Origin of the sequence: Bacteroides sp. NSJ-39 (assembly GCF_014287315.1) — a bacterium.
Taxonomy (GTDB): domain Bacteria; phylum Bacteroidota; class Bacteroidia; order Bacteroidales; family Bacteroidaceae; genus Bacteroides; species Bacteroides finegoldii.
This window is the reverse complement of record NZ_JACOOB010000012.1, coordinates 1-57,671: the sequence shown is the minus strand read 5'-3', so window position 1 is coordinate 57,671 and position 57,671 is coordinate 1. Positions and strand designations below refer to the sequence as shown.

General features: G+C 44.1%; 41 protein-coding genes (1 of these 41 running past the window's edge). 14 read left to right on the top strand and 27 right to left on the bottom strand.

What is annotated here, in order from left to right; genetic code table 11:
- The 3 genes from H8S63_RS13820 to H8S63_RS13810 form a co-directional block, all read left to right on the top strand.
- Window positions 1-61, top strand: partial view of a RagB/SusD family nutrient uptake outer membrane protein gene (locus H8S63_RS13820; RefSeq protein WP_055278666.1) — the end only. Its footprint begins 1,592 nt before the window's first position; the window shows 61 of its 1,653 coding nt (coding positions 1,593-1,653); its start codon lies off the left edge, out of view; the stop codon is at window positions 59-61.
- Between the two features lie 49 nt (window positions 62-110).
- A complete protein-coding gene (locus tag H8S63_RS13815) occupies window positions 111-1,631 on the top strand; it encodes a glycoside hydrolase family 16 protein (RefSeq protein WP_055278667.1) in 1,521 nt (506 codons plus the stop codon).
- Between the two features lie 115 nt (window positions 1,632-1,746).
- Complete coding sequence (locus H8S63_RS13810; protein ID WP_186927127.1) at window positions 1,747-5,844, top strand: glycoside hydrolase family 3 N-terminal domain-containing protein; 4,098 nt, start codon at window positions 1,747-1,749, stop codon at window positions 5,842-5,844.
- A gap of 133 nt (window positions 5,845-5,977) precedes the next feature.
- On the opposite strand, the gene H8S63_RS13805 is transcribed toward H8S63_RS13810, so the two are convergent.
- The 4 genes from H8S63_RS13805 to H8S63_RS13790 all read right to left on the bottom strand — a co-directional run bounded on the left by H8S63_RS13805 (window position 5,978) and on the right by H8S63_RS13790 (window position 13,242).
- Entirely contained in the window at window positions 5,978-7,912 is a 1,935-nt protein-coding gene (locus H8S63_RS13805; RefSeq protein WP_186927126.1) for a RagB/SusD family nutrient uptake outer membrane protein, read from the bottom strand.
- 62 nt (window positions 7,913-7,974) lie between these two features.
- The gene (locus H8S63_RS13800) at window positions 7,975-11,484 is read right to left on the bottom strand and encodes a TonB-dependent receptor (protein ID WP_270565322.1); all 3,510 of its coding nucleotides are present in this window, start codon (window positions 11,482-11,484) and stop codon (window positions 7,975-7,977) included.
- A 14-nt stretch (window positions 11,485-11,498) separates the two neighbouring features.
- Window positions 11,499-12,662 carry a FecR family protein gene (locus tag H8S63_RS13795; RefSeq protein ID WP_007749346.1) on the bottom strand — a complete coding sequence of 388 codons (1,164 nt, stop codon included), beginning with the start codon at window positions 12,660-12,662 and terminating at the stop codon, window positions 11,499-11,501.
- Between the two features lie 58 nt (window positions 12,663-12,720).
- Entirely contained in the window at window positions 12,721-13,242 is a 522-nt protein-coding gene (locus tag H8S63_RS13790) for an RNA polymerase sigma-70 factor (RefSeq protein WP_022275715.1), read from the bottom strand.
- Window positions 13,243-13,485: 243 nt separating this feature from the next.
- Here H8S63_RS13790 and H8S63_RS13785 point away from each other — a divergent pair, with 243 nt between their 5' ends.
- From H8S63_RS13785 to dnaG, 10 genes are all read left to right on the top strand, one after another.
- On the top strand, window positions 13,486-15,672 hold the full coding sequence (locus H8S63_RS13785; protein ID WP_186927125.1) for a glycoside hydrolase family 3 N-terminal domain-containing protein: 2,187 nt from the start codon (window positions 13,486-13,488) through the stop codon (window positions 15,670-15,672).
- A 22-nt stretch (window positions 15,673-15,694) separates the two neighbouring features.
- Window positions 15,695-17,509, top strand: coding sequence for a DUF4091 domain-containing protein (locus H8S63_RS13780; protein WP_186927124.1), 1,815 nt, complete (start codon window positions 15,695-15,697; stop codon window positions 17,507-17,509).
- A 202-nt stretch (window positions 17,510-17,711) separates the two neighbouring features.
- The gene (gene recJ, locus H8S63_RS13775) at window positions 17,712-19,430 is read left to right on the top strand and encodes a single-stranded-DNA-specific exonuclease RecJ (protein WP_186927123.1); all 1,719 of its coding nucleotides are present in this window, start codon (window positions 17,712-17,714) and stop codon (window positions 19,428-19,430) included.
- Window positions 19,423-21,327, top strand: a complete 1,905-nt coding sequence (locus tag H8S63_RS13770; protein WP_186927122.1) for an ATP-dependent DNA helicase RecQ — start codon at window positions 19,423-19,425, stop codon at window positions 21,325-21,327. The genes recJ and H8S63_RS13770 overlap by 8 nt, the downstream gene beginning before the upstream one ends.
- A 39-nt stretch (window positions 21,328-21,366) precedes the next feature.
- A complete protein-coding gene (locus H8S63_RS13765; RefSeq protein ID WP_186927121.1) occupies window positions 21,367-22,329 on the top strand; it encodes a lipopolysaccharide assembly protein LapB in 963 nt (320 codons plus the stop codon).
- Window positions 22,330-22,628: 299 nt separating this feature from the next.
- On the top strand, window positions 22,629-23,477 hold the full coding sequence (locus H8S63_RS13760) for a prephenate dehydratase (protein ID WP_007749359.1): 849 nt from the start codon (window positions 22,629-22,631) through the stop codon (window positions 23,475-23,477).
- Window positions 23,452-24,663 (top strand): pyridoxal phosphate-dependent aminotransferase, encoded by a 1,212-nt coding sequence (locus H8S63_RS13755; protein ID WP_186927120.1) that lies wholly within the window; start codon window positions 23,452-23,454, stop codon window positions 24,661-24,663. The genes H8S63_RS13760 and H8S63_RS13755 overlap by 26 nt, the downstream gene beginning before the upstream one ends.
- 74 nt (window positions 24,664-24,737) lie before the next feature.
- Complete coding sequence (locus H8S63_RS13750; protein ID WP_007764407.1) at window positions 24,738-25,799, top strand: bifunctional 3-deoxy-7-phosphoheptulonate synthase/chorismate mutase type II; 1,062 nt, start codon at window positions 24,738-24,740, stop codon at window positions 25,797-25,799.
- Between the two features lie 9 nt (window positions 25,800-25,808).
- On the top strand, window positions 25,809-26,582 hold the full coding sequence (locus H8S63_RS13745; protein ID WP_007749366.1) for a prephenate dehydrogenase/arogenate dehydrogenase family protein: 774 nt from the start codon (window positions 25,809-25,811) through the stop codon (window positions 26,580-26,582).
- Between the two features lie 125 nt (window positions 26,583-26,707).
- A complete protein-coding gene (dnaG, locus tag H8S63_RS13740) occupies window positions 26,708-28,789 on the top strand; it encodes a DNA primase (protein WP_186927119.1) in 2,082 nt (693 codons plus the stop codon).
- On the opposite strand, the gene folE is transcribed toward dnaG, so the two are convergent.
- The 13 genes from folE to H8S63_RS13675 form a co-directional block, all read right to left on the bottom strand.
- Window positions 28,786-29,373 (bottom strand): GTP cyclohydrolase I FolE, encoded by a 588-nt coding sequence (gene folE, locus H8S63_RS13735; protein WP_186927118.1) that lies wholly within the window; start codon window positions 29,371-29,373, stop codon window positions 28,786-28,788. The two genes, dnaG and folE, sit on opposite strands and share 4 nt — an antisense overlap.
- Before the next feature lie 7 nt (window positions 29,374-29,380).
- Window positions 29,381-29,830 carry an SPOR domain-containing protein gene (locus H8S63_RS13730; protein ID WP_186927117.1) on the bottom strand — a complete coding sequence of 150 codons (450 nt, stop codon included), beginning with the start codon at window positions 29,828-29,830 and terminating at the stop codon, window positions 29,381-29,383.
- Between the two features lie 101 nt (window positions 29,831-29,931).
- Window positions 29,932-32,001, bottom strand: a complete 2,070-nt coding sequence (locus H8S63_RS13725; RefSeq protein WP_186927116.1) for a BT_3928 family protein — start codon at window positions 31,999-32,001, stop codon at window positions 29,932-29,934.
- Window positions 31,991-32,533 carry a DUF1599 domain-containing protein gene (locus tag H8S63_RS13720; RefSeq protein ID WP_007749381.1) on the bottom strand — a complete coding sequence of 181 codons (543 nt, stop codon included), beginning with the start codon at window positions 32,531-32,533 and terminating at the stop codon, window positions 31,991-31,993. The genes H8S63_RS13725 and H8S63_RS13720 overlap by 11 nt, the downstream gene beginning before the upstream one ends.
- Window positions 32,534-32,654: 121 nt before the next feature.
- Window positions 32,655-33,527, bottom strand: a complete 873-nt coding sequence (locus tag H8S63_RS13715; protein WP_007749383.1) for a peptidoglycan DD-metalloendopeptidase family protein — start codon at window positions 33,525-33,527, stop codon at window positions 32,655-32,657.
- An 18-nt stretch (window positions 33,528-33,545) separates the two neighbouring features.
- Entirely contained in the window at window positions 33,546-34,010 is a 465-nt protein-coding gene (gene ndk, locus H8S63_RS13710; protein ID WP_022275728.1) for a nucleoside-diphosphate kinase, read from the bottom strand.
- A 223-nt stretch (window positions 34,011-34,233) separates the two neighbouring features.
- Window positions 34,234-36,330 (bottom strand): ATP-dependent DNA helicase RecG, encoded by a 2,097-nt coding sequence (recG, locus tag H8S63_RS13705; RefSeq protein ID WP_186927115.1) that lies wholly within the window; start codon window positions 36,328-36,330, stop codon window positions 34,234-34,236.
- Window positions 36,331-36,990, bottom strand: coding sequence for a 2-C-methyl-D-erythritol 4-phosphate cytidylyltransferase (locus H8S63_RS13700; RefSeq protein WP_007749387.1), 660 nt, complete (start codon window positions 36,988-36,990; stop codon window positions 36,331-36,333).
- Window positions 36,991-36,997: 7 nt separating this feature from the next.
- The gene (locus H8S63_RS13695) at window positions 36,998-37,549 is read right to left on the bottom strand and encodes a DJ-1 family glyoxalase III (protein ID WP_007749390.1); all 552 of its coding nucleotides are present in this window, start codon (window positions 37,547-37,549) and stop codon (window positions 36,998-37,000) included.
- A 69-nt stretch (window positions 37,550-37,618) separates the two neighbouring features.
- Window positions 37,619-38,497 (bottom strand): cell envelope integrity protein TolA, encoded by an 879-nt coding sequence (locus H8S63_RS13690; protein WP_186927169.1) that lies wholly within the window; start codon window positions 38,495-38,497, stop codon window positions 37,619-37,621.
- A 5-nt stretch (window positions 38,498-38,502) separates the two neighbouring features.
- Window positions 38,503-38,919, bottom strand: a complete 417-nt coding sequence (locus tag H8S63_RS13685) for a biopolymer transporter ExbD (RefSeq protein WP_029425952.1) — start codon at window positions 38,917-38,919, stop codon at window positions 38,503-38,505.
- Between the two features lie 44 nt (window positions 38,920-38,963).
- A complete protein-coding gene (locus tag H8S63_RS13680) occupies window positions 38,964-39,683 on the bottom strand; it encodes a MotA/TolQ/ExbB proton channel family protein (RefSeq protein ID WP_007749402.1) in 720 nt (239 codons plus the stop codon).
- The gene (locus H8S63_RS13675; protein WP_022275731.1) at window positions 39,683-40,396 is read right to left on the bottom strand and encodes a pyridoxine 5'-phosphate synthase; all 714 of its coding nucleotides are present in this window, start codon (window positions 40,394-40,396) and stop codon (window positions 39,683-39,685) included. The genes H8S63_RS13680 and H8S63_RS13675 overlap by 1 nt, the downstream gene beginning before the upstream one ends.
- A 148-nt stretch (window positions 40,397-40,544) precedes the next feature.
- Here H8S63_RS13675 and H8S63_RS13670 point away from each other — a divergent pair, with 148 nt between their 5' ends.
- Window positions 40,545-41,417 carry an NAD kinase gene (locus H8S63_RS13670; RefSeq protein WP_186927114.1) on the top strand — a complete coding sequence of 291 codons (873 nt, stop codon included), beginning with the start codon at window positions 40,545-40,547 and terminating at the stop codon, window positions 41,415-41,417.
- 20 nt (window positions 41,418-41,437) lie between these two features.
- Here the strand turns inward: H8S63_RS13670 and H8S63_RS13665 are convergent, their stop codons facing one another.
- From H8S63_RS13665 to H8S63_RS13620, 10 genes are all read right to left on the bottom strand, one after another.
- Window positions 41,438-42,310 carry a hypothetical protein gene (locus H8S63_RS13665; RefSeq protein ID WP_055278679.1) on the bottom strand — a complete coding sequence of 291 codons (873 nt, stop codon included), beginning with the start codon at window positions 42,308-42,310 and terminating at the stop codon, window positions 41,438-41,440.
- 194 nt (window positions 42,311-42,504) lie between these two features.
- Window positions 42,505-44,190: a hypothetical protein gene (locus H8S63_RS13660; protein WP_186927113.1), complete on the bottom strand. Its 1,686-nt coding sequence runs from the start codon at window positions 44,188-44,190 to the stop codon at window positions 42,505-42,507.
- A 33-nt stretch (window positions 44,191-44,223) separates the two neighbouring features.
- Window positions 44,224-46,092: a hypothetical protein gene (locus H8S63_RS13655; RefSeq protein WP_055235504.1), complete on the bottom strand. Its 1,869-nt coding sequence runs from the start codon at window positions 46,090-46,092 to the stop codon at window positions 44,224-44,226.
- Window positions 46,079-48,292 carry an alpha-N-acetylglucosaminidase gene (locus tag H8S63_RS13650; RefSeq protein ID WP_229102176.1) on the bottom strand — a complete coding sequence of 738 codons (2,214 nt, stop codon included), beginning with the start codon at window positions 48,290-48,292 and terminating at the stop codon, window positions 46,079-46,081. Before H8S63_RS13650 ends, H8S63_RS13655 begins: the two co-directional genes overlap by 14 nt.
- A 103-nt stretch (window positions 48,293-48,395) precedes the next feature.
- Entirely contained in the window at window positions 48,396-49,856 is a 1,461-nt protein-coding gene (locus H8S63_RS13645; protein ID WP_186927112.1) for a DUF3823 domain-containing protein, read from the bottom strand.
- Window positions 49,857-49,876: 20 nt separating this feature from the next.
- A complete protein-coding gene (locus H8S63_RS13640) occupies window positions 49,877-51,727 on the bottom strand; it encodes a RagB/SusD family nutrient uptake outer membrane protein (protein WP_186927111.1) in 1,851 nt (616 codons plus the stop codon).
- Between the two features lie 6 nt (window positions 51,728-51,733).
- Window positions 51,734-55,003, bottom strand: a complete 3,270-nt coding sequence (locus tag H8S63_RS13635; protein WP_229102175.1) for a TonB-dependent receptor — start codon at window positions 55,001-55,003, stop codon at window positions 51,734-51,736.
- 287 nt (window positions 55,004-55,290) lie between these two features.
- The gene (locus H8S63_RS13630; RefSeq protein ID WP_186927109.1) at window positions 55,291-56,433 is read right to left on the bottom strand and encodes a FecR family protein; all 1,143 of its coding nucleotides are present in this window, start codon (window positions 56,431-56,433) and stop codon (window positions 55,291-55,293) included.
- A gap of 145 nt (window positions 56,434-56,578) precedes the next feature.
- Window positions 56,579-57,166 carry an RNA polymerase sigma factor gene (locus tag H8S63_RS13625; RefSeq protein WP_186927108.1) on the bottom strand — a complete coding sequence of 196 codons (588 nt, stop codon included), beginning with the start codon at window positions 57,164-57,166 and terminating at the stop codon, window positions 56,579-56,581.
- Between the two features lie 270 nt (window positions 57,167-57,436).
- The coding region (locus tag H8S63_RS13620) for a transposase (protein ID WP_186927107.1) at window positions 57,437-57,671 on the bottom strand (235 nt) is incomplete at its 5' end.

The window sequence follows — 57,671 nt, the reverse complement described above, 5'->3', positions numbered from 1 at the left end:
CATCGCCCAAACAGAACTTTACAAGAATCCTAACTTAACACAAAATAGTGGTTGGGAGTAATCATACTCCCTCCACTCCCCCTTTTTTAATCAACTAAAAGTGAGACAATATGAAACAGATCATTGCTTTTTTAGTCTTCTGGATTAGTTTTCTATCCTGCCAATCCGAAGAAATAAATATCTATACCCAGCACGTGAAAGAGATATCGAAAAATAAAGACGGATGGAATCTGGTGTGGTCGGAAGAGTTTGAACAGGAAAGTAACATTCCGAATACCAAAAGCTGGTCACTGGCAGCTAAAGAGGCTTCTCCTTGGAATCGCTATATGTCCGAAAGCTACGACCAAGCTTATGTGAAAGACGGGAAACTATATCTGATAGCCGAAAAGAAAGACGGTGAATACAAGACAGGTGGCGTGTGGACGATGGACAAAGTAGGTTTCAAATATGGGAAGCTGGAGGTTTGTGCCAAGTTTACTAGTTTTCAAGGTGGATGGGCAGCTATCTGGCTCATGCCGCAAGAACGACAATATCCATCAGTAAACAATAGTTATCCCGGTGAAATCGATATCATGGAACAAGTAAGCATGGACAAGATCGCACAACATTCGGTGCATACGCATTATACATTGGATTTAGGTTATGACAAGAATCCTCCCCGTAACGGATACGGAGAATATCGGGATGGCGAGTTCAATATTTACGGAATTGAATGGACAGCGGAGAAGATTATCTTTACGGTGAACGGAGAAGAGACTTTCAGCTATCCGAACCTGCATCTTCCGAATGAATCACTCATGCAGCAATGGCCGTTCGATGTACCTTATTACTTGATTCTCAACTATTCGGTAGGCGGTGAGGACGCATGGCCGGGACCGATTGACGACAGAGGACTACCTGCACACATGGAGGTGGAATATGTCCGGTATTATGAGAAAGAAAATAAAGGAAATGACGATGATGAGGAGGAAGAACCTTCCGATAACCTCATTCAGAACGGAAACTTCGAGAAGAATTTTGCAGAGGATCAGCAACCCGGTGTCTTCAGTGCCGACAAAACCGATCAAAGTGGAATTCTTAATTATCTTGACAGATGGTTCTGCCGGCCGGACGCTCCAAGTTGTAATATGACTATAGATAAAAGCGAAGGAGCGAACAACAGTTCACGCTCACTAAAATACGAAGCTACGGAAATAATGGATGCAGAGAAAGTTAACCTGTCATACGCATTACAAAACGTAATGGAAGGCAGATATACATTTAGTTATTACGTTAAGACCAATCAAGACGATACGCCATTTACACTTAGTATTGTCGTATGCGAAACAGAAGATGACATACCTTTGGTATTAAAAGAAAATCAGAAGAGTATCATTTTCAATCCGGACGGTTCACAGTCTCTTTCTCCCGGTCCCACTTGGGGGCTTGCGGCCACCTGTGACAATAAAGCCGGAAAAGGCTGGATCAAATACTCCGTTACAGTAGATATCCCCGAAAATGTACTTATACGATTCGTATTCAAGCCTTGCGCCTATGTAGGAGACATCAACACGCACGAAATCTGGGGAAAAGGCGCTTGGGGTGGTGTTATTTACTGGTTTGACGAATTTAGTCTGATACCTGTAGAATAACAGAAATCTTATTCAATAGGAGAACGAGAGTGTGTCAAAATGCAGATTAATGCGAATTATTACTCATTATGGCACACCCTCACCTCTATTCATATCTTATCTAATCCTTATTAATATGCGAAAGTTCAACTTGACAATTTTATTTCTTCTTGCCCTTCTTCCCGTATTATTTGCCGGACAGACAACCCGCATTCCATATCGGGGTATCTACGCCGACGATCCGAACGGCACTGCCGGAATATATAATCCGGAAAGAGGTTTCCGCCTGGAAATAGCCGTAGACATCGCTAAAAAATGCGATGTGTGGAAACCGCAGGAATATCCGGGAATTACCGACTATCTGGAATCAGAGATAAACAAATACGCTTGCGACAGTGTCTCGTTAGTTCAAACATATTTTTATCTGCATGGATATATAGGCCGACAGCTACCTCCGGAAGCTTTTGCCACAATGGATGTCTACTTCAACAAGTTGCGCCAACTTGGCAAGAAAGCATTGCTACGGTTCGCCTACGGAACAGAACCGATGGGAACCGTCTCGTCAGGTCCCACAATGGAAGATATGTTTCGCCATATGAAACAATTGAAACCTTACCTCGAGAAAAACAAAGATGTCATACTGGCTCTTCAAGCCGGATTTATCGGTGCATGGGGAGAATGGCACAGTTCCAAACATAATATCGAAAGTTCCGATGCGAACAAACGTATTATCCTTGAAAAGATCTGCCGGATGACCCCTCAAGATCGGGTGGTACAAGTCAGAGTGCCGGACTACAAGAACCTGTTACCCAAAGATAGCGAAGCCTACCGGAAAACCTCTTTCCATGACGACTTTATCGTAGTAGACCCACACAGATGGGACGGAAATATGCATGAAGGTACGCCCAACTTCGACCAGATTGTAGAAGAAGGAGCATTCATGCCCGTAGACGGCGAACTGCCTTGGGGAACGTGGAGCATGAACAAAGAGAACGGAGACGCGAACGGCTGGATCATAGACGGCAAAAAGACAGCACGACAATTATTCCTGGAGCATTACACCTCATTAAGCGTCATCCACAATTACAAAGAGCGCGGTGCACCGGACAAATATTCCATGATGTACTGGAAAGAAACACCCATCAGCGAAGAATACCTGAAAGAGAAGCACATGCCCGTCTCTGACGGATATTTTCGGAAACACGACGGCAGTGCTGCCCAAAGAAACGCATTCGAATATGTGCGCGATCATCTGGGATACCGTCTCGAATTGCAAGAACTGCAAATCGACACACTCAAGCATACGGATAACCATATCCTCAACCTTTCGCTCACATTGATAAACCGTGGCTTCTCTACGCTGTTCAATGAGCACCCTGTCTACTTCGTATTAGTGGACGAACACAACCAAGTGAAAGAGTTCCTGACCAATGCAGATACCAACAGTTTCCAGCCTTATCGACCGGGAGATAAAACCTACACGCCTTTGATTCACACAATCAAAGGACAAGTGACCCTCCCCAAGACGGCGAACGGCACTTATAAACTCGGGTTATGGATACCCGACGGTTCCCGACAGCTCCAACACCTTTCCCGCTTTGCTATCCGCTGCGCCAACGGAGATATTCCTTGGTGGATTTCGCCCGACCGACGTTATGGAATCAATATCCTCACCACTCTGCAAGTGCCTGTATCATCAGCAGTCTCCTTTTCATCAGCAACAGTCTCACCCAAACTACCTTATCAAAGAGCGGATCTACCTATTGAGGAGCGGGTAAAAGACTTGTTACAACGAATGACTCCGGAAGAGAAACTCGCTCAAATCAGACATATCCATTCTTGGGAGATATTCAACGGACAAGCGCTAGACGAACGCAAGTTGGAAGAAAAAGCGCAGGGAATGAGTTGGGGGTTCGTTGAGGGGTTTCCCCTGACGGCAGAAAACTGTGCAAAGAATATGCTAGCCATACAACGCTTCATGGTCGAGAAAACCCGTTTAGGCATTCCTATCTTTACCGTAGCGGAATCGTTACACGGGGTAGTGCATGAGGGAGCCACCGTCTTCCCGCAGAACATTGCTCTAGGAAGTACTTTCGATACAGATCTCGCCTATCGCAAAACATCCATGATTGCCGACGAGCTCCATGCGGTAGGTATGCGGCAAGTGTTATCCCCCTGCATTGATGTAGTGCGAGACCTCCGCTGGGGAAGAGTGGAAGAGTCTTTCGGAGAAGATCCTTATCTCTGCGGAAGATTCGGCATAGCCGAAGTGAAAGGGTATATGGACAACGGCATATCCCCCATGCTGAAACACTATGGTCCGCACGGCAACCCTTTAAGCGGCCTCAACCTCGCATCCGTAGAAACCAGTATCCGTGACCTGCACGAAGTCTATCTGAAACCGTTCGAAATGGTAATGAAGCAAGCGCCTACCCTCGCCGTGATGTCCGCCTATAACTCATGGAACCGCATCCCTAATTCCGCCTCGCACTATCTGCTAACGGATGTTCTGAGAAAAGAATGGGGATTCAAAGGATATGTCTACTCGGATTGGGGAGCCATTGAAATGCTGAAGAACTTCCACTTCACAGCCCGCAATTCGGAAGAAGCCGCCTTGCAGGCACTGACCGCCGGTCTGGATGTAGAAGCTTCGAGTGACTGCTATCCGGCCATCCCCGGACTGATAGAAAGAGGAGAGCTGAACCGCGAGATAGTGGACGAAGCTGTCCGCCGGGTATTGTATGCCAAATTCCGGATCGGTCTGTTTGATGATCCGTATGGAGAAAAATTTGCCAAAGGGGCTATTCACTCCGGGAAAGCGATAGCGCTATCGAAAAAGATAGCGGACGAATCGACCGTCTTATTGAAAAATGAACGGCAGCTACTCCCTCTCTCTATCGGAAAGTTGAAATCGATTGCAGTCATTGGTCCGAACGCCGACCAGATACAATTCGGTGATTACACATGGACACGCGACAACCGTTTCGGAGTTACCCCCTTACAAGGTATCCGGAAATGGGCAGGCACAAACGTGAAAGTCAATTACGCTAAAGGTTGCAGTTTGGTATCTATGGATGAAAGTGGAATCCGGCAGGCGGTCGAGGCCGCCGAGCAAAGCGATGTCTGTGTGCTTTTTTGCGGAAGCGCCAGCGCGGCCTTGGCACGCGACTATAAAAGTTCGACTTGCGGAGAAGGATTCGACCTCAACGACCTAACCTTGACAGGAGCACAACCCGCCTTGATAAAAGCGGTTCAAGCCACAGGCAAACCTGTCATTCTTGTCTTAGTAACCGGCAAGCCTTTTGCCATTCCCTGGGAAAAGAAAAATATACCGGCTATCCTGGTACAATGGTATGCCGGGGAACAGAGCGGGAACTCCATAGCGGACATCCTGTTCGGAAAGGTATCTCCCTCCGGTCGGCTGACATTCTCTTTTCCCGAAAGTACCGGACATCTCCCAGTCTACTATAACCATCTACGCTCTGACCGTGGATTCTACAAATCTCCCGGCAGTTATGACTCACCGGGAAGAGATTATGTTTTCTCCGCTCCTGTCCCGCTATGGTCATTCGGACACGGACTGACGTATACCACTTTCGAGTATTCCAACCTACAAACGGATCGAGCGTCTTATCTGCTCAACGATACCGTTCACGTACGTATAGATTTGAAAAACACCGGGAAGTGCGAAGGAAAAGAGGTGGTGCAATTGTATGTATCAGACGTATGCAGTTCGGTTGCCATGCCGATACGCCAATTAAGAGATTTCCGCAAGGTAGCTCTCCAGGCAGGCGAGACTCAAATTGTCCGTCTCAGTATTCCTGTCAGTGAGCTTAGCATTCTGAATGAGAAGAATGAAGCCATCGTAGAACCGGGAGAATTCGAGATACAAGTAGGTTCTGCCTCCGACCATATTCTCTTACGGAAGACTATCCGAGTGGGACAGCCTCAACCGGTCGTGAACAGGCAGGAACAGGTTCTACCCAAAAGTGAACGGCAGATAACCGTGCAAGGAGTCATCAGAGACGTGCAGGCCACCTTGATCCCCGAAGTCCGGATTTATGAGAAAACGACCGGCAAACTGTTAGGGAAAAGTGACAATCGGGGAAATTTCACCGTAAAGACCGGCAATCGGGAGATACTGCGCTTTCAGAAGAAAGGTTATCAATCTCTAGAGAGGTTTGTTGACAATCAAGAAAATATAAATATAAGGATGGATTACGGAACCGACTAGATTTTTTGTACCATTTACACAGAGAAAGTCCGGCACCGGGGAAGGAGGTGTCCGGCACCGAGGAAAACCTCCTCCGCCACCGAGAAAGGAAACAGATGGTAACGGAGGGAGTTTTCTTATTGTTTCAGCAATTCTACCAAAGAGGATTCTGTACGATTTTCTTATTCACCTGAAGTTCATCGAAGGGTATTGGATGTAGATACATCGCCCGTTTCCAGGGGCGGTTTTCAATCAGTGTCCGGCGATAAAAGGATTGGTCTGTACCCAAAGGGCGGTTTCTTTCTCCGTTCATATTCATCCCATGTACAAATCGCTGGTCGGCATCCTCCCCTTCTCCGCAAATCATCCAGCGGCGGATGTCGAAGAAACGCTGTCCCTCAGCAAAAAGCTCTACCCTGCGCTCTTGTTGAATAGCCCTGCGTTGTAATTTCCGGTCGCCTATGATATTCTTTTTCCCGGTGGCTGCCAGCTCACGATATCCAAGCAACCCGGCACGCTCGCGTATCTTATCCAAATAATCAATAACACATTCGTCTTCGGGATCAATTTCATTGCAGACTTCCGCATAATAAAGATAAAAATCCGCCAAACGGAACAAGATGGACGGACGTGCCCATTTCTTGATATAATCACCGGTGTACATAATCTGACGATTCTTGAACTTATAAAGCAAATATCCGTTTCGAGGATAATCGCCAACCGAGTTGTCACTTCCTTCCCCTTTTGCAAAACCGGCTCCCCAGTCATAATTGAAACGTGGCTGTATATGCCAGCTTTTCCCCTCATAAGTGACAGCAGCATAGAAACGAGGTTCTCTGTCGGCATACATCGTAAAGATATTCTTATCGGTACGTTTTCTATCGTTGCACGGATTGACGACCTCCGTAAATCCGCTTTCATCGTATCCAGTGCCCGGATCATCAATGGTCAGTCCGTCCTTCATGAAAAAACCGTCGACCGACTCTTGAGTGACACAAACGTGCGCCCATCCTTTATAGAGGTCACGCGGAGTCGTATTCTCCTCCATTACACCATCCTGGCTTCCGGTGTGATAATAGTTTCGTCCGGTAGCCCAGATTATCTCATCATTATAAGCCTGAAACACCTCATAAACAGAACGGTCGGCATCTATGGAGCCATCGGTTTGGTAAACCTTGTACAATCTGTATCCACAAGCTTCCGCATCTTCCAGTACCTCTTCGAGGCGCTTCTTGGCTATCTTCCATTTTTCCGGATCATAAGGAGGAAACAAATATTCTCCATCATTGTTTTTCACTTCTAAAGCTTCCGCATATCCTCCGTTGAACAATGGAGAAGCAGCATATACCCATAATTTGGCGCGCAGCGCAATAGCTGCCGAACGGGTAGGACGGACAATCTCATTCAAATTATACCGCTCATTCCCGTCAGGGATGGCAGCATTAATCAATGTAGGCGGCAAATCGCCCGACTGAATCACCTCTTCGAGCAGCCGATCGATATAATCCACCAACTCATCCACCGTAGCCCGGGGAAAATTCAAATCCTTACTTTCCGGATCAACCTCTTCCGTCAGTAACGGCACCGGCCCATAAAGTTCAAACAGGGAAAAATAGGAATAGGCAATCAAGAACTTCGCTTCCGCTTTCATACGGCGTACACTTTCTTCCGTCAACTGCTGCTCATCTTCCACCGCTCCCAACGGCGTTACCCGTTTCAAGAAAATAAAAGCGTCACGTATCTCCCGATAAAGCACCCACCAGCGATGGAGGGGAGCGTTACCCGAATTGTAACCAGCTTCCATCAGCCGGGAAGAAGGTCCGCTGCTTATCAACGTTTCACCACAAAGAGACGACCAGACATTGGTGAACCCACTGGCATTGTTACCGCCGGTACATGAATATTCGGAAATACAATTAAAAAGATTGGCGTGCCATTGCCGTGTATATGCCGGATTACAGAATACCGCTTCCAGATCCAACGACTCCGCGATCTCATTCGAGACATCCAGATAATCGGAACAAGCCGCCAAAGCCATGCAAAGCGTAAAACCGAGCGCCCCTATCATTTTCTTCCAAATTCGTTCCATCTTGTTTCCTTCCCTTAATTTAAATAAGTGACTTTTCTGTTTTTAATGAGTGACCTTCCGTTTTAATAAGTGATTTCCAAACCAACAGTAAAGTTCCTGCAAAGCGGATATTTAGCTCCCGAGTTAGCATTTCCCAATTCAGGGTCCCAATATTTAATCTTGTCCCACACCGCTACATTATTCCCCTGCACATAGACACGCAGATTCTCCATCCTCAGTCGCTGGAGTACCGTTTTATCGAATTCATAACCTACTTCTATGTTCTTCAGACGCAGAAACGCCGCATCACGCATCCACCAGGTACTAGGCAACTGATTGTGCTGAAACGCTCCTGTGTGAAGACGCGGAAAAAACACCTTTTGATTGAAAGGTGCTTCAGCCGACCAGTGGTCACGTATAATATCGCGGGCGGAACCATTGTCCCTGCCCGACGTAAAAGGAATGATATTACTAGGAGAAGCTATCAGACTGGCAGACGCATGAGACACTCCCTGAAAAAAAGCCCCGACAAACAGTCCGTTCCAGGAAAGATTCACCCCGAATCCATATACAATTTCCGGTATACCCGTAGAGTAAAATCCGCTGTCGTAGGTCTTATCGTAGGAATCGATAATGCCATCCTTGTTCAAGTCCCTATACTTGATATCACCCGGAGCCACATTTGCCGAAGGTTTCGGCAATCCTTCCCTCAATTGATAAGTCCGGGAACCGTCTCCCCTTTCCGTCACATCAAAGTCATCCGGAGTATACAGCCCCTCCGCAATATAAAGAGATTGCTGACCAATAGAGGTTCCCACTTGTGACATCCAACCATATTTAGGAGTAATTTCATCACATTCAATGATTTCATTCCTTGCATACGTTACATTTCCGCGAGCAGAAAGACCGACCGGTCCCCACTGATGTCGGAAAATGAGATTTGCATCCACCCCTTTATTCGTCGTAATACCGAAATTCTGATACATCCCGGTCCGGAAACCCGTAACAGCGGAAATGGTCTGCCGCTGAATCAGAATATCTTTTCTACGGTTACTAAAATAGTCGACAGAAAAATCAATCCTGCCTTCCCACAAGCCGACATCCAACCCAACATTCAACTTCCGTTCCGTTTCCCAACTAAGATTCGGACTGGCAAAGCTCCGTTCGTACACCCCACCGACCCAATTGGACACTCCGCCACCGGCACCGGGCGTCAGTCCGAGATCATATCCGGGACCGTCTGTCGTGACTTGTCCCCGATACGGAAAACGCACTAATCCACCATTTTGGCTGAACACATTGTCGTTACCCGCTATTCCGTAAGACGTTCTCAGTTTCAGCTTGGTCAAGCTGTTTTCCACCCCCTGCATAAATTTTTCATGACTGATATACCAGGCTATTCCCACTGCCGGAAATATCCCCCAGCGATGATTCTGCGCAAAATTCTCACTGCCAGTAGCTCCCATGCTGGCTTCTACGATATACCGGTCATCATAAGCGTATGAGATACGCGATACAAGACTCTGTTTCCGATAGGGAAGCCGCAACAATCCTTCTTCCTGCTGGTACTGGGTCTCTTTCTGCATATACAGAAACAAAGCGGAAAGATCATGCTTGTCCGCAAAGCGTTGCTGATAGTTCAGAGAAGCCTCCAGATAAATCCTTTTGGCTCCCGAAGTCTCTCCCTTGACAGGATCGCTCAAGGCAGTCCCCTCCTCCATCGTTTTCTTCTCCAGAGTACCATCCTCTTTCCGGCGCAACGCAAAATAAGTTTTAGGAGACTTGGTTCTCTTCGTCGAGGCTCCGAAGTCCGCATCAAACCCCATCATTCCTTTAACCAACAAGCCCGGAAGAAGAAAATCCATCTTTTGCTCCAAACAAACCTTCGACTGGAGATATGTATCCCATGTCTTGGTATATCCGCTATGATTGAGCATACTGTAAGGCTGCTTGTCGTGTCCGTAGCCTAAATTACTGTAAATAGAAGCTGTTCCGTCCGAATAATACATAGGAATAACGTGAGTAGGGCTATGGGTTATGTACGAAAATATCTGGTCGGAACTATACCCGGGATTATTCTTCATCACATACTGCCCGCTCAAATCTACGGACAGTTGGGTAGTCTTTGTGATTGTCATATCAATGTTGGAGCGCAGATTAAAACGCTTCAAGTCAATATTGGCATCATAGTCCTCAATAGGATTTGAACGATAGATTCCCTCTTCCGTATAATAAGCTCCCGAAACGAAAAAGCGTGTTTTCTCGGAACCGCCCCTGAAATTGATCGTATAACGCTGGCTTTGGGTGTGTTTCTTCAGCAAATCAGTCCAATCAACGGAAGGATATAAATCGGTATCCGCTCCCGAACGGTATTTTTCTATAACCTCATCGGTCACTTCCGGCTGAAAATGATCTTTATCCGGATTTCCCCGATCATTCCACACCGCCTCGTTATACATGGACAGATACTCACAGGCATCCAACGACCGGGGCATTCTGAAAGGAGTGGCAATGGCATATTGTGCGCTGAAATTAACGAGAGTCTTCTGTGGCCTTCCGCGTTTGGAAGTAATCAGCACGACACCATTTGCCCCTTCAGCTCCATAAACAGCAGTGGCAGCGGCATCTTTAAGTACCGTAAAAGTCTCTATTTCATCTACATCGATATCTTCCATATTACGGGGAACACCATCCACCAGTACCAACGGGTTGGTTCCTCCCGTATACGAACTCTGTCCGCGAATGTAAAACTCCGCTTCGTCATTTCCCGGTTCGCCGCTACGCTGTACGGAAATCACACCGGCAATCCGTCCGGCAATATTGGTTGCCAGATTACGTTGTTTCACGTTCATATCCCGCGATTCCAATGTCTGTATAGACGAAACGACGCTGGATTTCTTCTGCTGTCCATATCCGACTACCACCACATCTCCCAGCCCAACCGGTAATTCCATCATACGCACATTAATGACCGGGACCTTCCTCACGACCCTTTCCTCGCTATTATATCCGACATAACGAAATTCCAACCGGTCACCTTCCGTCACCTCAATCTGATAACGGCCGTATAAATCGGAAACAACACCTGTGCTTTTACCTTTCACCAGAATATTGACACCGATAAGCGGGTTTCCGTCTCCATCCGTAATCAAGCCGCTAACGATGACGGAAGCTTTTTCTTCCGCCATCGTTGGCAATTTACCGGCAATCTTGCCCGAAACAGGTTTTGGCCGTTTGGAAATAGCGATATAGTCATCAATCTGCCGACAGATATAGCTGTCGCCCAATACGGCATACAACGCTTCCAAAATATCGGATGTCTCTATCTTGACGGTCACCGGTTTCTTCCGGTCGAGTACCTCGTTATTATAGGCAACCTTGATTCCAGTCTGCTTGGTGATGGCGTCCAGTACGGCTTCTACCGGAGTATCCTTAAAATCAAGCACAATAGTGTACTTTTGAGCAAGTATATCCCCATAGAGAACAGCGCAATGCAGGTAACTGCCTGCCGTATACAGCAGCAGAAACAACATCACTATCCATTTCATCTTAATCAAGGTCAGCATAGGCTCTATTTTGTTTTTTCGTGACACAGTTCTTTCTTACTTCATTCTATCCTCCTTTTTTTTACATTAATACTCTTTCCTTGTTTCTCCAATTTAACATCCGAAGTGTAGTTTATCACTTCCAAGAGTTTGTCTATATCCGTTTTTCGGTCTGCGGTAAGAGAAAAACGGGTGTGTTTCAATGTTTCATCCTGATAGGTAACAGAGAAATCATACCATCGGGAAAGTTTCTCCAATATTTCCTCTAAAGGCATATTCTTAAAGATGTATACACCGTTGATCCAGGAAGTATAAAGTTCAGTATCCACTTTCTCCACAGATAACTGATGACTTTTCTTATTATACGCCAATCGTTCGGAAGGCGTTATTGTCCGTTCCGCACCATTGGCCGTGCTCACAGCTACCGATCCCTCCACCAATGTCGTACTCGTACTCTCGCTATCTTGATAGGCACTTACGTTGAAAGAAGTTCCCAGAACACGTATATCCATTCCGTTCGCCTTTACATAGAACGGTCTTTCCTTGTCAGGAGTGACTTCAAAGAAAGCCTCACCCAATAACTTTACTTCCCTCTTGGTTCCGGTAAACCGGCTCGGATATGAGAGTTCCGTTTCTGAGTTCAGCCATACTTTCGTGCCATCCTCCAACACCAGTCTGTACATTTTTCCTCTCGGGATAATCAGGCGGTTATGAACAATCTTCGCTTTATCCGTCCCGCCTTCCGCCTCATAAGAGAGCAGGTTGTCCGCATCGTTCTTTATCAAAGCCTGATCACGCTTCATCGTAAAGGACCGCCCGCTCAAATCAATCTCATCCCCCCCTTCCAAAAGCAGGGTAGGCTCATTGTAAGCCATCATGTCTATCCCATCCAGACTGTCCGCACGGAACCAATCTGTGATAAAGAACAATCCGCTTGCCACCACAACAGCTACAACGGCCGCATAGCGCACCCACATAGACAGATACCAACTTTTCTTTTTATATATGGTATGGTCGGCCACCTGTTTCCAAGCCCGGTCTGCATCAAATTGTTTGGGTTTACGAGGAGCCGTCGCTTTCTCATACATACGACGCATCCCCTCATATTCCTCTCTGTTTTCCTCAGACTCACGCAGCCACTCGTCAACAATCTTTTGTTCCTCATCGGTAGCCTCATGAGCTAATGTAGAAAGAATAGCTTGATAGATCAATTCCTGTTTCATCATTTTCTTTTTATCTTTCTGTTACTATGACAATTGCTTTCCCTAAAATGGGTAGGCACAATCAGCTAAAAATTAATATTAATAGTATCATCAGGTCTTTCAGTTCTTCCCTCATGACACGAAAAGCCTCTCCCAGATGGTATTTCACGGTATTGACCGAAATATCGGAAATTTCCGCGATTTCTTTATAACGAAGACCGGTGACACACTTCAGCAAAAATACTTTCCTGCATTTTTCCGGTAACTTCTGAAGAGCGGCATGTACCTCCTGTTTATATCTGAACTCCTCTTCTTCTTGCAGTTGTAATTGCCATTCCTCCGCCAGCACAGTGAAAAAATTCTCTTTGGCAATCTCTGACTTATAGTAGTTGATACAACTGTTCTTGATAGCACGATAGGCATACGGAAGAAAAGTATCCTCCGTTATAGATAAGTGTTTCTTCTCCCAGACGGCAATAAAGAAATTCTGTACAATGTCCTCTACCGCCTGCTCATTACAGACAATGCTATTCGCATAATTACATAGAAGGGAATAATGCTCCCTAAAGAGCTTCTCGAATGTTTTTTCATCAGTATCTAGCATATAAATAGAGCTTTATTGGATGATAAAGTCCGCAATATTATAAATAAATAAAGTAACGAACAAATTTTCCCTTTCAAATTCTTTGCCCGCTTTACTTGTGTACTTCGAATATTATTCCTAATATTGCAACGTGTTTCTCTTCTCCAATTAAATTCGGGATGTTTCCACATCCCCTGTTTGTCTGTATAAATAAGAAAAGTCTGCGGTAATATTTATTAATTTAACTCATAACAGACTTTAAACATGAACAAGTTTATCTTTATAACACTATTCCTTGTGGAAAACGTGTTTTCGGTATGCCTTGCACAATCCTATCCTTATCAAAAGGAATCCATCCCCGTCCCCCAACGGGTGAAAGACCTATTGTCACGCATGACACTTGAAGAAAAAATAGCAGAACTGAACTTAATACCTTATTATACGAAAGACGACTCCATCTGCCGGTCTCTGATACGTGCAGGAAAAGTCGGCGCTTTTTTGAAAGCGAATGGAGCGGAACTAAACCGTTCTCTACAAGAGGAAGCTCTGAAACATAGCAGGTTAGGTATTCCTTTAATCTTTCATGAAGATGTCATTCACGGATATCGCACCATTACCCCCATTCCACTAGCCGAATCGTGTAGTTGGAATCCGGAATTAGTAGAACAAAGTGCTGCTATGGCAGCGCGGGAAGCCGCTGCAGCAGGTATCCAACTGACCTACGCACCGATGGTTGACATATCATACGATCCTCGTTGGGGACGTATTATGGAAACATCCGGTGAAGATGCTTACTTGTGCGGAGAACTGGCTGCCGCAAGAGTCCGAGGGTTTCAAGGGAACGACTTGACAAGCCCTCATACGATTGCTGCCTGCGTAAAGCATTTTGCCGGTTATGGGGCAGTCATGGCAGGAAGAGACTATCAAGAAACGGACGTATCTCTGCGCAAACTTCAGGAAATTTATCTCCCTCCTTTTCAAGCAGCCATTAATGCAGGAGTAGCAAGTGTCATGTGCGCATATACCTCCTACGATGGAGAGCCGCTGACAATGAACTATTTCATGAATGAAGAGATGTTGCGTAAACAAATGCAGTTCAAAGGATTGCTAATGACCGATTGGACAACTTTTCAACATGCGGTGACGGAAGGAGCTGCCGACAACGGACAAGAAGCTGCTGAAAGAGGCATCAAAAGCGGAATAGACATGGATATGAGTGCCAAACAGTTTATCGAATTCCTGCCGGAGCTGGTAAGAACACAGAAAGTTCCGGAGCAACTGATTAACCGCGCTGCCGCCCGTGCCTTAGAACTGAAATTCCGGTTGGGACTGTTTGACAATCCATTCGCCTATTTTAATACCGAACGGGAAAAGCAGACACTTTATTCTAAAGAAAGCCAGGAAGACGCATACCAAATGGCTTGTCAAAGTATGGTACTCTTAAAAAATGAAGATCGCACACTTCCCTTATCCGATTCTAAAAGAATAGCACTAGTTGGTCCATTCGCCAATACACGCTACCATTTGCTGGGTTCCTGGAATATGAAAGGAGACAGCAAAGAGGTAATTACGGTAGAAGAAGGCTTCAAAGCCTTACGTACTGATATCCCGATTGATGTACGGGCTTGTGACTTCTCCGGTATTACACCGGCCTATTTGTCGGATGTTTGTGCTTTGGCACAAAAAAATGAAATCATTATAGCTTGTCTCGGAGAACCGTCCAACTTATCTGGAGAAGCTGTTTCAACCGCCAAAATCGAGTTACCAGATCAGCAGATGAGATTGCTGAAAGCATTGAAGACAACTGGGAAAAAAATCATCGTGGTGTTATTCAACGGCCGACCGCTAGTATTGGATGAAGTCCTCAAGAACTGCGATGCCCTATTAGAAGCCTGGTATCCCGGCACTATGGGAGGAAAAGCCGTAGCAGCCTTACTGACAGGTATCGAAAATCCCTCAGGGAAACTTTCGCAGACTTTCCCCAGACATGCGGGGCAGATTCCTATTGTTTATAATGCCAGAAGAACTTTTTACACAGTACACCACGCTGACATACCGCAAGGAGCCTTATTTCCATTCGGATTCGGTCTGAGTTACACGCAATACAAATATTCCTCTCCCGTTACCGATAAAACAGAATACCGAAGGGGAGATTCCGTCACTGTACGGATAAAAATCAAGAATACAGGTTCCGTAGCCGGCAGAGAAATTGTACAGCTTTATATACGTGACGAAGTGGCTACCGTCATTCCGAGAGAAAAGGAATTAAAACGCTTTGCTTCCATCCATCTTCAGCCCGGCGAAGAAAAGGAGATTCGTTTTACTATTCCTTCCGCAGATTTTAGCATATACAATAATAAAATGGAAAAGGTACTGGAACCCGGAAGCTTTACCATCGGTATCGGTCCCAATTCTTCTGAATTAAATCAAACTAAAGTATATTTCCTTTAATCACCTATTAAAAACAACTCGTATGAACATTAGAGTAAAAGCTATCGTCCTCATCTTCTCCGGACTTTGCAGTCTGGGAAGCCTGAACGGACAAATCCCGATGGGAGTTACCCACTCCGGGCAGTCAACCTCGCAAGCTCCTTTCCCATTGACACAGTACACGGAACTCAAAAATCCGGCTCCAACGGACGAGAAATCCTGGAAAGGCCTTTCCGGCACTCGTTGTGCATGGGGAGACACTTACACCCGATATAAGAAAGAGGTAAATCCACGTCTCAATCAGAAAAAGATTGATATCAAAGGATGGAAAGGAGAAAGAGTCGCCGCACAGTTGGTAGTTTCTTCCGCTATCGATTTGGATAATGTTTCCGTAGAAATAGCTCCCCTGACGCATTCCTCCGGTAAACAAAGTATTTCGGCAGACCGTATTCTGAAAGGGTTTGTCAGATATGTGATGACAGATGAACTGAACAAGAACCAAAAAGGTACTTGCGGTCCCCGACCGGACTTGTCACAATTCGACTCCACACTGGTAGCTGACCCTATCGACCATCTCGCCGCTGCTTTACCGATAAAAGCGAAGACCTCTCAAGGATACTGGATACGCGTCTGGATTCCTGAAGATGCAATTAGCGGCAATTATTCATCCGATGTACTTATAAAGAATAATCACGAAGTGATCGGGAAGTTAAAACTGACCGTACAGGTTCAGCAACGCACATTGCCTCAACCCGATCAATGGGCTTTCCATCTGGACCTTTGGCAAAACCCATTTGCAGTGGCCCGTTATCATCAGGTTCCTTTATGGTCGGAGGAACACTTCAGAATCTTAAAGACAGAACTGCAACCATACGCGGATGCAGGCGGAAAAGTGATTACCGTCCCCATCATGCATCACCCTTGGGGCGGACAAACTTATGATCCATACGAAACGATGATCACTTGGGTTCGGAAAATAGACGGCAGCTGGTGGTTCGACTACACGATCTTCGACAAATGGGTGGAGTTCATGATAGATATGGGAATAAAAAAGGAGATCGGATGTTATTCCATGATTCCCTGGAAACTGTCTTTCCTCTATTTCGACCAAGCCACCAACAGCATGAAAGAATTAAAATCCAAACCGGGAGAGCAGGCTTATCACGACCTATGGTTAAGTATGCTGAAAGACTTTGCTGCTCACTTAAAATCCAAAGGATGGTTTGACATTACGCACATCGCTATGGACGAACGCCCCATGCCCGATATGTTGAAAGCACTGAAGATTATCCGTGAAGCAGATCCGAATTTCAAGGTTTCACTTGCCGGCTCACTCCATAAAGAACTTTCCGACGAACTGAATGATTATTGCATTGCCATCGCAGAGAAATTCAGTGAAGAGATGAAAACGAAACGGAAAGCAGAAGGAAAAATCACAACTTACTACACCTGTTGCGCAGAATCCCATCCCAACACATACACATTCAGCAACCCGGCAGAAGGCGCTTGGATAGCCTGGTATGCAGCGAAAGAGAATCTGGACGGATACCTGCGTTGGGCATTGAACAGCTGGACTATCGAGCCGTTACTGGACAGCCGCTTCTACACATGGGGAGCCGGAGATACTTACCTTCTCTATCCAGGAGGAAGGACCTGTCTGCGTTTCGAGAATCTGGTGGCAGGCATACAGGCATACGAGAAAATCCGAATCCTAAAAACGGAACTGCAAACCCAAAACAAGACTGCTACACTACGCAAACTGGAGAGAGTACTTGAAAGTTTTGATGAGCTCCAACTGTTAAAGACTCCGGCAAACGTCGTAGTGGAAAAAGCGAATCTGTTTATCAACGGGCTCTAGGTTTCCGATTGCTTACAGAACATATTGTGCCACTCTATTGCTATGAGGGTGGCATAATAATTTGCGTTTCAACACACCATCATGAAATATTTTCGTCATATCTTATCCTACACTTCCGCTTTTTTTCGTACTTTTACCCCTTGTTGGAAAGAAGTGCCTTTCTGACCCTTGAGAACAGAAAAAGAAAAAAGCAATATATAAAATGAATCACAAATGGAATTATCGACCCATTACACCCGGACAGGCAGAGACAAGCCAGATATTGGCCCAAGAATTAGGGATTAGCCCGATACTTGGACAACTTTTGGTGCAACGGGGAATTACGAAAGCGGCAGACGCTAAGAAATTCTTCCGTCCGCAATTGCCCGACCTGCACGACCCATTCCTGATGAAGGATATGGACGTTGCAGTAGAACGTCTGAACAAGGCGATGGGAAAGAAAGAACGTATTCTAATTTATGGAGATTATGACGTAGACGGCACTACTGCGGTAGCATTGGTCTACAAGTTTATTCAACAGTTCTATTCGAACCTTGACTATTATATACCCGACCGTTACAATGAAGGGTATGGCATTTCTAAAAAAGGAGTGGACTATGCCGCCGAAACCGGTGTAGGGCTTATTATTGTGCTCGATTGCGGCATAAAGGCTGTGGAGGAAATCACGTATGCCAAAGAGAAAGGAATCGACTTTATCATCTGCGACCATCATGTGCCGGATGAGGTGCTTCCACCTGCCGTAGCTATTCTGAATGCCAAACGCTTGGATAATACGTATCCGTACACACACCTTTCCGGTTGCGGGGTCGGTTTCAAGTTTATGCAAGCGTTCGCCATCAGCAACGGTATCGAGTTTCATCATCTGATTCCGCTGCTCGACATCGTGGCGGTAAGTATCGCATCGGATATCGTGCCCATCATGGGTGAAAACCGTATTCTCGCTTTTCATGGGTTGAAGCAGCTGAACAGCAACCCGAGTACCGGAATGAAAGCGATCATCGATGTATGCGGACTCTCCGAAAAAGAGATTACCGTCAGCGATATCGTATTCAAAATAGGACCGCGTATCAACGCATCGGGACGTATCCAAAACGGAAAAGAAGCGGTAGACTTACTCACCGAAAAAGATTTCTCGGTAGCGCTGGAGAAAGCCGGACAAATTAATCAATACAACGAGACTCGTAAAGACCTCGACAAAAGTATGACGGAAGAGGCGAACAATATCGTCGCCAATCTGGAAGGGCTTGCCGACCGCCGCTCTATCGTGATCTACAACGAAGAGTGGCACAAGGGAGTGATCGGTATTGTGGCTTCCCGACTGACAGAAGTCTACTATCGCCCGGCTGTAGTGCTAACCCGGACGGACGACATGGCGACAGGTTCCGCACGTTCCGTTTCCGGCTTCGATGTATATAAAGCAATCGAACATTGCCGCGACCTGCTGGAGAACTTTGGAGGACATACGTATGCTGCCGGACTATCCATGAAAGTAGAAAACGTGGAAGAGTTCACCAGACGATTTGAAGAATACGTCTCGCAGCATATTTTACCGGAGCAGACCAGTGCCGTAATCGACATTGATGCGGAGATAGATTTCAGAGACATTTCATCCAAGTTCTTCAATGATCTGAAAAGGTTCAATCCTTTCGGTCCTGACAATATGAAACCTATTTTCTGTACGCACCATGTCTACGACTACGGAACAAGCAAGGTGGTGGGACGTGATCAGGAGCACATCAAACTGGAACTGGTGGATAACAAATCGAACAATGTAATGAACGGCATTGCTTTCGGGCAAAGTTCGCACGTACGTTATATCAAGACGAAACGCTCGTTCGACATCTGCTACACCATCGAAGAAAACACGCATAAGCGTGGCGAAATCCAACTTCAAATTGAAGATATAAAGCCGATTGAATAAGTATCAGGAGATATTGAAACAATACTGGGGGTATGACTCCTTCCGCGACTTGCAGGAGGAGATCATTACCAGTATCGGCGAAGGCAAAGATACATTGGGGCTTATGCCGACAGGCGGTGGAAAGTCCATCACCTTCCAAGTGCCTGCTCTCGCTCAAGAAGGTATTTGCATTGTCATTACTCCCCTCATTGCCTTGATGAAAGATCAAGTGCAGAACCTGCGCAAACGGGGAATCATGGCGCTTGCCGTATATTCCGGCATGACGCGCCAGGAGATTCTCACCGCACTGGAGAATTGTATCTTCGGTGATTACAAATTCCTCTATATTTCTCCGGAACGTGTGGATACGGAGATTTTCCGCACCAAACTGAAAGCGATGAAAGTCTCCATGATCACAGTAGACGAAAGTCACTGTATCTCCCAATGGGGATATGACTTCCGGCCTGCCTATCTGAAAATTGCGGAAATACGGGAACTCCTGCCCGGAGTTCCGGTGCTGGCACTGACCGCAACCGCTACACCGGAAGTAGTAAAGGATATTCAGAATCGTCTGAACTTCCATGAAGGCAATGTCTTCCGCATGAGTTTTGAACGGAAGAACCTGGCGTACATCGTCCGTAAGACAGACAACAAGACGAACGAGTTATTGCATATCTTACGGAAAATACCAGGTAGCGCCATCATTTATGTCCGCAACAGGCGACGGACAAAGGAAATCACCGAACTGCTGGTGAACGAAGATATTACCGCTGACTTCTATCATGCCGGACTGGATAATGCAGTGAAAGACCTCCGCCAGAAACGCTGGCAAAACGGGGAAGTCCGCGTAATGGTAGCCACCAATGCTTTCGGAATGGGTATTGACAAACCGGATGTCCGCATCGTCCTTCATCTTGATCTCCCCGATTCTCCGGAAGCGTATTTTCAAGAGGCCGGACGGGCAGGCAGAGACGGGAAAAAGGCATATGCTGTCATTCTATATGCCAAATCTGATAAGACTACCCTGCACAAACGGGTGGCAGACACCTTCCCCGACAAAGAGTATATTCTCGATGTTTACGAGCATTTGCAATATTACTATCAGATGGCGATGGGCGACGGTTTCCAATGTGTCCGCGAATTTAATCTGGAAGAATTTTGCCGGAAATTCAAATACTTTCCGGTCCCGGTAGACAGTGCGCTGAAGATACTGACGCAAGCCGGTTATCTGGAATATACGGACGAACAGGATAATGCTTCCCGCATCCTTTTTACGATTCACCGGGACGAGCTGTACAAACTACGGGAGATGGGAAAAGAAACCGAAGCGCTGATACAGACAATCCTTCGTTCCTACACAGGGGTATTCACGGATTATGCCTATATCAGCGAGGCTTCACTGTCGATACGCACGGGGCTGACACACGAACAGATCTATAACATCCTGGTGACATTGACCAAACGCCGCATCGTGGATTATATTCCACACAAAAAGACACCTTATATTATATATACGCGCGAACGGCAGGAACTGCGTTTTGTACATATTCCTCCCTCTGTCTACGAAGAACGGAAAGCAAGATACGAAGCGCGCATCAAGGCGATGGAGGAATATGTCACTTCAGAAAACGTATGTCGGAGCCGGATGCTGCTCCGCTACTTCGGAGAGAAAAACGAACATAATTGCGGCCAATGCGATATCTGCCTCAGCCACCGCGCCACAGACAGTCTGTCCGATGACTCCTTTGAAGAATTAAAGAAGCGAATGACCGGACTGCTCATTCAAAAACCGCTTACTCCGGCAGAAATAGCCAATAACATGGAAGCGGAGAAAGAAAAGGTTGGAGAGGTTATCCGCTATTTATTGGAGGAAGGCGAATGGAAGATGCAGGATGGAATGATACATATATCAAAATAAGTTATTACATTTGCAAGTGTAACTCAAAAACAACATATCATGCCGAACTTTTTTAAATCTTTCTTCTCCGGGAAATCGGATACACCGGAAAGTGAAAAGCAGAAAAACGACCGGAAAAGATTCGAGATCTTCAAATATGACGGTTTGCGCGCGCAACGCATGGGACGCCCGGATTATGCCGTAAAATGTTTCACGGAAGCCCTTGCCATTGAGGAGGATTTCGAGACATTGGGATATCTCAGCCAACTCTACGTCCAATTGGGAGAAACGGCAAAGGCCCGCGAACTTTTGGAGAAAATGGCTGTAATGGAACCTCATGTTACCAATACTTTCCTGACATTGGCGAATGTATGCTTCATTCAGGAAGATTATCAGGCTATGGAAGAGGCAGCCAACAAGGCCATCGCCATCGAAGAAGGAAATGCCGTAGCGCATTATCTGCTGGGAAAAGCCCGCAAAGGCCAGGACGACGACCTGATGACTATCGCCCACCTCACCAAAGCTATCACCTTGAAGGATGATTTCATCGAAGCCCGCCTGTTACGCGCAGAAGCCTTATTGAAAATGAAACAATACAAAGAGGTAATGGAGGATGTAGATGCCATATTGGCTCAGAATCCGGAAGAAGAAACGGCGATACTCCTACATGGAAAGGTGAAGGAGGACAACGGAGAGTCCGAAGAAGCGGAAAAGGATTATCGACTTGTCACGGAAATAAATCCTTTCAACGAACAGGCGTACCTCTATCTGGGACGACTTTACATCAGTCAGAAGAAACTGACGGAAGCTATCGGACTCTTTGACGAAGCCATTGAGTTGAATCCGAACTTCGCAGAAGCTTATAAGGAACGCGGACGTGCCAAATTGTTAAATGGCGACAAGGACGGTTCTATCGAGGACATGAAGAAATCATTGGAGCTGAACCCGAAAGATGAAGCCGGTTTGAACGGTGAATTCAAGACTCTGGGAGCAAAGCCGGAAACTCTTCCGGGTATCTTCTAAGTGTCCTTTTTATATTTTTTAGGCAAGAATAGAAAAAAAGTATCGCTTTTTGTTTGCATCTAACAGAAAATTATTACTTTTGCCCCAGAATTAGAAACCAAAGCAAAAACAAAGGATCGAATGAAATCGTTTACTTATGCATATTACTTCTTTTTTTACTTTTACTTTAGCAACAAAGTAGAGCGGGAGTTTGTATGTATCAAGTGACAGTGATGCTTAAGGACTGAATAGAGAAATCAATCATATGAATCCCGCTCCAATATGGACGCGGGATTTTTTTATATAAACCATTTAGAACAATGAAAAAGATAGCAATTCAAGGAACATTAGGTTCCTACCATGATATCGCCGCACACAAGTACTTCGAAGGGGAAGAAATAGAGCTAATCTGCTGCGCCAACTTCGAGGACGTGTTTACTTCGATACGAAAAGACAGCCAGGTAATCGGAATGCTCGCCATCGAAAATACAATTGCGGGAAGCTTGTTGCACAACAATGAGTTGTTGAGACAAAGCGGCACACAAATTATCGGCGAATATAAATTGCGTATCTCACACAGTTTTGTCTGCCTTCCCGACGAAAGTTGGGAAGACCTGACGGAAGTAAATTCCCACCCTATCGCCCTGATGCAATGCCGCGAATTCCTGAACCAACATCCGCAACTGAAAGTAGTAGAGGGTGAGGATACGGCACGCAGCGCGGAAATCATCAAGAACGAGAACTTGAAAGGACACGCCGCCATCTGTTCCAAAGCGGCAGCCGAGCGTTACGGTATGAAGGTGCTTCAAGAAGGAATCGAGACAAACAAACACAACTTCACCCGTTTTCTGGTAGTTGCCGATCCCTGGCAGGCGGATGAACTACGCCAACATCATGCAAATGCTACCAACAAGGCAAGCATGGTATTCACCTTGCCGCATACGGAAGGCAGTTTGTCGCAAGTATTGTCCATCCTGTCTTTTTATAATATCAACCTGACCAAGATACAATCGTTACCGATCATCGGACGTGAATGGGAATACCAGTTTTATGTAGATGTGGCTTTCAACGATTATCTGAGATATAAGCAGTCCATTGCAGCAATCACTCCATTAACCAAAGAACTCAAAACATTAGGCGAATATGCAGAAGGAAAGTCAAATGTATAAAATCGCTCCTGCCGACAGACTGGCAAGCGTAAGTGAATACTACTTCTCCAAGAAACTGAAAGAGGTAGCACAGATGAATGCGGAAGGTAAGGACGTCATCAGTCTGGGTATCGGAAGTCCCGATATGCCCCCCTCCGAGAAAACCATCGAAACATTGTGCAGCAATGCGCATGATCCCAACGGACACGGCTACCAACCGTACGTGGGCATCCCCGAACTTCGCAAGAGTTTTGCCGCCTGGTATCAACGTTGGTATGGAGTGGAACTGAATCCGAACACAGAGATACAGCCTTTGATCGGCTCGAAAGAGGGAATACTCCATGTCACTCTGGCATTTGTCAATCCGGGAGAACAAGTGCTGGTTCCTAATCCGGGATATCCTACTTACACTTCGCTGAGCAAGATACTCGGTGCGGAAGTCATCAACTACGACCTCAAAGAAGACGAGAACTGGATGCCTGATTTTGAAGCCCTGGAGAGAATGGACCTCAGCCGGGTAAAACTGATGTGGACCAATTATCCGAATATGCCGACAGGCGCCAATGCAACTCCGGAATTATACGGGCGTCTCGTTGACTTTGCCCGCCGCAAGAATATTGTAATCGTGAATGATAACCCATACAGCTTTATCCTGAACGAGAAACCGATCAGTATTCTGAGCGTACCGGGGGCCAAAGACTGTTGTATCGAATTCAACTCCATGAGCAAAAGCCACAATATGCCGGGATGGCGTATCGGTATGCTAGCCTCAAATGCTGAGTTTGTACAATGGATTCTGAAGGTGAAAAGCAATATAGACAGCGGAATGTTCCGTGCCATGCAACTGGCGGCAGCCACTGCTCTGGAAGCCGAAGCCGACTGGTACGAGGGCAATAACAAGAACTACCGTAACCGTCGCCACCTAGCCGGTGAAATTATGAAAACACTAGGGTGCACATACGATGAGAAACAGGTAGGTATGTTCCTTTGGGGAAAGATCCCCGCTTCCTGCAAAGATGTGGAAGAGTTGACGGAAAAGGTATTGCATGAAGCCAGAGTGTTTATCACACCGGGATTTATCTTTGGCAGCAACGGAGCGAGATATATCCGCATCTCTCTTTGCTGCAAAGACGCCAAGTTGGAGGAAGCACTCGAAAGGATAAAAACAATGACACAATGTGCTGACAGCCAACGTGCCGATAAATAGAACAATTAAATAGTTTAGATAACCCAACTGCCAATGGAATTACTAGCACATTGGCATATTGATACATTATTATTATGGAACTCGAATCAATTTTATTACCGGGCATTGAGGCTAAAAGACCGATTGTCATTGCCGGCCCGTGTAGCGCAGAAACAGAAGAACAAGTAATGGATACAGCCAAGCAATTGGCAGCGAAAGGTCAGAAGATATTCCGTGCAGGAATCTGGAAACCACGTACCAAACCGGGAGGCTTCGAGGGTATAGGCGTCGAAGGTCTTGCCTGGTTGAAAGAGGTGAAAAAAGAAACCGGTATGTATGTCGCAACCGAAGTTGCAACGGCCAAGCACGTTTACGAATGTCTGAAAGCCGGAATCGATATTCTTTGGGTAGGTGCACGTACCACTGCCAACCCTTTCGCCGTACAGGAAATCGCAGACGCTCTGAAAGGCGTTGATATCCCCGTATTGGTCAAGAACCCTGTAAATCCGGATCTTGAATTGTGGATCGGAGCCTTGGAACGTATCAACAATGCAGGTCTGAAACGTCTAGGTGCTATTCATCGTGGTTTCAGCAGCTACGACAAGAAGATTTACCGCAATCTGCCCCAATGGCACATTCCTATCGAACTGCGCCGCCGCATCCCTAATCTGCCCATCTTCTGCGATCCCAGTCATATCGGTGGAAAACGCGAACTGGTAGCTCCGCTTTGTCAGCAGGCTATGGACCTTAACTTCGACGGTCTGATCGTAGAAAGCCACTGCAATCCGGATTGTGCATGGAGTGACGCTTCCCAACAAGTGACACCGGATGTACTCGACTATATCCTCAATCTATTGGTTATCCGTACCGAGACCCAATCGACCGAAAGTCTGGGGCTGCTACGCAAACAGATTGATGAATGCGATGACAACATCATTCAAGAGTTGGCAAAAAGAATGCGCGTTGCCCGTGAAATCGGTACATACAAGAAAGAACATAATATCACCGTACTCCAGACCGGACGTTACAATGAAATTCTGGAAAAGCGCGGTTCGCAAGGGGAACAATGCGGTATGGATGCGGAATTCATGAAGAAAATCTTCGAGGCTATCCACGAAGAGTCTGTCCGCCAACAGATGGAGATTATCAACAAATAAACAATAGACATGAGAATATTAATACTCGGAGCCGGGAAAATGGGCTCTTTCTTTACTGATATATTGAGCTTCCAACACGAAACGGCCGTGTTCGACGTCAACCCGCACCAATTACGTTTTGTCTACAACACTTATCGTTTCACGACATTGGAAGAAATCAAGGATTTTGAACCGGAACTGGTTATCAACGCCGCAACAGTAAAGTACACACTGGACGCTTTCCGCAAAGTGTTGCCTGTGCTGCCCAAAGATTGCATCATCAGTGATATTGCTTCTGTTAAAACGGGACTGAAGAAGTTCTACGAAGAAAGCGGCTTCCGTTATGTTTCCAGTCACCCTATGTTCGGTCCGACTTTCGCCAGCCTTAGCAATCTAAGCAGCGAGAACGCCATTATCATCAGTGAAGGAGATCACTTGGGTAAGATCTTTTTTAAAGACCTCTACCAGACCTTGCGGTTGAACATCTTCGAATATACCTTTGACGAACATGATGAAACGGTGGCTTACTCGCTATCCATCCCGTTCGTTTCGACGTTCGTATTTGCAGCTGTAATGAAACACCAGGAAGCACCGGGAACCACATTCAAGAAACATATGGCTATTGCCAAAGGTTTGCTGAGCGAAGATGACTACCTGCTTCAGGAAATTCTGTTCAACCCGCGCACTCCGGGACAGGTGGCCAACATCCGCACCGAGCTGAAAAATCTTCTCGAAATCATTGAGAACAAGGATGCGGAAGGAATGAAGAAGTATCTGACAAAGATTCGGGAAAAGATCAAATAACCCGTAATCGGCAATCACTGATTACACATAAGATTTAACGGTCCCCTGCAAAAAAGTTCTTTGCAGGGGATTTTTTTATGTGTACCTTTGTATCCGCAAAAACAGATTTACAGGAGATAGAAAGAATGATAGATCAAGCTACCATAGACCGGATATTGGATGCGGCACAGATCATGGATGTCGTTTCAGATTTTGTCACACTACGCAAGCGTGGAGTGAATTATGTCGGTTTGTGTCCTTTTCATAACGACAAGACTCCTTCTTTTTATGTCTCTCCCGCCAAAGGGCTTTGCAAATGTTTCGCATGTGGAAAAGGGGGAAATGCCGTACACTTCATCATGGAGCACGAGCAGATGTCCTATCCGGAAGCACTAAGATACCTCGCCAAGAAGTACAATATCGAAATCAAAGAACGGGAACTGAGTGATGAAGAAAAGTTTGTGCAAAGCGAACGGGAAAGCCTGTTTATCGTCAATAACTTCGCACGCGATTACTTTCAGAATATACTGAAGAACCATGTAGACGGCCGCAGTATCGGGATGGCTTATTTCCGCAATCGCGGCTTTCGGGATGATATCATCGAGAAGTTTCAGTTAGGATATTGCACCGACAGCCACGATGCTTTCGCCCAAGAAGCAATACAGAAAGGATATAAGAAAGAGTATCTTGTGAAAACGGGACTTTGTTATGAAACGGATGACCACCGTCTGCGGGACCGCTTTTGGGGACGTGTCATATTCCCGGTACACACTCTTTCGGGAAAGGTAGTAGCTTTCGGCGGACGTGTGCTTGCCAGTGCGACCAAAGGGGTTAAGGTCAAATATGTCAATTCTCCCGAATCGGATATTTACCACAAGAGCAACGAACTATACGGTATCTATTTTGCCAAACAGGCGATTGTAAAACAAGACCGTTGCTTTTTGGTTGAAGGGTACACAGACGTAATCTCTATGCATCAATCCGGCATCGAGAATGTAGTGGCCTCTTCGGGAACAGCGCTTACCCCGGGACAAATCCGTATGATTCACCGCTTCACAAACAATATGACGGTGCTTTATGACGGGGACGCCGCAGGTATCAAAGCTTCTATCCGTGGTATTGATATGCTGCTCGAAGAGGGTATGAACGTCAAAGTCTGCCTGCTTCCCGACGGTGACGACCCGGACTCTTTCGCCCGCAAACATAACTCTACGGAATTCCAGGCCTTCATCTCGGAACACGAAACGGACTTTATCCGCTTCAAGACTAACTTGTTGTTAGAGGACGCCGGAAGAGATCCCATCAAACGTGCGGAACTGATCGGTAATCTGGTACAAAGCATTTCGGTCATACCGGAAGCGATTGTACGGGATGTGTATATCAAAGAATGTGCCCAACTATTACATATAGAAGATAAACTGTTGGTTTCGGAAGTTGCCAAAAGACGGGAAACGCAAGCGGAGAAACGGGCGGAACAGACAGAACGGGACCGACGGATTGCCGAAAGGGCAGCCTCTATGCCACAAGGTGAACAGGCCGGAAATATGCCCGCTCCCAATGGAGATGTTCCATTGCCTCCTGAAATTGCTGAGGCAGGATATACAGAATCCCCTTTCCCGCCACAAGAAGACAACTATGCTTCTTTTATTCCGCAGGAAGGAAAAGAAGGGCAGGAATTTTATAAATTCGAGCGGTTGATATTACAGGCCGTAGTCCGTTACGGTGAGAAAGTCATGTGTAATCTGACTGACGAAGAAGGAAATGAAATCCCAGTCACTGTCATAGAATATGTTGTCAATGACTTGAAAGAGGATGATTTGGCTTTCCATAATCCGTTGCATCGCCAAATGCTGTCGGAAGCTGCCGCACACATGCATGATTCGGCTTTTATCGCGGAACGTTACTTTCTGGCACATCCTGACCCGATTATCAGTAAATTGAGCGTAGACCTGATTAATGTACGTTATCAACTCAGCAAATACCACTCCAAATCACAGAAGATTGTGACAGATGAAGAACGGCTCTACGAACTGGTTCCCATGTTGATGATTAACTTTAAATACGCAATCGTTACGGAAGAACTGAAGCATATGCTTTATGCACTGCAGGACCCGGCGCTCGCTCATGACAATGAAAAGTGCGACTCACTAATGCAACGTTATAATGAGCTGAGAACCGTACAAAGCATTATGGCAAAACGCTTGGGGGATAGGGTTGTTCTACACTAACTCCCGTGCTGGATGAGATTCATAAACTCTTCGCGAGTCTTTGCCTGATTGAAAGCCCCCGTAAAGTCGGAAGTAGTAGTAATAGAGTTCTGTTTTTCAACACCACGCATTTGCATACACATATGTTTGGCTTCCACTACAACCATTACACCTAACGGATTCAGCGTTTCCTGAATACACTCTTTGATTTGCAGCGTCATGCGTTCCTGCACTTGCAGGCGATGAGAGAATATATCGACCACACGGGCAATCTTACTAAGTCCCGTGATATAGCCGTTAGGAATATAGGCCACGTGTGCCTTTCCATAAAACGGTAGCATATGATGTTCGCAGAGAGAGAAGAAATCAATGTCTTTCACAATCACCATCTGACTATATTCCTCTTTGAATTTAGCGGAACGAAGTACTTCGTGCGGATCGATGTGATACCCTTTTGTTAAACTCAGCATCGCCTTAGCTACCCGTTCGGGAGTTTTCAACAGCCCTTCCCGTTCAGCATCTTCGCCCAACAAAGTTATAATACTACGATAATGATTCTTCAATTCCTCCAAATTCGGAGCGACAATTTCTTCTTTTTCCAACATGACAGATTTATAAAGGAATATTGATCTGGTCTCTCACAATAGAAACCTCTTTAAACATACCGGTAGCTTTCAACCGACGCATCATTGCGTCCGCCTCTTCAATACTTCGGAAATCACCCACACGACAAAGCCAACGGGGCGAAATAAACGAAGTATATACCGACAACTCCGGAAAATACTCTTTGACTCTTGAAGCTACACGATCAGCATCGTTTTTTGCCTGTCGTGTATTATTGCCTGCATACGCCTGTATCCGGAAACCGGAAGCCTTTATCACCTTCTGTTCGCCTGTTGCAGGACGCTCCATGCCAATCAGAGCTTCAATACGGGGATCCTGGTGAATGGTCACCTTTCCCTGCCCCGGCACCGTACGCTCCAAACTCCTGATAATGCCCTGCGCCTGTGCACCGGCATCCACCAAGAGAAGCAATAGGACAAATAAAACAAGTTTTCTCATTTGATAATGAAATAGTTCACCACAGATTACACGGATTAATACAGATTTTCATTGAATGAAGTTAATCTGTGCGAGTCTGTGTAATCCGTGGTGAAAGTTAATTATGCATTGAACGCATCAATGATACCTTTGAAATCAGCAACCTTCAGAGCAGCGCCACCGATCAAACCACCATCAACGTCCGGATTAGCGAACAATTCTTTTGCATTAGAAGGCTTGCAGCTACCACCATAAAGGATAGAGGTATTGTCAGCGATCTCCTTGCCATACTTGTCAGCAACGATTGAACGGATGAAAGCGTGGATTTCCTGAGCTTGTTCCGGAGTAGCAGTTTTACCTGTACCGATAGCCCAAACCGGTTCGTAAGCCAAGATAATCTTTGAGAAATCTTCAGCAGACAGAGAGAATACAGAAGCCATCTGTGCAGCTACCACTTCATTCTGCTTGTTAGCTTCGCGTTCTTCCAGAACCTCACCGATACAGAAAATCGGAGTCAGACCGTTAGCCAAAGCCAATTTCACTTTTTCTTCAAGGATAGCAACTGTTTCACCGTAGTAAGCACGACGTTCAGAGTGTCCCAAAATTACATATTTGGCTCCTGTAGAAGCAACCATCTCAGCCGATACCTCACCTGTATATGCACCGGAAGCCTTGTCTGCACAGTTTTCAGCACCTACACCAATCTTAGCAGCGTCTACCAACGGAGTGACAGAAGCCAAGTGGATAAACGGAGTACAGATGATTACATCACAGTTAGGCTTTTCGTTAGCCAATGCTTCGTTCAATTCTTTAGCCAAAGCGATACCCTCTTGAAGGGTTTTGTTCATTTTCCAGTTTCCTGCAACAATGTTCTTTCTCATTTTGTTTTCTTTATTTAAAGGGTTAATAAAACTTTTTTTTCGTTCTCTACGGCGAATAACCAGCACATCCACGCCCAGCACAAGCAACAACGGGATAACAAACCACAGGAAAACATATCCCACTGTGTGAAAATCACTTTCCAATTTTTGTTGTCCCAATGGCAAATTCTCCAGTTTATCGGTCAACACGTATTCGTCCGGAATATCCTCGTCACTCCACTTATTCAGAATAGTCCCGTTCTTAATCAGCATTAATCCCGGATTGGAACGCACCATCGTCTTCAGAGTTATATCATCCATCTGACAGAAAGGATACTCTGCACCGGTCTTGTCTTTCCATAATTCGATTTGTTCTTCGGGTGAGGAAGTCAGGCAATAAAATCTGTAACCATGTTCCACCGAATAATCATATATTTCATTAATCAAATCAATATTACTGTCATCCGCTTCCTCAATCCGGTGGGCAACCAACAGGAATGTATATCCCATATCGGTCAGGACATCTTCCGTAATATCATTTCCTGTATCCAAATCCATTATGGAAAAATCATGGATGGGCGGTTCATAGCCTTTTTCCTTAAGTACAGTACGTGTATCGACAAATGTCCAAGTACTGTCCGGATAGTTATCCAGCGTAAATTCTTTCTTTTCGCCATTCTTTTCCAGCACAAAAATACTTTCATATACACTCGGTTTCGCTCCATCGGGAATCGTCATCCCTTCCGATATATTCTTTCCAATCTTATACGGCCGGAAGTCTAATACAGGCAAACGGTCCAAGCAATAAAATGACAAAGTAAACACAAAAAACAGTGTATATAATGAAACCAGCCATTCCATCTTCACGCTAATGAACCGGAACACCATCTTCCTATATCGGAACGTTCCGGCAGCCGCAAGCAGGAGCACTACATTTTTGCCAAATGTCTCCCAATTCGTCAAAACCCAAGCATCGCCAAAACAACCACAGTCCGAAACCGGATCAAAGAGGGCAAGGTACAGTGTCAGTGGCGTCATAAAAATCATCAGCATTAACGCCAATGAAGAAGCGATCGTCCTTCGCGTTCCGAAAAACAAAGAGATACCAATAAAGAATTCGACAGAAGATAACACGATACCTCCCAATAGCGGGAAAAATGAAGGGAACCAAGAAGCCATTCCGAATGCAGCCAGATAATCCTGTATCTTATACTGGAATCCCAGTGGATCAACTGCCTTTACAAATCCGGAAAATATGAACGAAGCCGCCAGAATAAAGCGACCGGTGTTCGCCACCACTTCCTGAATGATATGTAAGTTCTTATCCTTCAAATTCTATCTTTATCAATCCAAAAACCGAATAATTAATCATGTCCATGTAATTAGCATCGATTCCTTCGGACACCAATGTGTTACCGGACAGACTTTCAATCTGCTTAGTGCGGTAAATTTTCATCAAAATCAAGTCTGTATACGAACTAACGCGCATGCTCCGCCAAGCCTCATCATAATCATGGTTCTTGGCAAGCATCAGTTCCAATGCCGCTTGGGCATACTTATCATAAAGCGTCATCGCTTCTTCATTACTGATGTCGGCAGATTCGGCATATCCCAATTCCAGCTGAATCAGTCCGACAATACCGTAATTGACAATCGCAATGAATTCAGAACGGATTCCTTCGTCTACCAAAGTCACTCCTTTAGTTTCAATACTACGTATCCGGTTGGCTTTGATAAAAATCTGATCGGTCACCGAAGCCGGACGCAGGATACGCCACGCAGGACCGTAATCGTGCAGCTTCTTGGAGAATAAGTCACGGCATAAAGCGATGACATGTTCAAATTGTTGCTTGGTATCTTTCATTTTCTTCCAAATAGTGTGCAAAGGTAACAATAATTAAGTAAAAACAGAAAGAGGGCACTCTAAATTATATTAAAGTGCCCTCTTCTAAAGATATTGTATTACTGTTTTATAAGCAAGATATTTATGAACAACGCAAGACTTGTCCGATGCGCAAAGTCGTTGTCGGCTTAATACGGTTTAACTTACAAAGCGTGCTGACCGATACGCCACGCAACTTAGCGATGCGTGACAGGGTATCTCCACTTTTCACTTTATGATAGCGGATAGTGCCATCTGCCGCTTGTGTGTCATGAGAACCGGCGCGTTTCACACCTTTCGTTTTCCGGAACGTATAGGTATCGGCTACGATATCCTGTTTCGGGAAGTCGAACATATAAATCGGATTGATTGCAATTCCTAAGAAACGAGTCTCAAAATGAAGATGCGAACCGGTAGAACGTCCCGTATTACCACCCAGACCTATCACTTCACCGGCTTTCACCAATTGATTTTCTTCTACCAACTGCTTGGACAAGTGTCCGTAAACAGTCTCCAAACCATTGTCGTGACGAATAACGACATACTTGCCATAACCTCTACGCTCATATTTCACGATACGTACCTTACCATCAAAGGCAGCCACGATAGTATCGCCGATATTAACCTTCAAGTCAAGACCGTTGTGCATTCTTCTCCAACGGGGACCGAAAGGCGAAGTTATCTTCGTACTCGGAGTCGGCATATGGAATCCGGTCAGGTCGATTGTATAAGTTTCGGGAATAATAGCGTTTCCGTAAGCATGTACATACTGGTTATTCCAGTTAGGATAAAGACTAAGGGCAGGATATTCGGACTGTTCGGCACGGATTTGCTTCTGCAATGCCAAAGAGTCAACAGTTTTCAATTTCTTGTCTATCGGTGCTTGGCGGGCAATCAGGTCTTGAGAGAAAGAGCTCAAACTAACCATAGCCGCTACAGCCACCAATCCGGTTTTAATAATGCAGTTAAAATTCATTCGTTCTTGTCAAATCATTTAATATTCGTCGTTTGCATACAGGTAATCAAAAGTAGCCTGCTTGTAATCGAATATTTCTTCCGGTTTAAAAAATCTCGTTAATTCAACAGCTGCGGTTTCCGGAGAATCGGAAGCATGAACTATATTCTCTTGAAAGCTCATACTGTAATCTCCACGAATGGTTCCCGGAGCAGCCAGACGTCCGTTAGTTGGTCCCGCCAATGTACGGACTGTTTGAATAGCATCCACACCCTCAAAACAACAAACAATGACAGGAGCTGTCATCATGGAATCTTTCACACGTTGAAAGAATGGCTTGCCGCTAAGGTGGGCATAATGTTCGCTTAACAATTCATCTGTCAGTTGCATCATCTTCATACCGGCCAACCGTAATCCTTTACGTTCAAAGCGATGGGTTATCTCACCTATCAATCCCCGTTGAAGGGTACATGGTTTTAAAATGACCAGCGTTTTTTCAAGCATAATACTCGACTTTATAAATTGGTTAAACTATACATTTACTAAAAAATTCCCCCAAAGGTAGCATTTTCCGATGAAACTGCAAGGAAGTCATTAACTATTTTTCAGATGGTTAGCCGGTAAGCGGGCTAATAATTAGCCCCTAAACTCCTATAAATAGGGAGAATAAGGACTAAATATGTTTTGCAACACATTTACGTAAATAAACTGTATGTTTAACCGTTTTTCAGCTAATGGCAGCCCAGTTAACATTCGTTTTCCGCAATGCTTTCAGTTGTCGCCACAAAATCTCGTTCTCCGGATTCTGCGCTGCAAAGTCATGCTCTACTATTTCTTCGGCAATGGTACGGACATATTGCAGAAGTTGTCCGTCGCGGGCTATATCGGCAATCTTCAGGTCAAAAGCGACACCACTCTGCTGAGTACCTTCAAGATCTCCCGGACCACGAAGTTTTAAATCGGCCTCCGCTATTTCAAAACCATCGTTGGTACGCACCATTATTTCCAGTCGTTTACGAGTATCTTCCGTCAACTTATAATTAGTGACTAAAATACAATAAGACTGTTCCGCTCCACGTCCTACCCGTCCCCTCAACTGGTGCAATTGAGAAAGTCCGAAACATTCGGCATTTTCAATAATCATTACCGAAGCATTCGGTACGTTTACTCCGACTTCTATCACCGTAGTAGCCACCATTATCTGTGCCTCTCCCGAAACGAAAAGCTGCATCTGCTCGTCTTTCTCAGCCGGTTTCATTTTGCCATGCACCTTGCAAACCTTGCACTTGGGGAATTCTTCGAGGATATGTTGATACCCCTCTTCAAGGTTCTTCAAATCGATCTTCTCACTTTCCTTTATCAAAGGATAAACGATATAAACCTGACGTCCCTCATCAATCTGCTTCTGCACTGAACGGTAGATGCTCTCCCGACGATTGTCGAACTGATGCACAGTGGTTATCGGCTTTCGTCCGGGAGGCAACTCGTCAATAACAGACACATCCAGATCACCGTATAAAGTCATGGCCAATGTTCGCGGAATGGGGGTCGCTGTCATGACAAGCACATGTGGAGGTTGATTATTCTTACTCCACAGGCGGGCACGTTGCGCCACCCCGAAACGATGTTGTTCGTCAATAACCACGAATCCCAAAGATGAGAAATTTACAGTATCTTCGATAACGGCATGCGTTCCTATCAGGATATGCACATCTCCGGTCAGCAGTCCGGAAAGAATAGCCTCCCGTTTTTTTCCTTTAATGGATCCGGTCAACAACTCAACACGGATATCCATGCCGAAAAGCAGTTCTTTTATGGTTTCATAATGCTGATTGGCGAGTATCTCCGTAGGGGCCATCATACATGCCTGATAACCATTATCCAAAGCCAGCAACATACTCATCAAAGCAACCAATGTTTTTCCGCTTCCGACATCCCCTTGCAAAAGGCGGTTCATCTGCCGCCCGCTGCCTACGTCGTTACGTATTTCCTTCAATACCCGTTTCTGAGCACCCGTCAGCTGAAAAGGAAGATTCTTGGCATAGAATGTGTTAAATACATCCCCTACCTTCTCAAAAACATAGCCCCGATACCTTCTCTGCCTGTCTTTGGCATACCGAAGAATATTCAATTGCACATAAAACAGTTCCTCGAATTTGAGACGGTATTGCGCTCTGCGGAGCAAATCGGGGTTGGCAGGGAAATGAATATTCCGAAGCGCTTCCGTCAAGGGCATCAGATGATGTTCCGCCAGCAGTTTGGGCGAAAGAGTCTCGGGCAAAGGCTCCTGTATCTGCTGAATGACAGTAGCCATCATTTTCTCTATCGCATGGGAGTTGAGGAAGCTGCGCTTCATTTTCTCCGTCGTATTGTAATAAGGCTGCAAACCTACGGACGAAAGTTTCAGTTCATCCGATTTGTCTATATCGGGATGCGCTACGTTGATACGTCCGTTGAACACGGTCGGTTTACCGAAAATGATATACTCTTCGTGAAGTTTATATTTGCCTAAGATGTACTTTATTCCTTGAAACCACACCAGATCCACTACACCCGTCCCATCCGAAAAATGAGCAGTCAGGCGACGCTGCCGTCCTTCACCGATAGCCTCAAAGCCGAGAATCTCTCCCTTCAATTGGATATACGGCATATTGCCATCTATTTCGTGAATGTAATAGATGCGGCTCCGGTCAACGTATTTATAAGGAAAGTAGTATATTAAATCGTGCAAAGAGTAGATTCCAAGCTCCTTATTTAATATAGCAGCCCTCTGAGGACCTACACCGGAGATAAACTTTATGTCTCGTGTGACTAAATCGAACATTTACAAAAGTGCACTCCCTATTTTTAAATCGAAAGGGGTCGTTATTTTTATATTCTCACGGTTGCCTTCGGCAAGATATACAGGCACTCCCATTGCTTCTACCACAGAAGCGTCATCTGTAAAGAACGGAGTAAACTCCTGCGTATATGCCCGCTTCAATAGTTCAGTATCGAATACTTGCGGTGTCTGCACCAGTTTATAATCATTGCGACTGACTGTCTCGCTACTATTGCCGGTCAAATGGCGTACAGTTTCCACTACATCGATAACAGGAATTACAGCCTTCCTTGTCTCCGCCAAATCGTAACAGTTACGGATTACGTCGACCGAGACAAACGGACGAACCCCGTCATGAACTCCCACCAATCCGGATTCCCGCACCAATGCCAAACCATTCTTTACCGAATGAAAGCGTGTCTCTCCCCCATCGGCAATGAGGTGTCCTACGTCAAAATGATATTCTTCACAAAGCTGTTTCCAGAAATCCTGTTGTTCTTTGGGAAGCACTAATATAATCTGAAGTGTAGCCTCATACTTCCGGAATGCTTCCAACGTACGCATCAGTACAGGCTTACCACCGATAGGAAGAAATTGTTTCGGAAGCTCACTCCCCATTCGCAACCCCTTCCCACCGGCGACAATAATGACATATTTCTTCATAAACGGCTTAGCGCTTAACACACATCGCTTCCGCCAATTCGTCTACTTTCTCTTTACCAGCCAACAGCTCTACGATAGCTAAAGCAAATTCCATAGCAGCGCCCGGTCCCATACCCGTTATAATATTTCCGTCACGGACAACGTGTTCACCGACACATTCCGCACCTTCCAGATACTGTTCGAATCCGGGATAACAAGTAGCTTTCTTACCTTTCAGCAATCCCAATTTGCCCAATACCATCGGAGCCGCGCAAATGGCAGCGATAGGCTTGCCTTTTTCCGCAAAGCTAAGAATCAGTTTGCGCAATCCTTCGTGCTTATCAAGCGTAGCTGCTCCCGGCATTCCTCCCGGCAACAACAAAAGCTCAGCATCAAAGAAATCGCAATTTTCAAAGTTGACGTCGCAAAGAAGGGACACATCATGTGCTCCGACTACGATTTCATCCGGTGTAACGGATACGATTTCTACATTCAGTCCGGCACGTCTCAACGTGTCAACAGCAGTTAATGCTTCGATTTCTTCAAAGCCATCTGCAAAAAATGCGTATACAGTTCCCATATATAATAATGTATTAATGTGCCAATATGCTAATGTGCCAATTGGCTGCGCACTGATGTTAACTATTCTCTATCTCAACTTAAAGTTATACGTAATCGTTCCAATCTGATTCGTCATTCTTTCCACCGCCTCAAAACGGGCTTTCTTTGCCGCATCTTCGGCTGCTTTTCGTAAGAAACGGTTCGGAGTATTCGTATGCGAAAGATTGATACTGGTTGCAATCACCTGTCCGGCAGGATTTACCGTGATATTCACAACAACCCGTCCCTCTTCCTGTACATTATAAACAGGTTTCGGCAGACTGGTGCCTGCACCTAAAGAACGTCCGCCGAGGTCAAATGTTCCCTCGCCTCCTATTCCTATTTTCGCACCGGTAGAAGAATTGCCTTCTTTGCTGCCTTCCGTACCTGTGCCACCGGTTGCCGTCCCTTTATTGCCGGTCATTTGCGCTCCCTTACCAAAAGCACCGGCAACTTTCTTCCTTGCGGCTTCTTCGGCAGCCTTACGTTCACGTTCCGCCTTTTCCTCTGCAAGCCGTTTGGCTTCCGCAGCTTTCTCAGCTTCGGTCTTTTCCGGTTTCTTCACAGGTTCTTTCGGCTTAACCGTCTCCTTAGGTTTCACCGTCTCCTTTTTAACTTCTTCTGTTTTCGGTTTCACGGCGACCGTTTCCTCCTCAGTCTGCGTCAACAGGTCTTGTTCTGAAGGTAGTTCCGGCTGTGTTTCCGCAGGAGCTGCCGCATCCTCATCCAGCACGTCCACATCTACCAGCGAAGGGTCGTCAAAGCCACGCGCCGATTCCACATTGCCCATCATCACGGGTATTCCACCCGCATCTTCATCCGGCTGCGGAACAGTGAAGCTCACCAGAATCAAAAGAGCAATCACTGCCACGTGCACCAGCAATGCACCCAGCGCTCCTATGTATTCACCCTTTTTTCTTCTGTCCATCATTCTTATCTGTTTTCGGGCGGGCGTGTAGCCAACACCATCTTAAAATGATTCTCGTTCGCGATGTTCAGTACCCGTACTATTTCACGGTAAGGCACTGATTCATCCGCATATAATGCCACATACATTTCAGGTTCCTTCTCCGCACAGCTCTGCAAAAATGATGTCAAATCATTCAACGCTACGGGTTGCTCCTTCTCATTGCCGAAAGCCGCATAGAAATTCAAGTCCTTATCGATAATGACTCTGGTCAGCGGTTTGGCCGAAGTTTGCTGCTTGCCTTGCGGTAACAGCACTTTAATAGCATTGGGCGACACCACAGTAGAGGTTATCATAAAGAATATCAGCAACAGAAATATGACATCCGTCATGGAAGCCATACTGAAATTGGGCGATACTCTATTTCTTCTTTTTAATCCCACTTTATTAGTGATTAATGGTTAGTGATTAGCTGTCAGCTATAAAGTTACTTTTGGGCAGGCTCGTTCAACAAATCCATGAATTCCATTGTGCGGGATTCCATTTTGTTTACGACACGGTCTACCAGCATCACCAGATAGTTATAAGCAAACATGGCAATAATACCGACAATCAGACCTCCGACTGTAGTAATCATCGCTTCATAGATACCACCGGAAAGCAACGTAATATCTATATTCCCGCTACCCGCATTCGCCATCTCGTAGAATGCGCGCACCATACCGGTCACCGTTCCGAGAAATCCCAGCATTGGAGCGCCGCCGGAGATAGTCGCCATCACGGTAAGCCCTTTTTCCAGCTTCGCAACCTCAATGTTACCTACATTCTCGATAGCTACCTGTACATCATTTATCGGACGTCCCAAACGACTGATACCTTTTTCAATCATACGCGCCGAAGGAGTATTCATCGTACGGCAATAGTTGATAGCCGCTTTGATTTCTCCGCTATGAATATAATCTTTAATCCGCTCCATAAACATAGGATCCTCTTTCCCGGCCTTACGGATCATATAGTTACGTTCAAACAGGATATAGAAACAGACCACAGACAGTACGCCCAGCACAACCATAATCCATCCCCCCTTGATAGCCATATCAAGCATATTCATTTCAGGAGTGCCAACTTCCGTCAGTACAGGGTTGGCGGTAGCCAGCGAGTCGGCCATATTCATAGCCCCTTGAGCCAACAATATCATTGCATTCATCAGCGTAAACAGTTTTTATATTCCTGAATGGTACGTTCCAATCCTAAATACAGTGCGTCACTAATCAAAGCGTGCCCGATAGAAACCTCATCCACCCAAGGAATGTTTTTATAGAAATAGTTTAAATTAACAAGACTCAAATCATGACCGGCATTGAGACCGATGCCCAATTTACGAGCGGTTTTCGCAGCTTCGATAAAAGGGGCGATAGCCGTTTCCGGGTTCTTCGGATAATTCGTAGCATACGGTTCCGTATAAAGCTCCACACGGTCGGCACCAGCCTTTGCCGCATATTCCACCATTTCCGAATCAGCGGCAACAAAAACGGATGTACGAATACCCGCACTGTTGAATTGGTCGAGAACTTCCGTCAGAAGTTCCAGATTTGCTTTTGTATCCCAGCCTGAATTGGAAGTCAATTGTGAAGGGTCATCGGGAACCAAAGTTACTTGATGCGGCTTTACCTTCAGCACCAGGTCTATAAACTCAGGCGACGGATAACCTTCGATATTAAATTCAGTCCGCAACAAAGGGCGCAAGGCGTATACATCCGAATGGCGAATGTGGCGTTCATCGGGACGGGGATGAACCGTTATGCCGTCTGCTCCAAAAGACTCACAATCAAGGGCTACCTTCACCACATCGGGAACATTTCCTCCCCGTGCGTTTCTCAGCGTAGCTATCTTGTTTATGTTCACACTTAATTTAGTCATAGTTCTACGTAATATTTGCCGCAAAAATACAAATATTATTATTAGTTGCCTAATAATACGAAACGCATTCTCCGTTCTTTTTTGGTTATTTAAAGTAGAAATCCAAGAAAAAGTGCCAAATTTGCAACCGAAACCAATGATACAGCTTATGAAATTTGCCATCTTCGGAAATACTTATCAGCCCAAAAAGTCTTTTCATGCCGCCAACCTGTTTCAATTATTGAAGAGACAGGGAGCTGAAATATGTGTATGCAGAGAGTTCTACCAGTTCTTGATTTCAGAACAAATGGAAATCGAAGCCGATCAATTACTGGATGGCGATGATTTTACAGCCGATATGGTGATCAGTATCGGAGGTGACGGAACTTTTCTGAAAGCCGCCCGCCGTGTAGGCAGGAAAAGGATTCCGATTCTTGGCATTAATACGGGACGTTTAGGATTCCTTGCCGACATCTCTCCCGAAGAAATGGAAGAGACATTCAATGAAATTCATGCCGGACGGTACAGTGTGGAGGAAAGAAGCGTGCTGCAATTGATTTGTAACGACACACATTTACAGGAATGCCCGTATGCCTTGAACGAGATAGCAGTATTAAAGCGGGATAGTTCCTCCATGATCAGTATCCGCACGGCTATTAACGGCGCTTTTCTAAATACATATCAGGCTGACGGACTGGTGATTGCCACTCCGACCGGATCAACCGCATACTCATTGAGCGTAGGCGGGCCTATCATTGTGCCTCACTCCAACACTATCGCCATCACTCCCGTAGCTCCACATAGCCTCAATGTCCGTCCCATCGTTATCCGCGATGATTGGGAAATCACACTAGATGTAGAAAGCCGTAGCCACAACTTCCTCGTCGCCATCGACGGTCGGAGCGAAACCTGCAAAGAGACTACGCAACTTACTATCCGTCGGGCTGACTACAGTGTAAAAGTGGTAAAAAGGTTCAATCATGTTTTTTTCGATACACTCCGTACCAAGATGATGTGGGGAGCGGATGGCAGGGCGCAATAACTCATTTTGTACCCACCGACTTAATTTAATGTGAACGCCTGGGAACCGATCAAGTTGCCGCCTTCGAAAATATCCACCCGATAGTTTCCGGCGTACAAGAATTCTTCCACATCCCAAAACACATTCACATTCTGCTCTTCGCCATTGTACTCGATATACTTCTTAATGGAATAGGTCAATGTTCGGTTTTCATAAGGGAAAGTATTGGATGCACTCTTGGTCAACACATCATTATCCGGTTTGGTAATACGTATATAGACAGTACGCTCTCCGTTCTCAGCCGTTATATTCTTCACAATAGTAAAGCTGATAGCCAATTTCACGACATCTTTCACTTTTTTCGCCACTTTACCGCGCTTATTGCGTGGTTCGACACGAATATTGGTCGCATCAAGCTGGGCTGCCAACGTTACTTTCTTATCCAGATTCTTCTTTTCTTCGGAAAGGTTATCAATCTGCCGTGAAGCCTGATTGTATTTCTGGGTGACTTCCGCGATGACTTGTTTCTGTTGTGCCGTCAGTTTATTCAGTGAATCTATCTGATTGATATAGCCAATCATTACCTTGCGCAAGGTAGCCAATTCCTTCTTCAGGCGACGAATCTCCGTCGCATTCGAACTTTTCACCGTACGGAGTTCTTCCAATAATCGCTGAGTCTTCAACTGCTCTTGCTCCAGCAACTGAGATAAAGAGTCATTGGAAATTGTCATCTTTAACTCATCATATTGTTGTGCAAAACGAGTATATTCGTTTTCCAGATCCTCCTTATCTAATTGGAATTCTTGCACCAACTCCCGGTTAGCCTGTTTTTCAGTAAATAACAGATAGGTAACACCGATAATCGCTATCACTAATACGGCAACAGCCGCAATAAGAATGCCTTTTTTGTTCATAGTTCCAGTACGTTAATTGATAACCGCCGCAAAAGTAATCATTTCGCAATAGAAGTCAAGCAGAAAAGCAGAGAGTTTTTTATATCCCCTCTGCTAATCCATACAATTTTAACTTATTGATTTGTCAACTAACAACCTAAACCGACAAGCAACATTATAGCCAAAGATATTCGTTCATAGTTCTTACTTTTTCCTTAAAGAGGATAGAAAACCAATCCAGGAATATTCCCTATTATCTGTTTAAGGTCATCCAAATCCAAATATCGGGCATTTTGACACTGACTTTGGTACTTCTTTACCCCAATCTGTTCCACTATATTCTGTACAACCTCTTCACAAGGAGAATTTATTCCATCGGATAGGTCCCACAATTCTTCCACATTATCTTTGCGCTTAGTAACAAACCGAAATCCCCTTTTCTTCAATTCCTGTACCAACTCTTCTTTCCCGATACGTGCATTCACGTGTACGTTTTTATTCTCCAAAAGAGCACCTTTTTCATAAACATCCACCACTTTTTGTATATCACGTTTTATCCTGTCGATTGTTGATACAGGAGGGACAAACTGCCAAAACAATAATGGAATATATCCTTGAGTCAACTCATACAAAGGTTGTGATATTAAATATTCATTTAAATAAGTCCCCTGTACGGAAACCTTTGTTTGCTCCCGATTCTTATACATAAAATACATACCCATATTTGCACCGAGATTATACATATCCATCATATCATGAGTAGCAATCAAAGAATAAACTTGTGCCGGAGTATGTTCACAAATACCTTTTGATATATTATCAATCTGCCTGTTGACAACACCGCTCTCCCAATCGGCCAAGTCCTTACCTTTTTCAAGAGATAACGTATCATAGTCCACGACATTTCTTGATATCGTTTTGATGTCATGCTCTGAACCGGATTGGGTATATAAAATATAAAGAGAGCCGTCTGCATACTCCTGACCATCCACTCCGGTTTTACTAAGTTTCCGACAATAAGATTCACTTTTCACGTCTTCCCCTATGCCTGCGATAATTACATTTTCTACTTCATGTTCTATTATAAACTTCCGATATTCATCAGGCAAAGCCAATAATTTTATCCAGGCAACTCCGACATCATCCATGGAAGCATCATATCCCAATGTCGCATAACAGGGTACTCCAGCTTGCGAGGAATATTCTAATATGGAAGAAACTTCTTTGGTAGAATTGACAGAAACCAAAAAATGTAATGGCAATACGGGAGCCTCCATAGCTGCAGAAAGATAAGGTACCGCCGGTACTCCCGTAGCTATTATCACAGTTTTAAGTTTCTTCGACTTACCCAAATACTCATTATATAAATCTACTGTATGCTGAACGGATTGTTGAAGGAAATCAGGTGTCCCCCATACCGGTTTGGGACCTCCTCCCGGACCAATCCGCCATGTATGGCTCACACCTGCCGTCAGATTAGCTAAAGATTTTTGGACAGCATATTCCGCACTCATCCCACCATCGAGCATAAACACATTCAAACCTTTATATTCCTCTTTAGCAATCTGATAGGTAGTCAACATTCCGGGAATTACCACCCTAAAATAAGAAGAATATGTCAACTGTCCCTCCTCTTTTTGATAAACACCTACGGCTGCAGGCGTAAATTCTGAAGGAACTTCCCAAACAAATGGTTCTCCACCAATCTCCGCAAGAACCGGTTCTCCTTTCTTGGAGAGATATTTCAGTATAATCGTTTTACCTTCTGACTTCCCATCAAAAGTAAACAAAACCTTCTCCCCTTGTGAATAAACGAATTTATCCGTCAGCACACGAGCTCCAATCTCTCCTCCTGCCAATAGTGCAATGAAGAAAGTTACCATCAATTGTTTTATATTCATTTCGTTAGTTTAAATCTTAAATCCGATGTTATATCAATGTTCTACTAATCTCATATTTCCAACCTGTGCACAAATAGTACGAAGCTCCTCCAATGTCAGGTACTCCATCGACTTAACCGTATTCCGATACTTCTGCACTCCAATACGTTCAATTATATCATAAGCAAATTCTTCAGCCGAACCTATTTTATGATTAATGCGTCCCAAATACTCTTCCGTTTCTCCATCATCTTCCGGATTCCATTTATCTACACTCTGCCTAATTCTAATATTCTCCGAAGTGACACCTCTTGCTATCAGCTCGTCATAAAACTCATAGCGTCTCATATTAGAATTCAGATAGAAAGATCCCTCATACAGATGATCGACAACATCAGGAAAATACCCGGCAATAGCTGGCTTCAGATAACCATCAATACGTTCTACTGTAGAAGCCGCCGAATTAAATTGCCAATATAATAAAGGTACATATCCAACAAACGCTTCATATTGAGGGTGATTCGTAAGATACTCGTTAAAAATAACTCCATTCACAAAAGGTGCCTGCAACTTGCTTTGATTCTTTTTTATATATTGAAGCGTCAGGAAAGAAGATATATTGTACAAAGCCATCATATCATCAGTCTCAATCGTATAAGCTTTCACATTTGCCATCGCTTGCGCAGAGCCGGATATATTGGCTATCTGATCATCGACAATTCCACTTTCCCAATCAGAGATATACTGTCCTTCACCCAATTTTAACTGATTATAGTCATACAACCGATGTTTCAGTGCGTCAATATCGGCATCCGAACCAAAGTTTGTATACAATATATATAAAGAACCAGGCGCATATTCATCAGTAATTGTATTCTGCGTCAAAACCCTTCGGGAATAAGACTCTCCATGTCCTTCCTGACCTACTCCATAAATATAAACTTCTTCCACCTGATGATCTTTTATAAATTGCTTATATTCTTCCGGCAAATCCAATAATTTTATCCAGGCAACTCCCACTCCGGGCATAGAACCGTCATAACCCAATGTGGCATAAGAGGCATATCCATTTTGATTGGAATAATCGAGTATAGCTTGTACTTCAGAAGCAGAATTAGCCGATACCAGATAATGAATAGGTAAATAGGCTGCCCCCATCATTGTTGCAAAGTAAGAAACAGATGCGATCCCCGTTCCAACCACCACTCTCTTTATCTTTGTGGCAGCTCCGATCTCCGAATTGTAAAGCTCAACAGTTTTGCGAACGGAACGTTGCAAAAACTCCGGAGTAGGCGCAACCGGATAAGTACCACCCTGCGGAGCCTCCTCCATGGTGGCAGCCATTCCTTGATCGAAAGCAACCATCGTTTTTAACACACCGAACCCGGCACTCATATCTCCTATCTGACGATAAACAGGAAGTCCCTGATAATCTAACTTTTGAATATCGTAAGTCAACAGCGACTGCTCGTTGACAGCTCTGAAATATGTTCCGTCAATTGTAGTGGTTATCCCATCTTCAAAATCTAACAGGAACTTGACAGCACAAAAGGAAGAAGGCTTTAATGCAGCTGGAAGGGTATACAGTGTCCCGGCATCCACAGGAACAGATTGTCCCGGTTCTATTTGAATATGGGAAGCAACAGACTTTTCTGTCAATACACACCCTCCATCATCCAAGTTCTGAATCACCACTTTTACTTCACGAATATCCATCGGATAGTTCGTTTCATTTTTCAAGGTAAAAGAGCAATTTACAGGATCTCCCGGCCAATAGGCAACTTTATTTAATTTCACATCAGAGGCTTTAGCCATTGTTGTACGAAAGCCGTCATCAACAACTTCCGAATCTTTGCATCCGCTCATGATAGCTAATGCAGAAAAAGTGATGATTATACTTGAAATATAACTAATTATTCTCATTGTGTTTTTCTTTTAAAATTGAATCCTTGTATTTATTCATCAATAAAGTAGCAATCTCAACAACATTACTAACCGGTTCGGAAGGATAACGTTCATGTGACTTGACCCAGTCAATTTCAAACTGCGTCACTCTTTGATGAAAAGCATCAGCATTAAACGGCTGCTTGTTAGAAACAGAGCGAATAACTTCATCTATAAACATTTCCCAACGAGGCGCATAATATCCCGATACTAAACCTCCCCAAGTACGATTTGCGTAATCGTTTAAACTCTGATCTTTATCTCCCCAGGTTGAAACGATAGTACGGGCATTTTCTTCGTAATAGTTTTTAGAGGCTTCGTCTGTACCTAATGAACGGGCATCTTCAATCCATTTTCCCAGTAAAAAAGAAGATTGTGTACTTAATAAAGTATCAACATCACGCAGTAGTTGTTTCATTTCAGCTCCTTTTTGTTTTAATAGCGGTAATTGCTTCCGGGAATAAGCTTCCGCAAATTCATCACGAAGTTTCCCGAAATAATTCCCCAGCACTTGCCTTCCTATATTAACGGCATCATATTCATAAGCAGAATGTCGATGTTCTCCGGCTTTCAACAACATCTCCCATACCTCAAACAAAGTTTCATTAGAATACGCTACCGTAGGCGTAGTCGTCCAATTGCCATTTCCTTTTAAACAAGGACGCGCATTCATCAATGTCCCCTGTCCCAAAGCAGCTGGTGCTGTATAAATACTGTCATAAAGCAATTTCCATGCCCGACGCATTTGTTGGTTTCTCAAGCCAATTCGCCTGTCTGCCAGTTGTTCTATCCATACAGAGTCCGGCAGATTACAATCCCATGCTTTACTGAAAACATATTCATACATGAAAGGATTTACATCAAACCCCTCCAAAGTAGAACCCAGTCCCGAAAAGTTTTCTCCACCATTGGTATATACATTTTCGATTCGTTTCCCCACTTCTTTGGTGTTTCCGGCAAGCATTGTATTTCCTCCGAAATTTCCTAAATAGCACCATAAATATGGTTGCCCGAAATACCGATCTGTCTGCTTCCAGACTTCAGTATTCTCACAATAATAGTCCAGTAGCAACAGTTTATCTTGAGGGACTGCTTTCAAGAAAGCTTCTACCCGTTCGTTTGTCCATAAATGTCGGTCAATATAGAATAACCATGTCATTTGTAACCAAGTAGCATCCGGATCGACATGCGTCATCGATTGATAAATATGCTTCGAGCAATTGGCTAAAAATTCCGGTTCCCAACTTGGAGGGGCTACTTCATTAAAAGGATCTGCCCCATAAATATGGTCTGTTCCGAACAACTTAGTTTGTTCTTCCAGAAACTCTTTCTGTATGGTTGCAAACAATGGGTCAAGCGGATCCAGAAAGTGGCTTCTGTATTTATCCTCGAAACCTCCCCAAGAGCTCATCCGGCTAATCTTAGCTTCCGGATAGATTCTTTTAAGTTCCGACGGTACATGTCCGGCAAATGCAGGAAGTATGGGGCGCATATTAAATTGACGTTCACGGGCTACGATTTGTTTCTGCAATGCTTCTTGTGTATCCAGCCATTCTTTAGGCAGAGGCCCCTGCCAATAATCCAGGTTAGACATACGATGCCAAGGCAAGTGAGCAGGCCCTGTGAAATAGTTCCGTATTTCCTCATCCGTCAATCCTAATTTCGTCCATACGCGATACCAGACAGATTCTTGTCCGGTGATTGCCAAAGGCATATTGATTCCATTTAAAGCCATCCAGTCTATCAACCGTTCCCAATCCTTCCATGTCCACCATGGCATTGTATAACCGAAGGTACAGTAATTAAGAAAGAATCGGTTCTTGCAACGGGCAGTCGAAGTTATTTTTGCCGGTGGCATGGGTAATACTTCCGGCATCTCCACCGTATCGTTCACATACCAGGAAACAGAGGTAAGGCAGTAATGATTCAGATAATAGTTCAGCCCTACAGCCATCGAATTTGCGTTATTTCCCCGTATTCGTACTGTTCCTCCTTGCGCTTCTATTTCATACCAATCTTTATCAATCTTTTCTGATTGTTCAAAACTAAATTGGGAAGCATACTCCGGAAATAAGCGTTCCACCAGCTGTTGCATCGCTTTTTCATCTTCTGTACTTTCTTTGCAGGAAGAACACAATACGATCAACATCAGTAGAAATAAACATTTAATCTTACACATACTATTTATATTTTCATTTATATATTTCTTTTAAAAAACGAATGTATCCGATGTTACCCACTAGACACATTCGCTTGTCAAAGGGAGTAGTGTGATTACCGACCTAGTTGGTAATCGTCAGATGTGTAAGTCCCGCATCATCAAAATTCTTTTTAGTAAGCGGCACATCCGGTCCTATAATAACTGTGCTAAGTTTCTTCAGTTTCTTCAGAACTGTCAGGTCCACTTTCGGATTAATCGTTTTATCCACCGAGAAACCTTTACCCTTTATGATAGAAAGTGTTTCCAGATTAACAAAAGGTAAAATATCAACCAATGTTTGTATTTCTCCCTGAATCGTCAGTGATTTAAAGTTCTCTATATCCTGGCAAGCAGGCATACGGTCGGCAAATCCTATCAACCATGTGTCCCACCAATCGAAATATTCAAAACGTAAATCGGTAGTGGACCAGTCTTCGCCGATTGTAGGACCATATATCAATGCCCATTCACCGGATAATGATTTTTTAAATTCCGAATCATTGTAGAAAGGAACATTTTCCGGACGGGTGTTTGAGGCAGGTACATATTTATCCGTCAAAGATTTAGTCTGTACTTCAATCGTTTGTTCCGGACCGGCAACTCCTTTCGCCAGAAGTTGTACTTTGATTGTACTCTTTTTATTATGAGGCAAATTGGCAACGTATGAATAATCCGTAGGTTTAAATTTATCCATCACCTCTTCACCATCCCGATCCGTATAAGAAACCTTTATCTCGTCAACAACGGGAGGAAATGCCCACTGCAAAACAGCAGAAGTGGCACTACTTACTCCGACAGCGGCTTCAATCGGTAAGGAAGACAAATCAATATCTGTCGTATTAATCACAGTCTGTTCTGAATAATTCCAGTAATCTCCTGCTGATTCCGTACGTCCCAAAGCTCTTAGATAATATGTGCTGTTAGGGTTTAAGAACAGAGTCTCCGTAAATTCTCCCGACAATTCTGTCAAGTTTTTCTTTATTCGTTTGTAAGTATGTGAACCGCTTTCGCTTTCATTCATAGCTGTACGTTGTCCGGGATATTGCTCTTTGCCATATACCAATCCTATTTCCTGATTCTTGGAGCGTTCGTCATTTACCTGATAAGTAAAAGTGACGTTCGCTGTAATGCCGTACAACACTTCCACCTTCTTGATTTTCAATGTTACGTTGGGAGTAACAATCAAGTCCATTTTCTTAAAACTACGAATATCACCATAAATGGTATCCAACTCAAAGAACGGTCCGTTCGCCCATACTTTATAGCGGGAAGGATATACTTTGGTATTGCGATATGTTCCTTCAGGAAGTGTGTTATACTCCAAGGGAACCGCTACATTTCCATACTCCAGATCAAGTAACTTTAATTTAGCTCCATAATATTCGGTAGCCACCTTTTCACCAGTCAGCCTGTCAATAAAAGCGCCTTCGTAGCCACCGGTCAAATCGTCCACACGTTCGTCAAGTTCACACCCTGACAGATTCAGTGTTAACACTGCTAAAAGTAACAGTTTGATATTTATATATAATCTAGCTCTATTCATATTCTTTTCTTTTAGGGTTATCAATTCCAACCGTCATTCTGCACGATACCCGGGCTTTTGCTTAAAGGAAGCGGACAATAATAGTCTCTTTCCTCGAACCATTTCACTCTCGTAGCCAAATCCGGTGCTTCTACTTTCTCCAACGTATAATAAACGGAGGCAGGAGAAGTTGTTTCATCGATATGAAGAATGGGATAGAGAGCCTTCAACGTTTTATTGTGCATCTTTTCTTCCCCAATGCGCCAACGCTTCAAGTCCCAATAACGGAATCCTTCATACATCAAGTCTATCCGGCGTTCATGCCGTACAACCTCCAAGTCCATCGTTTTGGCAGGCAATCCTCCATGTATACTACGCAATTGGTCAAAAGCGACTTGGGCAACCGCTAAATAGTCATTCACTCCATAGGTTGAAAGCTCAACGGCAGCTTCAGCCAAATTTAAAATAACCTCGCCATACCGAATAACGACAGCATCCTGATCGTTTTCTTGTATAAGATAATCATCCAGCCTCTTCACTCCATACAGTGTTTTTTTCAGAAAAAATCCCCAGTTAGTAGTTCCTGCGGCGGAAAGGTTCAAGAAGATACCATCTGCTCCACTTTTCATGTATTTTTCGTGACCGGGCACTTTCCCCGCTCCCATCCAATCTTCAGATTTTTCATAAGAATATTCTTCAGTAGTTCCATCTGTCCTTTTTACAAGTGTTTTCCGGTAAATAGAGAAACGTTCTCCCAAAAACTCTCCTCCCGGATAAATAATAGTGGCATCCAGACGTTTATCACGGTTTGCAAAAAAATCTTCGGGATTATTCTTTGAAGCGGCATAATCCAATGGCTGAATCTTGCCGTCTAATGTTTCAAATTGTTCGACAACATCTAAAGGAGGAACCATAAAGGCACAGTAACCGGCCCGTTTGATACGATAAGACTGATACCAGTAATCCTCATATACAGCCACTCCTGTCTTGGCAACGTTAGCAAAACGGAAAATTATCTCATTATTATTTTCATCTTTTCCATTAAACAAATCGCCAAATTCAGTAGAGAGCGCATACTTACCATCATCAACGATTTCCTTTGCTGCTTTTGCCGCTTCCAATAAATATGTTTTCGCCATTTCTTTGCGGATTCCCTGGAAACTATTATTTGAAACTTTTCCATACTTAGCAATAGTCCCCGCATACAACATAGCCCTCGACTTCAACGCCAAAGCTGTATACCGATTGGCACGGTCACGATCTTCTGATGCAATACGCTGTACTTTCGGAAGCAATACAAGAGCCGAGTCCAAGTTATCTTTTATATAATCCCAGGATTTTTCCTCTGTAGAACGATTGTTGATGGAGCTTACATCATCCAACGGACTTGAATACAAAGGCACGCCCCCATATCGTTTCACCATCTCAAAATACAGATAAGCACGAATAAAATAAGCCTCACCGACTGTACTCAACACCCCTTCATTATCCGAATTCTTATAAGTGGCGATAAACTTATTAACAATGTTGATTGTCTTATAATTCCATACCGCCTCAAATATTTCACCTTTGCTTTGAGAAAAGACTCCTCCAAAAACAGTACCCGGAGTGTTATTTCTCATGACCCCATTCTCGTAGGTAATATTGCTCGCTCCATCATCGGTAAAAGCATCCAGATGATGTTGCCTGTACGACATTGCTCCGTCACCGATACAATGGATTGATTTACGTAATTCCGCATAATTGGATAAGAACTGTGCTTCTGCCAGTTCGGGATATTTGGCAATGTCCTCTTCACTAAGAATGGTTTTCGAATCGACAGTAAGCCAATCGCTACATCCGCAGCACAAGCTCAATGCCAATACCATATATATGATAGATTTTACTTTCATAACCTGTTAGAATTTAAGATTTATACCTACATTAAATGACATGATTTGCGGATAGCTGGCAAACGAATACTGACTTTCAAGCTGTTCCGGATCAAAGAATTTCTGCGAGGAGAAGGTCAGGCAGTTATAAAGATTCGCATAAATCCTCAACTGTTTGATATTAGCTTTCTGGGTAATTCGTTGTGGCAAAGTATATCCCAACTCCACGTTTTTCAGACGAATGTAACTTCCATTCCACATCCAAAAGTTAGAACTTAGACGATTGATCGTTACTGATGTAAAATCTCGGACTGCCGGAAAATACCCGGGTATCCATTCAGAATTCGGATCAGTATAATCGGCACGATGCCAACGATCGCCAAAATATTCCCAAGTGTTCAGGTTGGTAGCTCCTTCCTGGAAAGCATCCATATCGAAAGCACCGATCTGGAAGTCCGACAATGCCCCTCCCTGCCAGAACATGGAGAAATCAACTCCCTTCCAGGAAAGTCCCAGATTAATACCATATACCAACTCCGGATAAGCATTTCTTCCGATAGGACGTTGATCATAATTGTCAATATAGCCATCGCCATTCCAGTCTTCATACTTTAAGTCACCCGGCAATATGGCACTGTTATTATTCGAATTATTATGCATGGGTGCATTGGCTATTTCTCCATACGACTGATAATGTCCAATACAGTTATATCCCCAACGTACGTTATTCCAATGTCCTTCAGTGTTCCATTTCCATTCGTCATAACCGCTTGTAAATCTTCCGTGCTCAATGTTCCCTTTCCGGGTTCTGGACCACGACATGTTTCCTCCGACAAAATAGTTGACTTCTCCTATTTTATATTGATGATTCAATGAGAACTCAAAACCGCGGGTGTTGTCATGGTCTAAGTTATACCAAGTAGCCAATGCTCCTGCATTATCATTGGCCTTTTGTGCCGGAAGTCCCTTACGCTGACGATAGAACACATCTGCCGATCCGCTAAGCAAGCCATTCCACAACTTAAAATCAACACCCGCATTTATCATTGACGAGGTAGCCCATGTAAAATCAGGATTAGGATTCAAGGTGGGATTTAATCCATAAATGGTGCGGTCACCAAAATTCATCGGAGTACCCGGATATTGATAGCCGCTTTGAAAATAGTATTGCTCATTATTAGCATAATATTGACTGGCAGCCGACAAGTCACCCAATTCTCCCCAGGAGGCACGAATTTTAAACTCATTCAAGACTTTCTTCAACGGGTTCATAAACTCTTCATTTGTCAGCATCCATCCTACAGAGGCAGAGGGAAAGAAGCCCCACTTATCGGCAAAATACTGGGCACCATCATATCGGAAGTTGAAATCGACAAAATACTTGGAACGGTAATCATAAGAGAAACGACCGATGAAAGAAGCCGTCCTGTATTTACGGAAAACTTCACTATTTGTCACTTGTTTATTGGCAATTCCACCCGCCATCATATCCAACACAGTAGAAGGAAATTCTCCACGAGACGTAACAGTAGAACGGTTTTCCGCATCCGAAAATTCAAAGACCAGTCCGCTGTTTATATTATGATTCCCGAACGAACGGATATAATTGATAAAACCTTGTCCGGTTATATTATAGGAAAAACCATCTTCCAAACTCAAACTTGCTTTATTGGCATTAGAGGCGGAAGCACTCTCATAATATTCCTGCGCATCCTCCCGATAGCCCATATAAACGATATTCATATTCCAGTTCTTATTCCACGAATCAGATTGCGTATATCCCATCGTAGCCTTCAAAGAGAGCCCCTCAACAAAGGGAACCTTATACTCCAAAGAAAAATCCACATTCAGATTCTTGGCTATTTTCTTGGAATATCCGGATGCCTCTTTATCCGCCAATGCCATCGGATTCACCGTGCCTTCCCCACCAAAAGCATAATAGCCGTCATGCCCCGGCCACTTTACCGGAATATTCGGAGCCATATCTTTCATTTTGCGGGCTATCTCATACGAAGCGGATCTCGGATAATTCAGACTGTTAATGACAGCTCCCACTCCGACAGATAACTTCAAGTTTTTCAGTATATCCGCATCCAAATTACTACGGAAATTGAAACGATTCTTATCAGTAGAATTTGTTGACCAAATACCTCCCTGATATAAATAGCCGGCTGAAATAAAATAACTGACTTTATCTGTGCCTCCCGAAATATTGATATTGGACTGGGTGATGGGAGCGTTCTTTATCATTTCCTCATACCAATTGGTATTATAAGCATAGTCACGTGTAGCCATATCAGCGGGAGTAATCACCGCGTTCTTATCATTAATCAATTTCATATTAGCATAATATTCACCGACTAATGTCTGCCACAACGGGGTTGATGCGGGCTGTGGATAGTTATGCGGCATTTGCAATCCGAAGCGTGTATTGATATCCAATGTCGTCGGTTTGTTTTTTCCTCCTCTTTTGGTTGTTACAAGAATAACTCCATTTGCTCCCTGCATCCCATAAACAGCGGCAGCCGATGCATCTTTCAATACAGAAACGGACTCAATTTCGGAAGGATCGATATCACTATAATTTCTTCCCGGAATGCCATCCACTACCACCAAAGCAGAACCAAAACCGCGAATTTTCAAATCGGCACCATCCGAACCCGGTTCGGCACTGGTCTGACGGGAAAAGACTCCGGACACACGCCCTGTCAACGCATTCTCCAGATTGGGGACTGTGGACTTAACTAATTCCTGATTGTTTATAGTCGAGACGGAACTGATTAATTTCTCACGTGTACGGGTCGTATATCCCACCACAACCACTTCATCAATTGTTTTTGTATCTTCAACCAACACCACTTCCGCCAGCTTATTCATTTCTTTTGCCGAATAAGTCATAGGAGCAAAACCGATATAGGAGAAAATAATCTGCGAATCATCCGAAGGCACATGGATGGAATAAGCACCATTAAGATCACTGACGGTCCCGATATTAGTACCTTGCACTACAATACTAACTCCGGGCAACGGTTCACGAGACTGGTCGAATACCACTCCTTTTACAATAGAGCTTTGACCTTCTTTCTTCGTTTTTTCCTGCAATACTTTCTTTTTAATAGTTATCTGTTTTTTATTAATGCTATAGGTAAGCTCCATGTTAGCAAAAACTTTATCCAGAATTTGCTCTACTGTCATGTTTTTGAAACGTGCAGGAACCTTCACATCCTTATCTATCAATACGTCATAGTAGAAAAAGACATAATCACTCTTTTCTTCTATCTTCTTAAAAAGTTCCATTAGTCCCAACTCTTTATAGTCCAAAGTAATTGTTTTCTTCTGGGCATACAATTCAGTAGGAAAAGCGGATAGCAGAAACACACCCAATGCTAGAAAAAAGCATATAAGGGGCCTTCTCACACTTAAGCAAGTGTGATTCTTTTTTTGATGTTTTTCATTCATCTGTTTAAGAATTAAAATTATACTTCAATATTTTAAGGCTATTCTATTACGAATAAAACTGGCTGGTATCCTTTTTCTCTCAAAAGGATAAATTAGAGTATGGTTTTTCACATATTAATCATAGGCTATTTTTTCTTTATTGTTACTTTATAAACATTGTTTTCCTTACTTATTACCACAGGAGCCGTTTCTGTGATAGTATTCAATATCTGTTCGATCGTATCGTCCAAGTTCAGTTTTCCGCTACAAGTGATTTGTTGTTGTTTATCATAATCAATCCTTACGTTATAGTATCTGGACAGTTGTTTGAGTATTCCGCCAAGCTCTGTGTTTTTAAACGATAATCGTCCCTCCTTCCACGACACATAATCCTCCACATTCACTTTATCTACCACATATTTATCAGTGGATTGCCTGAACCGGTCATCGGGTAAAATACGTACAGATTCTCCATTAGATGCTGTTACCTCCACTTTACCTGTAACCAGCACAACACTTTTCTCTACATCTTCCCGATAAGCCGAAACATTGAAAGAAGTTCCCAACACTTTTACTCCCATATCCGACGTCTTAATAATAAAAGGTTTCTCCGGATTAGGAGTCACGTCAATATATATTTCTCCATCTACATATATTTCACGCTTCTTATCTTCAAAATGTGTTGGATATAGAAGCACCGTTCCTGCATTCGCCCATATTTTCGTACCATCGCAAAGAGTGACACGGGCACGTTTGCCATACGAAACAACTAATTTATTAAATTCCCCTTCACCAGCATCTGTCGCCATTTGATCGTAAGCTAAATCCGGATTACCTTCAAAAGTTTCTTTCAACTGATCGTCAACAAAAAGCTGCGTTTTACCACTCATAAACACAGAGTCATTCACTTGCAACAAAGCTAGATAATCAATTGCCGGAGCACTTTTCCAAATAACCTCTACCGAAACAAACAGGATAAGAATAGCTGCCGCAACTGAAGCGCTCCACCATCTCATCTTATACAATCGATGTTTACGTTGAGACATTTTCCGATTTTGAATGGCTTGTTCCAGTTTCAAACAAGCATTATCCACTTCTTTTGGGGGTAAAACCGGCTTTTCCCACTTCAACGCCGCCAGTCTCTCCATCGCTTCTTTTAAATACGGCTCACGATCGGGACAATCGGCAATGATTTTTCGATAATAATCTCCTTCTCCGGAATAATACCAGAAAAGAAATAAATCATCGTTCAAAAAATCAGCTGTAGTATATGATGAATATTCTTTCATTATTTATTTCAATTAAAGACCTGTTTACTATATATACGAGATTCGTATGCCTTTCATCTCCTTTTTTCCTCAAAAAAAATAAATAAAAAAGCAGAGAGGTATAGGTTTACGCTCCCCGCCTTCCGTATACAACATTCATTTTCAATCATTTGAAGGTAGAAACGCCATGCAGATATAAAATAAGAAAAAACAGAAAATAATCTTTTGAATCCAGTTTCCTTAGTTTCTCCATTGCTTTAAAGACTTGTCCACGCACTGTTTGAATTTTCATATTCAGCATTACCGCAATCTCTTCATAAGGCATTTCTTCTATAAAATGTAAATAGACTATTTCCCGCTGATGATCTGTCAGCAAATCAAGAATTCTATTCACCCTTTTTTTGAGTAATAAATCATCTTCATCAGCAATAAAGCTTTCTTCAACTGATATGGATAATTTAAAGCTCCTTTCCTCCTCTATAGAAGACGTATCTTTCTTTGTACGCTCCCAATCAATCAGCTGATTCCTAACCGAACGCAACAAATAAAACTTTATTTTCTTCTCATCAATGCACAAGTGCTCATTAAAATACAACTTTAGATATACTTCCTGAATTGCATCCTTCACATCTTCGGCATTGAACCCCAGGCTCACTCCATAAGCATACAAATCCTGATAATAGAATTTGTAAAGTGCAATAAATTGCATATCCCCTTCCTGAACAGATTGATGATTTGATTCCCAAAACTTCATTTCGATATTTTCAGCAGTTCATTAAACTTTCAATTAACAGATTGGCACAAAGATAATAAGCTTTCGGACTTTATTCGTTCATTATTTAAAAAACTTGCCAGGTTCCCTGCCACTTTAACTAGTATCTTCTTTTTCCATACAAAAATGAATCAGGTAATTGATGTAACGCATCGCCAAAAGTTCTCCATCAAGATGCTATCTTTATTTCTTTCACTGCCTATTAATCTCACTGCCTATTTTTACTTCGTTTGACTATACAGGGCAGACGCATTAAAAATTATTTTCCTGTAAAAGTTGTGATAAATATTTTTCATCCCATCCGGCTTTTAGTCTTTTCAGATTCATGCTTCCTTTTGTTGTTTTCTCATTCTTTAGTATGGTAAGCGCCATCTTTGTTGCCACCGAAAAGTTTCTGGCTGCATTTTTCACCTTTTTACTGTAGTCTTCCCGAAAGGTAACATCCAGTTGCCAATGAAGATTATTCTCAATAGACCAATGCTGCCTG

Coding starts and splice junctions, on each gene's coding strand:
- H8S63_RS13815 (WP_055278667.1), top strand. CDS start 111: ATGAAACAGATCATTGCTTTTTTAGTCTTCTGGATTAGTTTTCTATCC.
- H8S63_RS13810 (WP_186927127.1), top strand. CDS start 1,747: ATGCGAAAGTTCAACTTGACAATTTTATTTCTTCTTGCCCTTCTTCCC.
- H8S63_RS13805 (WP_186927126.1), bottom strand. CDS start 7,912: ATGGAACGAATTTGGAAGAAAATGATAGGGGCGCTCGGTTTTACGCTT.
- H8S63_RS13795 (WP_007749346.1), bottom strand. CDS start 12,662: ATGATGAAACAGGAATTGATCTATCAAGCTATTCTTTCTACATTAGCT.
- H8S63_RS13790 (WP_022275715.1), bottom strand. CDS start 13,242: ATGCTAGATACTGATGAAAAAACATTCGAGAAGCTCTTTAGGGAGCAT.
- H8S63_RS13785 (WP_186927125.1), top strand. CDS start 13,486: ATGAACAAGTTTATCTTTATAACACTATTCCTTGTGGAAAACGTGTTT.
- H8S63_RS13780 (WP_186927124.1), top strand. CDS start 15,695: ATGAACATTAGAGTAAAAGCTATCGTCCTCATCTTCTCCGGACTTTGC.
- recJ (WP_186927123.1), top strand. CDS start 17,712: ATGAATCACAAATGGAATTATCGACCCATTACACCCGGACAGGCAGAG.
- H8S63_RS13765 (WP_186927121.1), top strand. CDS start 21,367: ATGCCGAACTTTTTTAAATCTTTCTTCTCCGGGAAATCGGATACACCG.
- H8S63_RS13760 (WP_007749359.1), top strand. CDS start 22,629: ATGAAAAAGATAGCAATTCAAGGAACATTAGGTTCCTACCATGATATC.
- H8S63_RS13755 (WP_186927120.1), top strand. CDS start 23,452: ATGCAGAAGGAAAGTCAAATGTATAAAATCGCTCCTGCCGACAGACTG.
- H8S63_RS13750 (WP_007764407.1), top strand. CDS start 24,738: ATGGAACTCGAATCAATTTTATTACCGGGCATTGAGGCTAAAAGACCG.
- H8S63_RS13745 (WP_007749366.1), top strand. CDS start 25,809: ATGAGAATATTAATACTCGGAGCCGGGAAAATGGGCTCTTTCTTTACT.
- dnaG (WP_186927119.1), top strand. CDS start 26,708: ATGATAGATCAAGCTACCATAGACCGGATATTGGATGCGGCACAGATC.
- folE (WP_186927118.1), bottom strand. CDS start 29,373: ATGTTGGAAAAAGAAGAAATTGTCGCTCCGAATTTGGAGGAATTGAAG.
- H8S63_RS13730 (WP_186927117.1), bottom strand. CDS start 29,830: ATGAGAAAACTTGTTTTATTTGTCCTATTGCTTCTCTTGGTGGATGCC.
- H8S63_RS13720 (WP_007749381.1), bottom strand. CDS start 32,533: ATGAAAGATACCAAGCAACAATTTGAACATGTCATCGCTTTATGCCGT.
- H8S63_RS13715 (WP_007749383.1), bottom strand. CDS start 33,527: ATGAATTTTAACTGCATTATTAAAACCGGATTGGTGGCTGTAGCGGCT.
- ndk (WP_022275728.1), bottom strand. CDS start 34,010: ATGCTTGAAAAAACGCTGGTCATTTTAAAACCATGTACCCTTCAACGG.
- recG (WP_186927115.1), bottom strand. CDS start 36,330: ATGTTCGATTTAGTCACACGAGACATAAAGTTTATCTCCGGTGTAGGT.
- H8S63_RS13700 (WP_007749387.1), bottom strand. CDS start 36,990: ATGAAGAAATATGTCATTATTGTCGCCGGTGGGAAGGGGTTGCGAATG.
- H8S63_RS13695 (WP_007749390.1), bottom strand. CDS start 37,549: ATGGGAACTGTATACGCATTTTTTGCAGATGGCTTTGAAGAAATCGAA.
- H8S63_RS13690 (WP_186927169.1), bottom strand. CDS start 38,497: ATGGACAGAAGAAAAAAGGGTGAATACATAGGAGCGCTGGGTGCATTG.
- H8S63_RS13680 (WP_007749402.1), bottom strand. CDS start 39,683: ATGAATGCAATGATATTGTTGGCTCAAGGGGCTATGAATATGGCCGAC.
- H8S63_RS13675 (WP_022275731.1), bottom strand. CDS start 40,396: ATGACTAAATTAAGTGTGAACATAAACAAGATAGCTACGCTGAGAAAC.
- H8S63_RS13670 (WP_186927114.1), top strand. CDS start 40,545: ATGAAATTTGCCATCTTCGGAAATACTTATCAGCCCAAAAAGTCTTTT.
- H8S63_RS13665 (WP_055278679.1), bottom strand. CDS start 42,310: ATGAACAAAAAAGGCATTCTTATTGCGGCTGTTGCCGTATTAGTGATA.
- H8S63_RS13660 (WP_186927113.1), bottom strand. CDS start 44,190: ATGAATATAAAACAATTGATGGTAACTTTCTTCATTGCACTATTGGCA.
- H8S63_RS13655 (WP_055235504.1), bottom strand. CDS start 46,092: ATGAGAATAATTAGTTATATTTCAAGTATAATCATCACTTTTTCTGCA.
- H8S63_RS13650 (WP_229102176.1), bottom strand. CDS start 48,292: ATGTGTAAGATTAAATGTTTATTTCTACTGATGTTGATCGTATTGTGT.
- H8S63_RS13645 (WP_186927112.1), bottom strand. CDS start 49,856: ATGAATAGAGCTAGATTATATATAAATATCAAACTGTTACTTTTAGCA.
- H8S63_RS13640 (WP_186927111.1), bottom strand. CDS start 51,727: ATGAAAGTAAAATCTATCATATATATGGTATTGGCATTGAGCTTGTGC.
- H8S63_RS13635 (WP_229102175.1), bottom strand. CDS start 55,003: ATGGAACTTTTTAAGAAGATAGAAGAAAAGAGTGATTATGTCTTTTTC.
- H8S63_RS13630 (WP_186927109.1), bottom strand. CDS start 56,433: ATGAAAGAATATTCATCATATACTACAGCTGATTTTTTGAACGATGAT.
- H8S63_RS13625 (WP_186927108.1), bottom strand. CDS start 57,166: ATGAAGTTTTGGGAATCAAATCATCAATCTGTTCAGGAAGGGGATATG.